Consider the following 57366-nt stretch of genomic DNA (forward strand, 5'->3'; position numbering starts at 1 on the left):
GAGCGATGGCGGAGATGCCACCCGTGGTGAAGGTCTGGCCGCCGAGCCGCCAGGTAACGGGTCCGGTCTTGCCGCCGATCGCGGCACGCGCGCTGACCGTCTCGCGCGAACCCGTCTCGATATCGAAGCTTCCCTCCAGCGCCTTCTCCGGCCTCGCGGTCACGACATTGACCACGCCGCCGATCGCCTGGCTGCCCCACAGGATCGACTGCGGGCCGCGCAGCACTTCGATTCGCGAGGCGTCGCCGACCAGCAGATTGGCGAAATTATAGCCGCCGCCAGTCGAGGACGGGTCGTTGAGCTTAACGCCGTCGATCACCACCACGGTCTGGTCGGTCTCGGCGCCGCGGATGCGCACCGAGGTCGAGGTGCCATAGCCGCCGTTGCGCGAGATGCTCACCCCAGGCGTGCGCAGCAGCAACTCGCTGACGCCGATATCCTGGCTGCGGTCGATCGCGGCCTTGTCGAGCACGGTCACCGAAGCGGCGACCTGATCCGCGGGGGTCGGGACGCGCATGGCGGTGACGACGACCTCGCCGGCGTCCGCATCGGCGGCCGCGTCGGGCGCCGGCGCTTGCTGGGCATAGGCGATGGAGGCCACGCCGAGCGCAGCGATGGAGACGGTAACGCGGAAAACGAATTTCAACATGCAAACCCTTATTCGACAGTGCCGCGGGTCGCGCGACCGATGCCGAGCCGTTCCAGGCAAGCGACATCGGCCGCGCGCGCGCGGTCGTTATCGTCGTCGCTCGGGTTTACCCCCGTCCGCCCGGAACACCCTGTCCGCACGAAGGACGACCGCGACGGGCAGGTCTCCTGGCTCGCGGGTCTATGCCGGTCCGGCCGCCTTCTCGGGATCGCTCCCAATGGCATGTGGCCGGTGGCTCGCCGCTTACAGTTGCAGGGGCAGCCGGGTTCTTCCCGTTCCCATTTTAATCCCCGTCTCCGGGGAACCTGTCGCAAGGCGGGCCATACGCATTGCGCACGGCCAAGGCAATCGCTGCGGTGCAACGTCGCGGTCAGGCCGCTTTCATCCAGACGACCAGCGCGAAGCGCGCGGGGCCCGCGGGAAGGGTACGATGCGGGGTGAAGCGGTCGAGCAGCAACACGGTACCGGCCGGGCATTCGGGCTGGAGCCGGGGCAGGCCGGCGATCGCCTCGTCGGGGATCTCGAAGCCCTTGTCGGTCAGGCGGGCAAGCGGTTCCGGGCGGCGGCCGGGAATGAGTTCGAGTCCGCCATTGTCGGGTCCGGCGTCGCTCAGCGGAATCCACGCCGTGGTCCAGACATTGCCACAGGAGGTGCCGTCGTCGCGCGCCACATCGGAATGCCAGGCATGGCGATGCTCGGGAAAGCTCGCAATGCTCGCCCGCACGCGAACGACCGAGCCGGAGAGGGAGCGTTCGCTGATCCGCTCGGCCTGGGCGAGCAGGCGCGGATCATTGGCGATTGCCTGAAGCCGGGGCCCGCGATGCGCGTCGGTGCAGATCGCGATACGCAGGAGATTGGCCTGGCTCTGGTCGGTCGCGAAGATCCGGTCGAGCCGCTCGTCGAGCGGAGCATCGGGACAGCTCTGCTCGAAAGGCAAATAGAGCGCGCGCGAGACGCGGTCGATATGCTCCGCGATGTCCGCCTGGGCAGCTTCGACCAGCGCGGGATCGAACAGCGGTACCGTCGCGTATCCCTGCTCGCGGTAGAAGGCCGCGTCGCTCATGGCCTGCTCCGCCCCAGCGTCGTAATTGACGGCCAGTCGCCACCCAGCTCGACGCGCGCGTCGATACCATAGACTTGTCGGAGATTAGCCGGGGTGAGCACCTCGGCGGGCGTGCCATCCCCGACCAGCGTGCCGCCATCGATCAGCACCAACCGGTCGCAATAGCGCGCCGCCATGGTGAGATCGTGCAGCACCGCAATCACCAGGGCGCCGGCACGGGCCTCGCCCTGGAGCAACTCCATCACATCGATCTGATGGCCGGGATCGAGGCTCGCGAGCGGTTCGTCCGCGATCAACGCAGGCGCCTGCACCGCGAGCGCGCGGGCGAGCAGGACGCGGGCGCGCTCGCCGCCGGAAAGTTCGGTGGCGACCCGCTCGCGCAGATACAGCACGTCCGCCCGTTCCATCGCGCGGTCGATCGCGGCGGCGTCATGCGCCCCGATCCGCGACATGGGGCCGAGATGCGGCAGGCGACCGAGCCCGACCAGCCGCTCGACGGACAGCGGCCAGTGCAGGGTCTGGCCTTGCGGCAGATAGGCGAGCTGTCGGGCGAGCTCGACGCGCGTCATCGATGCGGCGTCCGTGCCTTCGACGAGGATCCGGCCGGAATAGGGCACCAAAGCCAGCATCGCGCGCGCAAGGGTCGACTTGCCGGCACCATTGGGGCCGACGATGCCGGTGAGTGTCCCGGGCTGCAGCTCGGCGCTCACGCCGCGCACGACACTCCGGCGGCCGAGACTCACCTCGACCTGTTCGAGGCGAATGCTCACCACAGGCGCCGCTCCCGCATCAGATGGACAAGGAAGACGGGAACTCCGAGGAACGCCGTGACCACGCCCAGCTTGAGCTCGTTGGAGGTCGCGATCAGTCGAACGGCGAGATCGGCGAGGGTGAGCAGCGCAGCGCCGCCGATCGCCGAGGGCAGCAGGATCGCCGAGGGACTGCGATCGGTGAGCGGACGGATGAGATGCGGGACGATCAGCCCGACGAATCCGATCGCGCCCGAGACCGCCACCGCGCCGCCGACCCCGATCGCCGTGCCCAGCAGCAGGCGCAGCCGCGTGCACTTGAGGTCGACGCCCAGCGCCTGCGCGCCATCTTCGCCCAGGGTCAGCGCATCGAGTGCGCGCCCGTTCCAGAGCAGCAGCGCCATGCCGATCGCGATGCAGGGCAAGGCGATCCAGACATGCTCGAATGAACGGTTCTCGAGGCTCCCGAGCAGCCAGGTCATGATCTCCATCGCCGCGAAGGGATTGGCCGAGAGGTTGAGCGCGAGGCTGATTCCGGCGCCCGCGAGCGTCGCCACCGCAATGCCGGCGAGGATCAGGGTCAGCGGGCTTTCCGATCGTCCGGCAAGGACGAACAGCAGGACCAGCGAGACCATCGCGCACAGTATCGCCAGCAGCGGCAGGATCGCTGGATGAAGCTCGGACAGGCCGAAATACAGCGCAGCGACCGCGCCGAGCGCCGCGGCGTTGGAGGTGCCGAGCACCGAGGGCTCGGCGAGCGGATTGCGCAAATAGCCTTGCAGCGCCGCGCCGGCGAGCCCGAGCATCGCGCCGACCGAGAGGCCGAGCAGCGTGCGCGGCACGCGCAGGTCGAACAGGATCGCATTCGCGATCTTGTCGCCGTGCCCGGCAAGGGCCGCCAGCATCCTGGGGAGGGAAAGGCTGACCGGCCCGAGCAGGAGCGAGGCGATGGCGGCCAGCAGCGTCAAACCGATCAGGCCGGCGAGGAGAAGGGAGCGGGAATTGGTCATGCGGGGACTCTGAGGCGCTTGCTGGCAGGATCGCGGCCGCTATGGAAGCGGTGATGTACTGGAATAGACTTGTGGCGCTTGCCTTGCCGTTGCTGGCCCTGGGTGGCGCCGGGCTTTGGGCGCGCGGGGGCACGGACCCTGCGCCGGCGGGCAAGCCCAGGCGGATTGTCTCGCTGAACCTCTGCGCGGATCAGCTCGTCCTCGCGCTGGCCGATCGCGATCAGATTGCCGGCCTCACCCATAATGCGGCGGACAAGAATATGTCCGCGGGCGCGGCCAAGGCGCGCGGGCTTCCGATCCTCTCGACCTCGGCGGAGCAGGTGCTCGCGATCGATCCCGATCTTGTGATCGGCATGCCGGCGCGGCGCAGCGCGGCGATGGGCGTGCTCAAGGGGCAGCATTACCATATGCTCGACCTCAAGACCGCCAACAGGCTCGAGGACATCTATGCCTCGATCCGCAAGACAGCGGCAGCGGTCGGGCATCCCGAGCGTGGCGAGGCGATGATCGCGCAGATGGACGCCGAACTCGCGAAGATTCCGCGTCCCGGTGCCGGCAAGGTCGCCGCCTATTACCAGCGCCGCGGCTTCATGACGGGTACCGGCACGCTGATCGACGACCTGATGAAGCGCGTCGGACTGGTGAACCTCGCGGGCAGGCTCCACAAGCCGGTGCTCGCGCAGGTCCGCATCGAGGAGATGGTCGCAGCCCAGCCCGACTTCCTCATCGTCGAAAGCGCTACCGACACGGTCACCGACCAGGGCACCGAGATGCTGCACCATCCTGCGCTGGCCGGCATTCCCCGGATCAGCATCCCCCAGGCCTGGACGGTGTGCGGCAGCGCCGCCTATGTTCAGGCGGCGCGCGCGATGGCGGAGCAGATCAGCGCACACTGACATTGCCGCGCCAATCGAGGCGTCCCTGCCAGCCGCGCCGCTCCAGTTCGGGAACGGGCAAATCCTCCACGGGGTGCCCGAGACAGAGCAGGGCGATCAATCGCCAGCCCGTCGGGACCTCGAGCAACCGTTCCACGAATTTGGGATCGAGGATCGACACCCAGCCCAGTCCGATCCCGCGGGCGCGGGCGGCGAGCCATAACGTGTAGATCGCCAGCACCACCGAATAGGCGCGGGTCTCCGTCATCGTTGCAGCGCCCAACCCGTGACCGGCCTGCGTCGTCTCGTCGCAGAACACGGCCAGGATTTCGGGCGCTTCGCGCAAGCCGTGGAGCTTGAGCGCGGCATAGGCGTCGTCCCGTCCGTTCACATAGGCCGCGCCCGCGCGTGCCACTTCGATATCGACATGATCGGCCAGGCACTCGCGCAGCGACGGCGAGCGTACCCGCACGAAGCGCCAGGGCTGCGCATTGCCCACGGACGGCGCCTGTTGCGCGGTCTCCAGCAGCGCCAGCACGGTCTCGTCGGATAAGGCGTCGGTACGGAAATGGCGCACGTCGCGGCGCCAGGCGATCAAGCTGTCCAACTGGTCGAGAAACGCTGCATCGAAACGCGGTGGCGCGGCGTGGGCGTTCAAAATTCGATCCCGGCCTGCGCCTTCACGCCCTGCTCGCGGAACGGATGCTTCACCAGGGTCATCTCGGTGACGAGATCGGCCACATCGATCAGTTCCTGTTTGGCGTTGCGCCCGGTGACGATGACATGGGTCTTTTCGGGCTTGGCGGCGAGCACCTCGAGGACTTCCTCGACCGGCAGATAGTCGTAGCGCAGCACGATGTTGAGTTCGTCGGCGAGCACCAGCTTGTAGCTGGGGTCTGCGATCATGCGCTTTACTTCTTCCCATGCCTCGCGTGCGACGGCGATGTCGCGGGCACGGTCCTGCGTATCCCAGGTGAAGCCTTCTCCCATCGGCTTGAACTCGATCAGCTCGGGGAAGCGGTCGAACACCGCCTTCTCGCCGGTCGCCATCGCCCCCTTCACGAACTGGACGACGCCGACCTTCATGCCGTGCCCGATCGCGCGGACGACCATGCCGAGCGCTGCCGAGGTCTTGCCCTTGCCCGGGCCGGTATGGACGATGACCAGGCCTTTCTCGAGCGTCCGGGTGGCCAGCTTCTTCTCGTGCGCCGCCTGGACCTTTTCCATCTTGGTCTTGTGTTCTTCGTCGCTGCGCTGCTTCATGACGTTTCTCCAGCTAGCTCGGCGAGCAGGACGCCCGCGCTGTTCGATTTGGGCTTCCATAGCCCACGCGACAGCGCCTCGGCGAGGCGGCTGGCCGTCTCGCGCAGCGCCGCGGGGTTCGCATCGGCCATGAAGCCGCGCACGGCCTCGTCCTCGATAAAGGCGGCGTGGACCGCGTCGAAATGATGGTCGCGCACTGCATGGGTGGTGGCCGCGAAGGCGAACAGATAGTCGACGCTCGCGGCGATCTCGAACGCGCCCTTATAGCCGTGGCGCATCACCCCGGCGATCCATTTGGGATTGGTGACGCGGGCGCGGACGACGCGGCCGATCTCGTCCTCGAGTGTGCGCACGACCGGGCGCTCGGGGCGGCTATGGTCGTTATGATAGCTGAGCGGCTTGCTGCCCTTGAGATGCTCGACCGCCGCGGCGATGCCGCCCTCGAACTGATAATAATCGTCGCTGTCGAGCAGGTCGTGCTCGCGATTGTCCTGGTTCTGCACGACGGCATCGGCCTGGGTAAGGCGCTCGGCGAACAGGTCGCGCTCGGCATCCCCCTCGACCCCGGCGCCATAGGCATAGCTGCCCCAGTCGAGATAGACGTCGGCGAGATCGGCGCGGCTATGCCACAGACGTTCGTCGATCATCGCCTGGAGGCCCGCGCCATAGGCGCCGGGCTTCGACCCGAATACGCGGAAGCCGGCACGCAGCGTTGCGGCCTTGGGCTCGACGCCCCGATCGATCAGCCTGGCCGTCTCGACCCGGTGGCGCGCGGCGGCGGGATTGTCATGGTCGCTTTCGTCGAGCGCCATCACCGCGCGCGCCGCGCTGTCGATCAGGTCGATCTGCTCCGGGAAGGCGTCGCGGAAGAAGCCCGACACGCGGAAGGTGACATCGACGCGCGGGCGGCGAAGCTCGGTCACCGTCATCATTTCGAACCCGATCACCCGGCCCGAGGTCCAGTCCCAGCGCGGCCGCACTCCCATCAGCGCCAGCGCCTGGGCGATGTCGTCGCCGCCGGTGCGCATGTTCGCAGTGCCCCACGCGCTGAGCGCCATGGCTCTGGGATAAGCACCCTCGCGCTGGAGAAAGTCGTCGACCAGCAATTGCGCGGAGCGCTGGCCGAGATCCCAGGCGGTCGCGGTCGGGACTGAGCGCGTATCGACCGAATAGAAGTTGCGCCCGGTCGGCAGCACGTCGGGCCGTCCCCGGGTGGGAGCGCCCGAGGGGCCGGGCGCGATGAAGCGCGCATCGAGGCCGGCGAGCAGCGCGGACTGTTCGGCATCGCCACAGGCGTCGACCCGCGCGGCGAGATCGCCGAGCACGGCCTGCAATACCGTCGCTGACGCGGGCCCCGGGGCTTCCATGCCCTCGACCAGCGCGATCGCCAGCAGTTCGAGGCGCTCGACGGTGTCCCCGAACGTCCGCCACAGGTCATTCGACATCTCAGCAAGCGGCGCCGGTTTCGGTCCGTCCCAGACATCGCCCATGACGCAATCGAGCGGATCGAAGCCGAGCCGCAGATCGTCCGCCATCGACCGCAGCAGCGAGGCCTGGCCGGGACTGTCATAGCCGCGCGGAGTGCGCGACAGCGCGATCAGCAGGTCGGTGCGCAGCCGGCCTTCGGGCGAGCGGGTGAAGATGTGCAGCCCGTCGCGGATCTGCATTTCCTTCAGCTCGCACAGATAATTGTCGAGCGCGGCGAGCGCATCGTCGCCATCGCCGACCGCGCCGGCATCGGTATCGAGACCCTGCGAGCGCGCGAGGTTGAGAATCTCGCCCTTGAGATGCGCGATCCGGCGCGGGTCCATGCCGGCGGCGAGATAATATTCGTCGACCAGCGCTTCGAGCTGCTTGAGCGGCCCATAGCTTTCCGCACGGGTCAGCGGCGGGGTGAGGTGGTCGACGATCGCTGCGCCGATCCGGCGCTTGGCCTGGGTGCCCTCACCGGGATCGTTGACGATGAACGGGTAGAGTTGCGGCACCGGGCCGGCGCAGATCTCGGGAAAGCACGTCTCGGACAGCGCCAGTGCCTTGCCCGGCAGCCATTCGAGATTGCCGTGCTTGCCGACATGGACGACTGCATGCGCGCCGAAATGCCGGTTCAGCCAGAAATGGAAGGCGAGATAGGCGTGTGGCGGCACCAATGCCGGATCGTGATAGGTCGCCTTTGGATCGACATTATAGCCGCGCGCCGGCTGCACCGCGACCGCGATATTGCCGAACCGGTGCGCCGCGAGGCGGAAAGCACCGTCCCGCACGAACGGGTCTGCCTCGGTTGCACCCCAGCGCTCGCTCACCGCGTTGCGCACGGCCTGGGGCAGGGCGTCGAAGGCTTGGGCATAGTCGGCGATCGCCAGTGCGATCTCGCCCGGCCGGTCGATCGAATCGAGCGCATTGGTGACGCCCGCCAGCATCGTGTCCATCAGCGCCGCACCGTCGGTCGGCGCTTCGCCGATCGCGTAGCCGGAGCCGCCGAGCGCGGCGAAGATCGCCGCCGCGCTGGCCGGTGTGTCGAGGCCGACCCCGTTGCCGATCCGGCCGTCGCGATTGGGGTAGTTGGCGAGGACCAGCGCGATCCGGCGTTCCGCTGCCGGCGTTCGGCGCAACCTCGCCCAATTGGCGGCAAGTCGGGCGACGAAGGCGACCCGGTCCGGTGCGACCCTGGGCACGATGATCCCGCATTCGGTGCGCGCGTCGAACCGCTCGGCGGCCTTGAACGCGACCGCGCGGCTGAACAGCCGGCCGTCGATTTCGGGCAGCGCGACGTTCATCGCGAGATCGCGCGGGCCGAGGCCGCGTGGTGAGTCGGTCCAGGCCGATTGCTCGACACCGGCGAACACGGTCTGGAGGATCACGCAGTCCGCGGTCTCCAGTACGCCGCCGATCCTGTTCTCGCCCGGCGACGATGCGGCGAACGAGGTGGCGTTGAGGATGACGTCGGGCCGCAGTTCCGTAATCAGCCCGCGCAGCCAGTCGACCGCGAACGGTTCGCGCAGCGCCCGGACATGGACCGGGGCGACGTTCAGGCCCTGCGCCTCGAGTTCGGCGACCATGGCATCGACCGCGTCGAGCGTGCCGGCGATAGTCAGGGCGCGGTAGAAGACAAACAGGGCGACAGGCCGTCCTTCGGTCCAGCGCGCATGCAGATCGGCCAGGGCAGGGCGATCGACCCCCTTCACATACAATCCCGCATCGGCAACCGGAACCGGATCGTCGGGTGTGCCGATGTCTCGGCCGATCAGGCGAGCGGCGGTACGCAGGAAACCGGTTGCGTTGGCGACCCCGCCCTGGCGCAGATAGTCGCGCAGCCGGGCACAGGTCTCGGGCGGCAGGGTCGAGGCGGCGTCGAGCGCCGGATCGTCCTCGCGTCCATCGGCGATCGCGGCGAAGGCGATGCCGTGCGCGCGGGCAACCGCGGCGATCTCGTCGATCCCATAGGGCCAATAGGCCTTGCCGCCGAGCAGGACGACGCAGACGAACTTCGCCTTCGCGATCACCTTCTCGACATAGAGATCGACCGAATAGGGATGCTTGAGCTGGAGCAGGTTCGCCAGTCGGATGCGCGGGGCGCCGTTGCCCAGCGCCTCGGCCGCCCGCGCGAAACACGCCAGCTCGCTGTCCGCCACGGTCAGGAACACGATATCACCCGGCGACTGGTCGAGGTCGATTGCCTCGTCACCGTTCGAAACCGTCCCCGGCGTGGCGGACAGCAGATGCATCAGCCGAGGACGCTCGCGAGTTCGGTTTCGATTCCCGCGCGGTCCAGCCCCTTCTGGCCGATCACGACCAGCTGGGTGCGGCGCGCTTCTCCGGGCTTCCACGCGCGATCGAAGAAATGCTGGACGCGCGGGCCGACCGCCTGGATGACGAGGCGGCTGGGCTTTCCCGCGACCGCGACCATGCCCTTGACGCGCAGTACATCGTGTTTGGCGATGACCTCGCCCAGCCGGGCGACGAGCGCGTCGAGATCGGCAACTTCACCGCCGGTCGCGACGAAGCTGTCGAAATCGTCGTGATCATGCTCCTCGCCATCGTCGATATGCGACTCGCGCGAATCGAGATCGTCCTCGGCTGCGGCGGTGATGCCGAGCAACGCGGCGATATCGACCGCGCCGTGATCGGCGCGCACGATCCGTACGCCGGGCCGCGTCTCCGCGTCGACCAGCGCCTCGACCCGCGCAAGCGTCTCGGCATCGACCAGGTCGGTCTTGTTGAGCACGACCATGTCGGCACAGCCGAGCTGCTCCTCGAACAGCTCCTCCAGCGGCGAATCATGGTCGAGATTGGGGTCGGCCGCGCGTGCCGCCGCCAGTGCCGCCTCGTCGGTGGCGAAGCGACCGGCCGCGACCGCATCGGCATCGATCAGCGCGATGACGCCGTCGACGGTCGCACGGGTGCGGATGTCCGGCCATTGGAACGCCTTGACCAGCGGCTTGGGGAGCGCGAGCCCGCTGGTCTCGATGATGATGTGCTCGGGCGGGTTGGGCCGGTCGAGCAGCTTCTGCATCGTCGGCAGGAAGTCGTCGGCGACGGTGCAGCAGATGCAGCCATTGGCCAGCTCGACGATGTCATCTTCCGGGCAGGCCTCGTCATTGCAGCCCTTGAGCAGCTCGCCATCGACGCCGATATCGCCGAACTCGTTGATCACGAGCGCGATGCGACGCCCCTGCGCATTCTCCAGCAGATGGCGGATCAGCGTGGTCTTGCCGGCCCCCAGAAATCCGGTGATGACGGTAGTGGGCACTTTGCTCACGCTGCTTCTCCTTCTTCGACGTCGACAGGTGCGCGATCATGGATCGCACGCCAATGGGAAACTCTTGCGTCGCCCGCAGCGGCGAGGCGCCGCAGCGCGATCCGCGAAGGCGTCATGACCAACATCGGTGGCGGGGGCGTGCCGTTCGCCTGGGCGAGCGGTCGATGCACGACGACGGGCGGACGCCAAAAGCACCCGGCACCATGCACCGATGCGGCCCCAGCCGCATGGTTCGTCGCTCAGACGGAGTTCCGTGCCTTGGCCATTCCCTGGACCAGGGCAAGAGCGACCGGTGCGCTGGCAGGTCTCCTGGCTCGCGGGTCATAGCTTGATGCACGGCCTTCCCAAGCCTTCGCGCTCGCGCGTGATCGGCCCAGTGGCTTGCCTCTCGAAGAGAGGCGGTGTGCATCGCGCTCGCCGCTTACAGTTGCAGGGACAGCCGCGGAGTTGGGCGGCTGAAGCCGTCCGCACCGCATTCCCGATTAAGCCCCTTTCGGGGCACCGGCGCGATCACGAGGCGCGGGGGCAACCCCGTTCCTCAAGCGCGCCAATAGGCGGTTGCCAACCCATCGGCAAGATATGGAGATTTCTTTATCCGCTGCCGGTGATGGGCCCGAGCGACTGCAACCGCCAGATGCGATTGAACGACAAGACCGTCACCGAGAGGGGCGCGACATCGATCCGCCACGTCGCGCCGATCGGCAGCGACAGGGCAGCGGCGATCGCCGCGCGTACCACGGCCGGGTGAGTGATCGCCAGCACGGGCACATCCCGTCCGGCCTGGCTGGCGAGCCACTCGGCGACACGCACGCTGACCGCCGCCATCGTCTCGCCGCCGGACGCGCCCGCCCCGGGATCGGCGATCCACGCGGCAGCAGCCTCGGGATCGGCGGCATTGATCTCGGCAAGGCTTTTCCCGCTCCAGTCGCCATGATCGATATCGCCGAGCGCCGCATCGATATCGGCGGTCAGACCAAGCGCTTCCGCCGTCTGGCGCGCGGCCGACGCCGGGCTGGTGGCGACACGCCGTGGGGAGGGCCCCGGGATGCGCAGGCCGGTCGCTGCGCGCAGCCCCCCCGTGTCGAGCGGCTCGGCGGGATCGGCGAACCCGCCGACGCGGCTCATGGCGGTGGCGGCATGGCAGAGCAGGGTCAGTCGCGTGGCCAGGCGGGCCTCCCGATATCGTTGACGTTGCGCTCGGTTCTGTCCTAGGGCGATGCCGAAGGACCGAGGAAGAAGCCGGTGGAATTCCGGCACGGTCGCGCCACTGTTATCGGCAGCACCTCCCTGCTGTCGAGAGTCAGACCTTCCTCGCGACATTATCCCCGCGGGACGCGCACATCCCGGTCAAGGAGCTGAACATGCCGGCCACGACTCTCTTCGCCGACGACGTCTTTATCCCCGTCCGGGGCGAGACGGCCATTCCGATCGGCGAGATCCTGCCCTGGGCCGTCTTCGGCACGCTGCTCGCCCTGATCTTCCTTTATTTCGTCAGCACCGAGCAGGGCGCGGTGTCGCTGTTCAGCGGCAAATATGTGCACGAGCTCGTCCATGACGGGCGCCATCTGCTCGGCTTTCCCTGCCACTAAGCGTCGAACATGGCGCGTACCCTGTTGATCCGCGGCATGCTGGTGGGCCTGGTCGCTGCCTTGCTGGCGTTCCTGTTCGCCCGTGTCGCCGCGGAGCCACAGGTCGATCTGGCGATCGCATTCGAGGCCGCGCGCGACCATGCGATGGGCGCGATGGACGAGCCCGAGCTGGTCAGCCGCGCGACTCAAAAGGGGTTCGGCCTGATCATCGCCGTGCTGCTCTACGGCGCGGCGATCGGCGGGATCTTCTCGCTGGTGTTCGCCGGACTCTATGGGCGCTGGTCGCGGCTCGGGCCGCGCTCGCTCGCCTTGCTGCTCGCCCTGGCGGGTTTCGTCGCGATCGCCCTGGTGCCGGCGTTCAAATATCCGCCGAACCCGCCCGCGGTCGGCCTGCACGAGACCGTGGCGTTTCGGACGATCACCTATTTCGCGATGATCGCCTTGTCGGTGGTCGCACTGATCGTCGCCGCGAAGCTCGGGCGCGGCCTGACCCGGCGTCTCGGCGCCTTCAATGCGATGCTCTGCGCCGCCGGCTGCTATGTCGGGCTGGTGACCGCGGTGCAGCTCGCCTTGCCCGCGATCAACGAAGTGCCGACGGATTTCCCGGCAGTCGTGTTGTGGAACTTCCGCATCGCGTCGATTGCCATGCAGGCGGTGCTGTGGACGGCGATCGGCATCGGCTTCGGCGCTGCTGCCGAGCATGCGCTGCGTCATGGGGCGAGCCGCCGCGGCTAGCGGCTCGGGCGTCGCGTCGGGGCGATCGTTTCGCACCTGCTAAAACATCTTGCCTCGGTCGGACATGGGCCATATCGCATCCCTTGATCGCGTCGGTACCCCGAAAGGGGTTTAAAATGGGAACGCGGTGAGGGTGGTTCGCCACCTGAATCCGAGGCTGTCCCTGCAACTGTAAGCGGCGAGCGCGATGCATGGCTCCTTTCGAGGGAGCAGCCACTGGGCCGGACGATATGTGCCGCGAGGCCTGGGAAGGCATGCATCAAGCTGTGACCCGTGAGCCAGGAGACCTGCCGGCGTCTGGTCGCTCTTGCCTGGTCCAGGGGATGGCCGAGGCACGGTGAACTCCGTCTGAGCGACGAACGAGCGGCTGGGGCCGCATCGGAGACGTGCGGTGGCCGCCCTTGGCGTCCGGCCGCCGCGCGTACCGACCGTTCGTGTGACGGCACGCCCCCGCCCAACGTCGGACGACGCCTGGGGGGTTGCCAATGAAGAAGATCACCATCGTATCGCAGCTGGCCCTCGCGGCCGTTCTCGCAACATGCGCCGGCACCGCCGCCAGCGCGCGGACCGCGGAGGACCGAGCCGGGAGCCACGCGGTCGACGGTCCCGACCGGCCTGACGGAGACATCGTCGTCACCGGTACGAGCCTCGAAGAGACCCTGCCGCAGGAGCTTGCCCGCTACGGCAGCGACATCGAAACCGTCACCGGGAAGCAGGTTCGCGACCGCGGCGTCGTCGACATCGCCAGCGCGCTGGAGAGCGTCCCTGGCCTGTACATCAAGCCGGGTGCCGGCCCGTTCAGCTATGTCGACCTCTCGCTCCAGGGTTCGCGCACCCAGGACGTGCTGTGGACCGTCGACGGCATCCGCATCAACAACCGCCTCTATGGCGGCACCTCGCCCAACGACACGCTGCCTGCCAGCATGATCGAGCGGATCGAAGTGCTGAAGGGCGGCGAGAGCCTGTTCTACGGCACCCAGGCCGCCGCCGGCGTCATCAACGTCGTGACCCGTGGCTTCACCGACGATTTCAACGGCCAGGTCAATGCCAATGTCGACAGCCGCGGCGGGACCAATGTCGACGGCTATGTCCGGGGCAGTCTCGGCGAGCACAAGTTCGTCGCCTGGGCCTCACGCAACGACGCCGACGGCTATCGCCCGTACAGCGTGATGCAGCCCAGCGCGACCGACCGCGAGCGCGGATATCACCTCTGGTCGGTCGGCGGGAAATACCAGTTCGATGTCACGCCGGACCTGCGCCTCAACGCCGAATATCAGCACACGGAGGCGAATCTCGACAATCTCTCGCCGACCCGGGTCAACAGGAGCCGCAACGACCGCAACGAGGAGATCGCCAGCCTCCGCCTCGATTACACCGGCAGCGACACCGTCCAGTTCTACCTGAAGGGCTATTATCACGACTGGCGCACTGCCTATGTCCAGATCCTCAACCCGATCCCGGCGGGTCCGCCGATCACGGTCTATCCCGACGGCACCTTCTGGGGCTTCCAGGATTATGGCGGCAGTGCAGTGGTGAAGCTGCACCTGCACAAAGGCCTCGAATATCTGGTCGGCTACGACTTCCAGAACTTCAATGGCCGTGACGACGTGCTGCTGATCGGCAAGCTTACCGAGCAGATCCATGCCGGAATCTTCCAGGTCCGCACCACCGACGAGATCAGCAAGCGCGGGCGGCTCACCGCGGGTGTGCGCTATAACGAGACTGGCGGCGCGAAGAAGACGATCTGGAACGTCAGCGGCCGTTACGACCTGACCGACAGCCTCTATATCGAGGGCAATGGCGGCACCTCCTTCATCCTGCCCGACGCGTCGTCGCTCTACGGCATCGATCCATGCTGCGAGATCGGCAACCCGAACCTCAAGCCCGAGCAAAGCCTCAATCTCAACCTGACAGCCGGCGGCAAGGTCGCGCTGGAGGACGGTGCGCTCAACTGGAAGGTCACCTATTTCCAGCGCCGGATCACCGACCTGATCGACTATGACTATGACAATCCCGCCTTCCCGAACGGGACCTACATCAACGTCGGCGACAAGGTGAACGTGCACGGCGCCGAGATCGTCCTCGACGCGCAGGTGGCGCGCGACTGGCAGGTGATGGCGAGCTACACCTTCAACCGCACCCGGAACGAGGGATCGACGACTCAGCGCGACCGCACGCCTGAGCAGTTCGCCAAGGGATCGATCGCCTATGCGCCCCAGGACCTGCCCTTTGGCGCGAATGCTTCGATCAACTGGGTGGGTGATGCCTTCTCGTCGCCCTCGGGTTTTCCGCGCCAGAACTACGGCAATTATGCGGTCGTCGATCTCGGCGCGCATCTCTATGTCGACGGCGCTGCCCGCCGGCACCGCTTCGGCGTTAACATCGAGAATGTCACCGGCCAGGAATATGCGACGCGCGGCTATGGGTCGGCACCGGCCGATACCGGCGGGCGCTTCCTCTATTTCAACCGCGGCGTGCCCCGCACGCTGCGGGTCAGCTATGGCCTGAGTTTCTGAGCCATGCTCCGTCCCGTCCTCTTCCTCCATCGTTGGCTGGGCGTCGTCATCGGCGCACTCATGACGCTTTGGTGCCTGTCGGGCTTCGTCATGATGTATGTCGATTATCCCCGGCTGATGCCCGCCGACCAGCTGCGCGGGCTCGCGCCCGTGCAGCTGCCGGACGCCGCGGCGCTCGGACGCATAGACCTGGCGGCGGACACGCCGGTCGCGTCGGTGAAGATGGAGATGATGGCGGGGCGGCCGGTGCTGCGCGTGGTGCCGGCACTGGACTCGAGCCGCACGATTTCCCAGATGCGCATGTCGCCGGGCAGCTATGACCTGTCGACCGGCAAGCTGATCGAAACATTGGCGCCGGGCGACATCCGCGCCATCGCCACGACATTCGGGCAGCGCTTCGGCATCGCCGGGATGCCGGACACGGTGGCGATCACCGGCATCGACCAATGGACCGTCCAGACCTTCCGGCGCAACCAGCCGCTCTACCGCGTCGATTATGCCGATCCCGCCGTCACGACCGTCTATATCGCGGGCAATAGCGGTGAGGCGGTGCAGCGGACGACGCGGTTCCAGCGATTCTGGGGCTGGCTCGGCGCGGTGCCGCACTGGCTCTATCCGACGATCCTTCGCCAGAATGGCGAGGCGTGGAATCAGGTCGTCATCTGGACCTCGTTGATCGGCTGCTTCCTGACGATCACCGGCCTGTGGGTGGGCATCTCCCGGCTTCGGCGCCGGCGCGACGGGAGCATCGGCTCGCCCTATCGCGGGTTGTGGTGGTGGCACCATATGTTCGGCCTGTTCTTCGGGCTGCTGACCCTGACCTGGGTGGCCAGCGGGCTCTTCTCGATGAACCCATGGGGTTTCCTCGACAGCATGGCAGGCCTCGCCGAAAGCCAGCGCCTCGCCGGCCCGATGACCTGGGGCGATGTCCGCGGTGCCGCCGGACAGCTTCCGGTCCTGCCGGCGGGCACGGTGCGAGTGCAGGGCGCGCCGCTTGGCGGACGGGTCTTTCTGGTCGCGATCGACCGGGACGGCCGCATCACCCGCTTCGATGTGAGCGGCAGGCCAGCACCGCTCGGGGAAGCGGAGCTGAAGGTTGCGCTGCGCAATGGCCCGCCGGTCGCCTCGCTCGAGAAGCTTGGGCAGGAAGACACCTATTATTACACCCACAAATTCCCGATGAAGCTGCCGGTCTGGCGCGCGATCCTGTCCGATCCCGAGGCGACCCGGCTCTATATCGACCCGGGCTCCGGGGCGTTGATCCAGGCGATCGACAGCAACGGCCGCGGCTTTCGTTGGCTGCAGAACGGGCTGCACAGCCTCGATTTCCCCGTGCTGCGGACGCGGCCGCTATGGGACCTGGTCGTGCTTCCACTGCTGCTGGCCGTGACCCTTGTCTGCGGGACAGGGACCTGGATGGGCATCCGCAAGCTCGGCAGGGACCTGCGCCGGCTGCGCCGCCGGCTGGGGCGAGGCAGGCGAACGTCTATCGGCGGGGAAGGTGTCGCAGGATTCTAACTTGAACCGTATCGGTCGCCATCCGGCCGGGAGGCTCGCACATGCCAGGCGCCTTTAGGCTAAAAGCGTCGACACATACCTTAAGTGGATTCCATAGCTGGACCCTCGATGGAGCCCATGACGATGCTCATCGTCGCGGGCCTCGACACGTTCATCGAGCGCAATCTAGTCGAAGGGATATCCGCGAGGCAGTGCCCGCCGGGCAAGGAGCCGAGACGTCCGATTCGCAGCCGATTCCGTCTCCATTGGTCGCAGTTTACTGCTCCCAAAAACGGAAGTGCCATTCTGCACCAATATTCGACGGCGCGAGATTCTGTCTCGACAATGGCCCGTAAGCCAGTGAAATCGCTGGTGACCCCTACGAGAATCGAACTCGTGTTTTCGCCGTGAGAGGGCGACGTCCTAACCGCTAGACGAAGGGGCCATACCTTGCGGAGCGGCGCATCTACGGTGAGCGGGGCTCACCGTCAAGATGGCGCACGCCTGTCAGCGCAGAAGCATGTCCGGCGACAGCGTCTTCACATCGGTCTGGCCGGTCAGCGCCATCGCCACCGCCATCTCATGGCGCAGCAGCTCGAGCATCTGCGCCACGCCCGCGCCACCTCTGGCCGCCAGCGCATAAGCCCAGGCACGGCCGAGCAGCACGCCCTTCGCGCCCAGCCCCAGCGCTCGCAGCACATCGACGCCAGAGCGGATGCCGCCGTCCATCAGCACATCGGCACGACCCGCCACGGCATCGACCACGCCCGGCAGCGCTGCGATGGAGGAGGGCGCTCCGTCGAGCTGCCGCCCGCCATGGTTGGATACCACGATCGCGGTCGCGCCGATGTCGCAGGCGGCGACCGCATCGGCCGGGTCCATCACGCCCTTGATCACGATCGGCCCGTCCCAATGCTGGCGGATCCAGTCCATGTCCTTCCAGGTGATCGACGGATCGAAATTGCGCGCGACCCAGGCGGTGAACTGGTCGAGCCCGGCACCCTCGGGCATCACCGGGGCAAAATTGCCCAGGGTATGCGGTCCGCCGAACAGGCCGACATCGAACGCCCAATGCGGATGCGTGGCGATCTGGGTGAAGCGCTTGATCCGCGCGCCTAGGCCCTGCTTGCCGGTCAGGCTCGATCGCACGTCGCGGTACCGCGCGCTGTGCACGATCAGGTCGACGGTCAGCACCAGTGTCTCCACGCCGATCGCCTTGGCCCGCGCCAGCATGTCCTTCATGAACTCGCGGTCGCGGATCATGTAGAGCTGGAAGGCGAAGGGCTGGGTGACGCCCGCCGCTACCTCTTCCATGCCGCAACAGGCGGAGGCGGAGAGGATGAAGGGCACGCCCGCCGCCTCCGCCGCGCGCGCAGCCTGCACTTCGCCGCGCCGCGCATACATGCCCGCCAGCCCGACCGGCGCGAGCGCGACGGGCAGCGATGCGGGACGGCCCAGCAGGGTGGTGGACAGGTCGATCTGCGAGACGTCGGTCATGACCTTCTGGCGCAGCTTCAGCCGCTGCAGGTCCTCGACATTGCTGCGCATGGTCGATTCCGAATAGGAACCGCCGTCGATATAATCGAACAGGAACAGGGGCAGGCGCGCTTTCGCGAGCAGCCGGAAATCATCGATGCAGGCCGGTGTCACCGTGTCGATCTAGGTCCCGGGCCCGGCCCCCGCAATGTCATTGTTGCGCGGGAGCCGGGCGCCATTCCTTACCGGCTGCTCGGGGTTGCGATCGCGCCCGGGCGCGCGTCGAACTTCAGGGTCGCCGCTTCGTCGCGGGCCAGCGTCCGGCCGTTGAAGCGATAGACTTCGATGTCCTTGTCCACCGCGCACTGCAGCAGCACCGTCTTGGCATTGTCGCTGAAGGTCGCGCCCTGGCACCAGGCGCCGGTCTCGGTCTCGGTGATCGGGGTCAGCGTCATGCCCTTCACGCCATAGATCTTCAGCGCGCCATGCGGCCAGTAACCCGCCGAACCCGGCGCGCCGCCCGATCCGTTATGCACCACGACCGCGAGATAGCGCCCGTCGCGCGACAGGGTCAGATGCTCCGGCGTGAAGCCCACCTCGACCGGATTGACCTTGCCCGTCGCCAGCTCGACCGCAGTGACGGTGCCGACGCGCGGGCCGCGGGGCGGGGTGGTGCCGGCCGGCGGCGTATTGCCCTGCAGGTTGGTGTTATAGGCATAGCGTCCGTCGGGGCTGAACGAGATGCCGTAAGGCTGAACGCCGGTGGAGATCGGCGCGCCGTCGAGCGTCACGCTGTCGCCCGATACGGACAGGCGCATCAGCTGCCCCGCGCTCTGCGCCACCGCGACGGCGCCCTTGCCGTTGGGCAGGAATGCCACGTCGGTCGGCCGTGCCTTGGCGGGCAGCTGCACCTTGCCCGCGGGCGTCAGGCGCTTGTCCTTGATCGTGAAGATCGAGACCGTGTCGTCGCCCGTGCTGACCACCAGCGCCAGCGTGCCGGCGCGGTTGATCGCGACGCCGCTCGCGCCCGGGCCTGCCTGCACCGTCTGCGCCAGCGCCGGCGCGGTCGGGTCGGCGAGGTCGATCACCGAGACGCCGTCGTTCAGTTCCAGCGTGCCGTCCGTCTTCAGGCGCTGCGCGGCGGATACCAGCGCGAAGCCGCCATTGCGCGCGACCGCGACGGCCGTCGGCGGGCCGATCATGCTGGCGGGTGCCGCGACCGTGCCGATCGTCTTCGGCGGATAGCTGCGCAGGTCGATCACCGACACGCTGTCGGCGGTGCGCCCGGCGTCGCCGGGGCGCAGCTGCTTGCCGTCATTGGCCGACACGGCGAGCTGCGCCGAAACTGCGCCGGGCACGGCAAGTGCGATGACGGCGGCGGCAAGGCTGATGCTGGTCTTCATGGGCGTCCCTCTCTTCTCATGAAGCAGGCCGCGCCTCCCGGCGCGGCCTGCCGATGTCGGTATTCAGGTCGGATCAGAAGGGATCGGTGCGCTTGGTATAGGCACGGCCCTTGTCGGCGGCAGGCGAATCGCCGCCGGTGCAGATCATCACCCCGTCCTTGATCTGGTCGATCACGTCGCGCTCGCCGCACGCATTGAGGAAGCGCAGGCCGTTCGCCTTGGTCGCGGCGAGCACGCGCGCGCGCACCGCCAGCATCGATGGCGGATAGCCCTCAAAGGCAGCGCCCGGCGCGCGCGGCTTGGGCGCGCCGACCAGATAGAAGCCGTGATCGCCCGGGCCCCATTCGGCAAAGGCCAGGCCCGGGGTGCGCACGGTCGATTCGACATTGGCGTCGGCGCGGGGATTCTCGATCTTCACGCCGAAGATCAGCTCGCCGTCCGGGTTGAGCGGCCAGGGCTCGGCCAGGCGGAGATAGTCATTCTGGGAAACCCCCCAGATCTCCGAGGCGAAGGCCTGGCTGCCATTGCCGCGAAAGCCCTGGGCGAGGCCCTGCACCACCGGCGCGAAGGGATAGCGCGAAGCCTCGACCATGATCTTGGCCGCCTCGGGCGACTCGGCGTTGCACAGCAGGATGCCGTGGACGCCGGCGGCGAGCGCCTGCTGGATCATCCAGGCATTGGCGCGGACGGCGTCGGGCGTGCCCTGGATCGGCAGTGTGACGATCACGGCGGGGGTACGGTGCCCGGTACGGGTCGGCCCCGCATCGACCAGGCCGCGCATGAACTCGCGCAGCTCTTTGAAGTCGAGCGGGCCATGCTCCATCTCATAGGTGATGTAATCGGCCTTGGTCGCCGCCTGCTTCTTGCCCTCTTCATATCCGCCGCCGGAAATCTGGGTGTAATAGACCGGCTGGCCCTTCATCCACATGTCGATGATGCGGTTGATATGTTTGCCGGTGCGTGTGGTCTTGGCCGGCATCGCCGGCTGGGCATCGACCGCAAAGGCCTGGCCGGGCGCCTGTTGAGCATGGGCCGGCATCGACATCAGCGCGAGCGGCGCAGCGGCGGCAAGCAGGAACAACCTGTTCATATAGCATCTCCCCTGGTGTTGGTTCTTTACTGAACCCTATAGGATATAGCATGTCACGCACGACTCGCGGGCGCAATGGGGAGAATTGCATCCAAAATCGCTTTTTTGTGTACTTTATTTTTCGGGGCGCACGAAGCCGAGGCGCTCAAGTCTCGGACTCGAGCGCCTGACCGATGATTGTCGTTGCTTAACCTGAGCCGGTCAGGCCGCTGCCCGACGCCGCTCCGCCATTTCGACGTTGAGCATCTCGGCCAGCAGGAATGCGAGTTCCAGGCTCTGCCCGGCGTTGAGCCGCGGGTCGCAATGCGTGTGATAGCGGTCAGCCAGCGACTGCTCGGTCACGTCGACCGCGCCGCCGGTGCACTCGGTCACATTCTGCCCGGTCATCTCGGCATGGATGCCACCCGCGATGCTGCCTTCGGCACGGTGCACCGCGAAGAAGCCGCGCACCTCGGCCAGGATCCGCTCGAACGGCCGCGTCTTGTAGCCGTTCGACGCCTTGATCACGTTGCCGTGCATCGGGTCGCAGCTCCACACAACGGGATGCCCTTCGCGCTGGACGGCGCGGATCAGCTTGGGCAGGCCGGCCTCGATCTTGTCATGGCCATAGCGGGTGATCAGCGTCATGCGCCCCGCAACGCGTGCCGGGTTCAGCGTGTCGAGGAGGCGCAGCAGCGCGTCGGGCTCGAGGCTCGGCCCGCACTTCATGCCGATCGGATTGCCGATCCCGCGCAGATATTCGACATGCGCCGAATTCTCGAAGCGGGTGCGGTCGCCGATCCACAGGAAATGCGCGCTGGTGTCGTACCAGTCGCCCGTCAGCGAATCCTGCCGGGTCAGCGCCTGCTCGTACTTCAGCAGCAGCGCCTCATGGCTGGTGTAGAAATGCGTCTCCGCCAGCTGCGGCACCGTTTCGGGGCTTATCCCGCATGCCGCCATGAACTCCAGTGCCTCACCGATCCGGTCGGCGGTCTCGGCGAACTTCTTCGCCCAGGGGCTGCGGCCCATGAAGTCATGAGTCCAGCGATGCACCTGCGCCAGATTGGCGTAGCCGCCGGTCGCGAAGGCGCGCAGCAGGTTCAGGGTCGCCGCCGATTGGCTGTACGCGCGGATCATCCGCTGCGGATCGGGCGCACGGCCTTCGGCGGTGAAGGCGATGTCGTTGACGATGTCGCCGCGGTACGCCGGCAGCTCGACGCCGTCCTGCACTTCGGTATCGGACGAGCGCGGCTTGGCGAACTGGCCCGCCATGCGGCCCAGCTTCACCACCGGCAGCTTCGACGCATAGGTCAGGACCACCGCCATCTGCAGGATCACGCGGAACGTGTCGCGAATGTTGTTCGCGCTATGCTCGGCAAAGGACTCGGCGCAGTCGCCGCCCTGCAGCAGAAAGGCCTTGCCCTCGACGACCTTGGCCAGGTCCGCGGTCAGGTTGCGCGCCTCGCCGGCGAACACCAGAGGCGGAAAGCTCTCCAGCGTCGTCGTCGCGGCGTCGAGCGCTGCGCTGTCGGGATAGGTCGGAAGCTGGCGGGCTTCTGCCTGAGTCCAGCTGTCGGGGGCCCATTTGGCGGCCATGATGCGAGTCCAGTGGTGAATGAGGGCGGTTCCCTTGCGGGAAATCGCCTCTTCGCGCAATCAAGGAAAACTATTCCTCCCCGGCACGGGGAGGGGGACCGCCCGCTTCTTCAGCGGGCGGTGGAGGGGCTTGGAGCGCGGAACACCCGTCCCGCGCTCCAATTTCCCTCCACCAGCTTCGCTGGTCCCTCTCCCCATCTGCGATGGGGAGGAACGAGTCAGGCAGCTACCCAATTCCCATGGAAGCCCGGCGGCACCCGGTGCGGGATACGGATGCTCGCCACTGGCGCGCCCCCGAAATCCTGCGCATCAAGGATCACAAGATCGGTCGTCTCGTTCGGCAGATCCACGACCAGCCCGATCATCCAGCCCTCGCCTTCAGCCGCCGCATCGGACGCCGGTACGAACACGAACTCACCGGGATAACGGCCCTCGCCGAAATCATGCACGGTGCGCGCGCCGGTCTCCAGATCGTGTTTCAGCAGGTAGCTCTCCCCGATGAACGCCTTGTCCGCCTCCGGCAGTCCCATCGTCCAGGCATAACGATAGGGCTGGCCGAGACGCCGTTCGTCCGGCCGCGGGAATTCCTGCGGCGTCGCGTCGATCGTACGCCGCTCGACCGTCTTCGCGACAGGGTCGATCGTCCAGCGCTCCAGCCCGCGGGATTTCGCGTCCGGCCCCTGCGAACTGTCGGCGAACATGGTGTTATAGACACAGGCGTCGAGGATCACCTTGCCGTCCGCCGTGTCGAACGCATTGGCGACATGGAAGATATAGCAGGGATCGACATCGACCCAGATCGTCTCGCCGCCGCTGCCGTTCCGCGGCAGCAACCCGATCCGCGCCTGATGGTCCGGGTTCCAGCGATAGGGAAAGCTGTGCCCGCCGATCAGCGCCTTCATCGAGAAGGTCACCGGCAGGTCGAGGATCAGCACGTACCGCGCCGTGATCGCGCAGTCATGGATCGACGGCCCGTGCTTCACCGCGATCGGCTCTTCGCGAACCACCTTGCCGTCGGGCGAGATCACCACATGGCGCACCATTTCGGGATTGGTCGCCTCATAGGCGATGGCATGCTGCTCGCCGGTCAGCGGGTCGAGATGCGGGTGCGCGGTGAAGCTGCCCAGCAGCGTGTCGTCGAACGGGTTGAAGGTCTGCTCCTCCAGCGTGTCGGACAATTCCACCGGATAGCTGCCCGCCTCGACCAGCGCGAAGGTGCGCCCGCCGATCGCCAGCACATTGGTGTTGACCGTCTCCGACATGCCGTGGCGCGGCCCCGGCGCCGCGGCCACGCCCATCGCGGCGGCAACCTTCTTCGACCGGATCCAGCGGTTGCGATACCACAGCGCCTTGCCATCCTTCACCGCCACGCCGTGCACCATGCCGTCGCCGGTGAACCAGTGATGCCCGGCGGGATCGGGGGCGATCGGGTTCGGCCCGATGCGCAGGTAACGGCCGTCGAGCGCAGCAGGGATCGTGCCGGTCACGGGCAGGTCCTCCAGGGTCAGCTCCTGGTCCATCGGCTTGTGGATGCCGGTCAGGAAAGGATGGTCGGTCGCCACCAGCCGCTTGCGATTATACTCGTCGACCACGCCGATGCCCTTCGTCACCGTGCTGCGGATTGCGGTTTCGATCATGCTTGCCATTATGGCCTCCACGTCTAGAAGTTGACGGTGTTCACATACGACTCGAAGGTAACAGTGTCAACATCTGAATCGACCGCACCGAAAAAGGCCTATCATCACGGCGATCTGCGCGCGGCGCTGGTCGAGGCAGGGCTCAAGCTGCTCGAGACCCGCACCGCCGACGACCTGTCCCTGCGGGAAGTCGCACGCGCGGTCGGCGTGAGTGCGACGGCGGTCTACCGCCATTTCCCCGACAAGGGCGCGCTGATGACGGCGCTGGCGGGGGAGGGGCTTGCCCGGCTCGCGGTGGCGCAGCATGACGCGGCCGATGCGGTCGGCGGTGGCGTCGCTGGGTTCAATGCGACGGGCGCCGCCTATGTCCGCTTCGCGCTCGCCAACCCCGCGCTGTTCCGGCTGATCTTCGCCAATCCCCAGGCGATGCCGTCGCATTCCGGCAAGCATGAGGACGATGCGATGGCGTTTCTGCGCGCCAACGCGGCGCTGCTGGCCGAAGGCAAGGGAGGCGATGCGCAGGTGATTGCGCTGCAGGCCTGGGCGCTGGTGCACGGTTTGTCGATGCTGATGCTCGACGGCCAGATCCCGCTTGACGAGACGCTGATCGACCGGGTTATCGACGTCCGGGCAATCGGATAGCCCGTCGCCGCAGCATCCGCGAATGCGGCTTCCTTACCCAAAACGAGCCAGTTCGCGCCGGAAACGGGGGCAGCTTGAGACCAGGTCGCGCACCGGAGTCGAAGCGCAATTTGTCCCGTTCGATCGGGCGAAGATCGTTAATGTCGACCAAGTTCTGATATGCAATACTATATTGGCATCCGTCAAAAAGGTGAGCGGCTGGAGATATGGGACAAGCTGGTGTCCCATATCTCCTGCCGCTCGTCCCTTCAGCCGATCTGCCGCGGGCCCCGTTCCAAAGTCCCGCGCTACTTCTTCGTCTCGGACAGGAAGATGAAGGAATAGTCCGCGGCATATTGCGGTAACCCGTCGACGCCTGCCTTTGGCACCTTGCGCAACCCGCCGGGCGCGGTCGCCTGCAGCATCGCCGGTGTCGCGATCGATGCGAAGACATGGCAGTCCATGCAGCTGTTGGTGGTCTGCTGGAAGGATTCCGCCGTCGTGTTCGCGACGATCTGGCCTGGCCCGCCGGCGCTGCCGCTCGGCGCCGGATGGCCCATGGTCAGCGGCACCCTCAGCCCCGGCCCGGGCGGCGTGCCGATATTGGCCTGCGGCCATTGCACGTTCACCAGCCGATAATAGTTGAACACCGATTGCGCCGGCAACAGGCTCCACACATAGGCCGTCACGCTGTTCGCCGGCTGGCCGACCTGGTTGATCCGGGTGATCTGCATCGGCGCCGAGTACGGCATGCACACGCCGCCCTTGCCGCACGGCACCGGCGGGACATTGTGCCGGCACTGATAGATCCGGTCCTTTTGCGGCGTGCATTTGGGATCGAAGAAGGTGAAGCCAGGCGATGGCCGCTGGTTCGGATTGGCCGGCAGCACAGGGGGCGCGAAGCCGCCGCCCGGCGTCTCGTCCGGCGTGTTGTCGATATGCTCGAACGTCGCCCATATCCAGGGCAGGCGCGGGAAAAGCTTGCGTGCGATGTGCAGCCCGACCAGCCCGACGGTCACCTGGCGCATCTTGCCCGTCGTCGGATCGCGGATTTCGGCGACCGCCGTCTTGTAGCGATAGTCGAGCGAATGGTCGGCCGGCAGCGGCGTCCAGGACGCCTTGATCTCCATCGCCCCGACCTGCTGGCCGAACGCGGCCCGGTTGCCGACGCAATCGGTATCGTCCCAGCCATTGGCAAAGCCCGCCGGGAAGTTCAGCCCGCCGCGCAATGGCCCCTTGGGTGGGGGCGGGGGCCCGTCGGAGATCACCTTGCCCGGCTGGGTCGCGCATTTGAGCTGGCCGGCGGCGGTGGTCAGGTCGAACCCGGTCTGTTTGGTGATGAACTCATACTCGTCCTGGTTCATCATCACTTCGTAATAGGTCACATCGCCGCGCTGGTTGGTCAGCCAATGGTCGCCGCCGCCCGCCTGGACGATGTTGGACAGGTCCAGACTGCCCAGCTTGGAGATGCGGCTCAGCGTCCTGACCGCCGGCCGCTTCTCCTGCCAGGTGCCTTCCAGTGGCTTCATGCTGCCGAACACGTCGGCGGCTTCGCGATAGCTTTCCCACACCGTCGGGCTGGTGTCGCCCGGCGTACCGAAGCTGCCCCAGGGCGCGCCCGGATCGGGAAAGCCGTTCTTCTTCGGGTCCGCCTTCCAGTTCAGCGCGATGAAGGCCTGCCAGGCGGAGCAATCCACCTCGGTCTGGTTGAGCCCGGCATTGGTCGGCAGCGCCGATGTCCTGTTCGGCGCCAGCGCGCCGCACGGATTGGTGGCGGTCGCTTGCGGCGCGGGAACGGGGGCGCTGTGGCAGCCGGCGAGTCCGATGCCGGCAGCGACCAGCGGCAGGACCAGCACGGCGATTGGAAAGCGGCGGTCGTTCCGGCGCGGACGTGAAGTCATGATCCGTCTCCCCCTGACGCGCGGTTGCGCGTTTTGCCGGCGCTCGCGGTGGGCCGCCCTGCCGGACGATGGCCAGCATCGCGCGAATGCCGGGTGAAGGAAACCGATTGCCGGCATATACCCCCATAACGACGATAACTCTTCCCGCTTCCCGTGTGCCGGATAGCGCCGTTCTGGCCTCAACTCGCCTCGACACGACCCGGCCGGCAACCCAAAACATGAACGGGGTTGGCCGATCCGACCGACACAGGGAGGGGATGTCATGTCGCTATTTACGCGCGTTTCACGTGCACGGCTGATGGCCGGCGCGATCGGCTTCGGGCTGGCCTTGGGCGCCATGCCCGCCAGCGCGCAGGAGGTGCCTGACGACGACGTCAGCAACCCGCCGCTGCTCAAGGCTCGCGCCGAGCCGCCCCGGCCTCTGCTCGCCCTGACAGTGGGTGCGACGCCGGGAATTGAAACGACGGCGGCGCAGCCCGTGCAACGCCGCGACAAGATCCTCGACCTGACCATCAAATATCTCGACGGGCGGATCCGCAATCCGGCGAGCAAGACCCAGCATTTCGACAAGGTGCATCTGCGCAGCTATGTCGGCACTGATACCGATCCGAAGAACCCGTTCATCTCGCCGATGATCGAGGTGGCGCCCGGCGACACCGTCCGGATCGACCTGCACAACAAGCTCGATCCCGATCCCTCCTGCCTCAGCATGAGCGATCACAATGCGGATACGCCGCATTGCTTCAACGGCACCAATCTCCACACCCATGGCCTGTGGGTGAACCCGGCCGGCAATGGCGACAATGTGCTGCTGTCGATCAACCCGGGCGTCGACTTCACCTATGAATACAACATCCCCTCGGATCATCCGTCGGGCACCTTCTGGTATCACACCCACCGCCACGGCTCGACCGCGCTTCAGGTGTCGAGCGGCATGGCCGGTGCGCTCATCGTGCGCGGCAACCGGCTGCCCACCACCAGCCGCCATGGCGACATCGACACTCTCCTGCAGGGCATGACCGAGCGCGTGCTGGTGATGCAGCAGATCCAATATGCCTGCCGCGGCGAGCCGAAGCCCGGCGAGAAACTGGGCCCGATCAAGCAGACCAAGGAAGGCCGCTATATCTGCGACAAGGACGATGTCGGCGGGATCGAGGGCTATGATCAGTTCGGCCCCAATACCTGGCCGAACTCGGGCCGTTTCACCTCGATCAACGGCAAGGTGCTGCCCTTCTTCCGCGCGACCCAGGGCAGGATCGAGCGCTGGCGGATGATTCATGGCGGCGTGCGCGACACGATCAGCCTGCAATTCTTCAAGCTCCGGCCCGGCAAGCTCAAGGCGGCGCTGCCGACGCTCACGCCCGAGAATCAGGCCAAGGCGATCGCCGATCTGTGCAGCGGCACGCCGCTGCCCTACACGGTCATCGCCGCCGACGGGCTGACCATGGCGCACGGCCACCAGACCGCCATCACCACCTTCCAGCCGGGCTATCGCTACGACGCGCTGGTCGTGTTCCCCGAGGCCGAAGCCTATTGCGTGGTTGATTCGTCAGCGCCGAAATCGGGCACGGTCAACGGCATCCAGGTCGGGCCGCAGCTGCTCGGCATCGTCCGCGTCGCGCCGGGGACGGCGGTGCCGAATATCGGCGACTATGTCCGCGACGCGCTGGTGGCGAACGCGAAACAGGCGATGCCGGATGACATGAAGACCGCCGTGGTCGACGATCTGACCAACGGGCTGAAATTCACCAGTTTCACCCCGCATCCGGACATCGCCGACGATGAGGTGACCGGCAAGCAGGAGCTGACCTTCTTCATCCAGGTTCCGCCCAAGCCGCTCCAGTTCCAGGTCGGCAACACACTCGAAACCAAGGATGCGCAGCCCTATGATCCGAACCGCATCGACCGCAAACTGACGCTGGGCGGCGTCGACGAATGGACGCTGCAGTCGCATTATGTCAGCCATCCGTTCCACATCCACGTCAATCCGTTCCAGATCGTCTCGATCAAGGATCCGATGGGCAACGAGGTCAGCACGACCGGCTCGCAGGACAAGGGCGACGGCGTCTCGATCGATCCTCAATATGAGGGGCTGCAGGGCGTCTGGAAGGACACGTTGTGGATCAAGAGCCTGATCGGGGAGGAAAACCCGCCGCCCCCCGGCTCGTCGGGCATCTACACGATCAAGATCCGTACCCGTTACGAACGCTATATCGGCGAATATGTGCTTCACTGCCACATCCTCGACCATGAGGATCGCGGCATGATGCAGAATGTCGCGGTGGTAGTGCCGCAGGTGCCGCTGCGCGAAGCGCCGAAGACGCCGCCCGGTGCGCTTCCGCCTGGTGGCGCTGCCATGCCCATGCCGGACCACCATCATGACTAGCAAGGACGACACCGACACGGCCCTGTTCGGCTATGCCGAGGTTCAGGAAATCCTGCGCGGGGCGGCCGATGGCCAGGCGCGGCCGCCCGAGGATCCGCTCGGCGCTTTCTGGGACCTGCCGTTGCCGGCATTCCTGGCGCTCCGGCTCTCGGGCACGCCGCTGATCGAGCCGGCCGCGTCGGGCGGCGCCTGTTGCGGCGGAGGAAGCTCGGCGCGCGGTGCCCGCTCGGCGTTGGTGCGGGGCCTGCGCGGCCAGAGCCCGTTCGACGGCACGCAATATCCGCGCCTGCCCTGGGGCGGGGCGCCGGTGGCGGATGCCGATATCGACCGGATCGAACGCTGGATCGACGAGGGCGCGCCCGGGGCGGTGGTCGGCACGCTCGAGATCGGCGAGGTCGAGATCGCCGGCAGCAGCCGGGTCGAGGTCAAGGGACTGGCCGGGCCGGTCTTCGCCCCCGCCGCCGATCCCGCCGAATGGCGCTACCGTGCCGGCGAGCTGCGCCAGCGCATGGACATCGACGCAATGGGCGACGGGCAGATCGCCCGGCTGCGCCATGCCTTTCGCGAGATCTACAATCTCAACAAATGGCCGGGCGACTGGCGCAGCTACAATAACCTCGCCCTCATCCACCAGAATCACTGCCAGCATGGCTGGGAACGCTTCCTGCCCTGGCACCGCATCTATCTTTATGAATTCGAGCAGGTCCTGCAGGATTTCTGCCCCGACGTGACGCTCCCCTGGTGGGATTTCCCCGCGGCGCGCTATTGCCCGGACGATCCGCCGAGCGGCGAGCGCATCCCGCGCGCGCTGAAATGCTTCCTGACCGAGGCGTCGCTCCATTTTCTCGCCGGAAAGGGCATCCCGACGGACGGGCTGCGCGGCATGGTCGGCGTGCTCTATACCAGCCTGCACGATTTCCTTGCCGCCGTCGCCGACGCGATCGGGCCGGATTATACGAAGGGCGAACCGCGCGAGCGCTTCATCGACGCACTGCTCGAGTCCAATGCGCTCTGGTATCCGCTGCGCTATCCGGGCGAGTTCGGCCCCGGCCAGACGATCAACAGCCGGATTCATTATCATTACCCGACCGCCGCCGATCTCGACGAGATCCTCGCGCTGCGCACCTTCCGCGATTTCGGCGGCGGCAGTCTTTACGTCGACAGCTTCGGTTTCCTCGACCAGAACCCGCACAATACGATGCATATCTGGACGGGCGGCTTCAACCCGGACTTTCCCAAGCCGCCGCCCGAGGCGCTGGTCGATCGCAACCGCGCGGTCAGCGTCGCCGGGCGCAAGTTCCACCAGCGCGAGGATCTCTATTCCCAGCCGCCCACCGGCGACATGCTCAGCAATCTCACGGCCTCTTATGATCCCGTCTTCTGGCCGATCCACGTCAATATCGACCGGCTGTGGTGGCACTGGCAGCAGGAGCATCCCGAGGGTGTGCCGGCCGATCTCGATTCGGCGCTGACGCCGTGGAGCTATTCGGTGCGCGACACGCTCGACATGCACCGCTTCGGCTATGAATATGTGCGCGGCGGCTGCATCATCCCGGTCGGGCTGGGCACCACGGTCAGCCGCTTCGTCTCGGCGCCGGTCGCGGTGCCGGACACGGTGGAAAAGGGCTTCCGCTCGGCCGAGGTCCGGCTCCACCGGGTGCCGCAATTGCCGCGGTCGTGCTTCATCCGCGTCTTCCTCAACGTCCCCGATGCCGATGCGTCGACACCGCTGACTCATGAGGGCTATGCCGGCTATGCGGCGGTGTTCGGGCACGGCGACTGCTATGGCGGGCCGGGGCATTGCGACCTGCCCGGCGACCGCAGCCGCAAGTTCGACCTGCGCGAGCGCAGCATGAACACGCCGCGCAACCACCGTATCGACGTGACGCGCGCCGCGCGGCGCCTGCTCGCGGCGGGGGCCAGGACGATCACGATCAGCCTGGTGGTGATCGACGCCTCCTATCAGGAGGACCCCGACCTGCTGCGGCTCGACGGAGTGTCGCTCAACTTTCTCGACTGAACATGGGCGCGCGCCAGGGTGCGCGCGGGGAGATCAGCATGCCGGCGCCATCGGTCTATCGTATTCATCCGGCCATCGGCATCGCCCGCCTGGGCGACAGTCCGGACAGCTTCTGCATCTCGCCCGAGGGGCCGGCCCGCCTGCCGATCGAGTGCGACGGCGCCGGCAATCCGGTCCACAAGGACGAATCGACCAGCAAGTCGTTCAAGTTCAAGGACGCGGAAGGGCGGATCAAGCGCCAGGCCGCGCGGTTCCAGATCTATGTCTATGACGCGGAAAATCCCGAGGGGAAGCCGCTGCGTATCGGCGATCCGATCGAGGGCGGCGGCAATCAGGGCACGCTGGTCGACATCCAGTGGCGTGTGCAGCTCGCCAACAAGAAATCGGCCTGGTTCACCTTTGACGGTCTGCGCGGCGAGATCGGCTATCCGCCCGGCACGCCGCTGCGCAACCCGACGATCACGGATCCCCAGGCCCGGCAGAAGCTCATCACTGATCCGGGGCCGCAAGCAGTCGATTGCGGGTCGCGCCGCAAGGCGAGCTTCAGCCGCGACGGCAACCCGATGTATGCGGCCAATTTCCCGCCGACCGGCATGGCGCCGCACGACATTGACACCCTGGGGGATCTGCTCACCGACGATCTCGGCCGGTTGCTCGTGCTGGGCGGCCATGGCCGCAGCGGCAGCTTCCTGACCGGCTTCGGCCATCCGCGCATCGATCAATATGCCAATAGCGATGGTTGGTTCGACGATATTTCGGATGGACCGGTGATGGCGCGGCTCGTCATGCACGCGGAAAATGTCGATCAGCTGCGCTATGTCGATGTCGAATATCCCGCCTGGGTGGTCGTCGGCTATCCGCGCTACGCGCCGCAGGTGCTCGACATGATCACGCTCGAGGACGTGGTCGAGGACATGTCGATCCGCGAATTCGCCTATCGCACCGACATGTTCGGCACCGCGGGTACCTTCGCCGATCCGCAGCGGATCGATCCGACCGACCAGGCCGCGCTGCTTCACTGGAAGGCGGGCTCGGTCGAATGGCATGCGGCCTATCGCCCCTGGTTCTGGCGCGACATCTGGCCGATCCTGTTCCGCGCTGACGAATTCTCCTATTTCACCAACATCCTCCAGCAGTCGAACTTCCCGCACAACCAGTCGACGCGCGGTTCGTTCGATCCCTATCAGCTCTGCCAGCCGCCCCGGGTCGCGCCGCGCCAGCTTGCCCGCAAGCAGCAGGCGGCGATCGAGGATCATGTGTCGGGCCGGCTGGTCGAGGCCGCGCTCGAGCCCGGGCTGATGCTGCTCGATGCCACCCAGGCGCCCGGCGCTTCGGCCGCGGCGGAAGCGGCGGCCGGCCCGCTCGCTCAGGCCGCGGCGGTCTTTGCCGCGGCCGTCTGTCCGCCGGAGGCCGGGGAGGATGCGGCGGTCTATGCCGCGCGCTGGCACGCGGTCCATGTCGAGAATGCAGACGTGCCGTCGCCCTTCTACGCCGAGGCGAAAGCGGCGTTCGATGCGGCTATCGCCGCCGCGGTCGCGACCGTCGCCGATGCGGTGCCCAGGCCCAAGGCAATGCTGCTGGCGCTGGGGCGCAGCACGGCGCGGCAGGAACCCGCCGTACACGATCGGCCGCAGGACCCGGACGAGCCGATCGAGCGGGTGCTGCAGAGGCTCGGGTTCGAGCACCGCGCGGGCGTGCTGCTCGACCGAGCGCTCGATCTCGCCGGCGCCGAGGCGGTCACTGATCCCGGCCGGCCCAAGCGCCAATATCTGTTCGACCTGCTGCGCAAGCCCGGCGAGGAGAATGTCTTCCGGCTCGACGGCAACCCGGCGACGCGGACCTATCATCTGCCGCTGATGCCGCTGCTCGCCGGCGACAACCCGATCAACAACCAGGCGGTCAGCAAATTCCTGCGCCTCACCGACCTGCAGCTCTTCCTGTTGCGGCAATGGGCCGACGGCCTGTTCATCGACGAGGTCGAGGCCGGCTTCGCGCCGCCGGTCGATCCGTGGAAACCCTATGAGGGGTGGGTCGCGCGCACCGGGCGCGATCTCGATCGCGGCGTGCTCTCCAACCTGCTCGGCGGCGCCTTCTGCCCAGGCGGGGAGACGACCTGGATCATCCGCAACCCCGCGATCTGGCGCGAGCCCTACCGGCTCAGGGCCGATCCCGAATGGTATGGTTTCCAGCTCACCGCCGCACAGCAGAACGCCAACCGCTGGGGACCGGGGCTCGGCGAGGAAGGCTATGTCGCCTATGCCAGCGATCCGCTCTCGCTGGGCAGCAATTTCAAGGTCGGGCTTCAGCCGGGCGACGTCACCAAGCTGTCGGGCCTGCCCTGGCAGGCCGATTTCAACGAATGCTCCACCCAGACGATCGACGTCACCTATGAGGAATGGAACAAGCTCTATCCGGGCAGCGTCGGCAATGATCTGCTCGTCAAGGAACAGCGCGTCTGGGAAACGTTGTGGTGGCCGGCGCATCGCCCGATGCAGGTCTATTTCCCGGTGTCCGGCGGCGGCAATCCGCAGATGCGCAACTGGGCGCGCGGCATTCCGCAGACCAATGCCGGCGACCTGAAGATGGTCACCGAATGGTCGAAGCTCGGCTTCGTCGTGCGCAATGACGGCGCCGGCATCGACGCACCGTCGCCATCCTACAAATATATCTGTGTCGAGGATTCGGAGGAGTGAATCATGGGAAACCTGTTCGCCGGTGATTGGACCTATCGCAGCCTGCTCAACGATCCCGATGTGCAGACCGATTTCAAGGATCTCGAATTCGGCCGGGGCACCTTGTCCTTCACCGAGCCGGCACCGGGCGAGATCGGCGGCACGATCGGCGGGCCGGGTTGGTCGCTCGCTCTGCATGGCAGTGCCGGCTATGGCTCGCCGGCACAGATCCGCATCCAGGGCAAGGGCGTCGTCGGCGGCGAGCAATGGATCTATGACTATATCGGCTGGCTCGTGCCGGTCTGGCCGAACAGCACCGATCAGCTCCAGACCGCTGCGATCGTCGGCTCGGTGACTCGCACCATCCCCCATTCCGGGAGCGGGGGCAGCACGCATCCGGCGGGCGTGGTCGCGTCCTTCTATGCCGTCCGCGCCAGCTGAGGCAGCGCACACCACCGATGTCGCGATCATCGGTGGCGGTCCGGCGGGCGCCGCCGCCGCGCTGACTCTCAGGCGGCACGCGCCGGGATTGCGCGTGCTGCTGCTCGAGGCGGGCCGCTACGACGCGGCGAAGCTGGGTGAGGTCCTGCCGGCGCTGGCGCGCGGGCTGCTCGACCAGCTCGGCGTGATGCCGGCTTTCGAGGCGGCCGGCTTCGTCCCGGGCCGCGCGGTCGATTCGGCCTGGACCAGCGACATGCTGGTCGAACGCCCCGGCATCTTCTCGGCGCACGGCGCTGGCTGGCAGCTCGACCGTGCCCGTTTCGACCGGTTGCTCGCCGAGGCTGCCGCGGCGGCGGGCGCGGAGCTTCGCCTCGCGTCGCCCGTGCGATCCGCCGCCGAGACCGCCATCGGCTGGCGCCTCGATCTGGCCGATGGCGGCAAGGTCGATGCAGGACTGGTCGTCTGGGCGACGGGCCGGCGCTGGCGGCTGGCGCGTGGCTTCGGCGCTGCGCTGCAGGCGGGAGAGCCGCTCGCCGCCTTCGCCCGCTTCTTCGTCGGTGCGCCCGGTGACTCCCGCATCGTCATCGAGGCCAGGCCGGAGGGGTGGTGGTACAGCGCCGACCTGCCCGGTGCCCGTCGGGTGGTCGCCTGCATGACGGATCCCGACATCGCCGCCGGTCTCGGCCTGCGCGAGGCCGAAGGCTGGCACCGCGCGCTGGCGGCTACCCGCCATATCGCCACCCTGGTGCCGCCGGGGGCTCGCGCTGACCAGGCGATCGTACGCGCCGCCGGCACCGCCACGCTGGACCGCGCGGTCGGCCGGCGCTGGATCGCGACGGGCGATACCTTGTTCGCGGCCGACCCGTTGTCTTCGCGCGGGATCGTCCATGCGCTGCGCTCGGGCATCCTCGCCGCCTATGCCGCCGCCGACACGCTGGACGGCCGGGGCGAGGAGGCAGCCCGGCGCTACGCCCTGATCGCGGCGCACGGCATCACTGACTATCGCCGCGCCCTGGCCGATCATTATGCCGCCGCGGCGCGCTGGCCGGATGCGCCCTTCTGGCAGCGGCGCATGGCGGCCATGGCCGCCTGAGGGTTGAGCCATTGAGGCTGCCCTATCTCCGTTCGCCCTGAGCCTGTCGAAGGGCTGCTCTTTCTTTCATGGCGGAGAAGAACAAGGCTTCGACAGGCTCAGCCCGAACGGGGAGGAGTGGTTTTCAGCTGCCCGCCACGCTCCGATCCACCAGCCGGGTATAGAGATGCCAGCTCGCATAACCGAGCACCGGCAGCACGACCACCAGCCCCATGAACAGCGGAATGCAGGCAAGCGCGAGCAGCACCGCGACGATCAATCCCCAGATGGCGATCTCGACCGGGTTGCGCCACGCGGCGCGCAATGAGGTCTGGACCGCGAGAACGAAATCGACCGGCCGGTCGACCAGCAGCGGGAAGGACACCACCGTCGTCACCAGCGTGATCGCCGCAAAGACAAACCCGGCAAGGTTGCCGAACAGGATGAGCTGCCATCCCTCGGCCGTGGTGAAGAGCAGCCGGACGAAGCTGCTCAGCTCGGTCGGCTGAAGCGTGTCGAGCGTTTCCCGGTAGATCGCCCAGGCGATGCCGATCCAGGCAAGGAAGAGCAGGGCGAGGAAGGTGCCAAGTGCCGCGATCTGCGGTGCCGACGGTCCCCGGAACGGATCGAGGAAATGCACCCATTGCGTGTCGCGGCCTTCCTCGCGCCGCCGGGCCAGCTCGTAGAAACCGACCGCGATCAGCGGGCCGAGCAGCGACAGGCCGGCGATCAGCGGCAGCAGCAGCGGGAACAGCCTCGCCCCGAGCGCCACCCCGGCCACGACCAGCATCAGCACGGGGTAGAGGATGGCGGCGAGGATGATGTCGCCGCGCTTGTCGAGGAAGTCGGACCAGCCCTCGTGCAACGCCCAGGACAGGTCGCCGCGACTGATCTCGCGCACGACGGGGGGCTGGGATGACGACGCGGCGGGCGTAGCGGGAATGGCAACCATGGCGAGCCTCTCCTGGCGAGGCAGAGCGGGCCGCCGCCCGTCTCGCGTTCAGGTTATTCCGTGGCCCCGATATGGCCACACGGCCCGATCGCGAACGATACACTTTTGGCGGGCGGAGATAAAGCGACGTTGCTCGCTGGCCGGTTCAGCCGGCATGGCGACGGGACTCCGGTTTCCAGCCCCCTTCGGTGCGCACCATTTCGATGCCGCACCCGATGCAGGCACTCCGGAAATCCTGGCCGTCATGTACGACGCGGCGTCCGTTGCGATGATGGCGTCCGAACAGGCACAGAAAAATCCGCGTAAAGCGCACCGATGCTCTCTCCCATTGTCGACGGCTCCGCTCCGGAATCGCTGCGCCGGCCATAGGCTTGATGCATCCGCGTCGCAATATAAATCGGCATTTGTTGTGCCAATTGTTTGCATCGCCACGCGTGCGCTTCGCAGCGACGATAGGTGTCATTTGCATCACCGGCGAAGAGTGCCGGGGAGGCAGGTTTGCACGCACGGCTGGCCGCACGTAACGTCGCCACCATTAAAGGACGCGGTGTCGTGCCGCGTGCCTTTGCGGGCTCAGTCAGCCCGCAAAGGGTCGGCGCTCCATTCGCGAGACGGCGCTTCAGGATTTCAGGAACGTCAGCAATTCCGCGTTCACCCGGTCCGCATGAGTCACGCACATGCCGTGCGGCGCGCCCGGTATCTCGACCAAAGTCCCCCTGGGCAGGATCTTGATCGACTTGCGCGACGCGATGTCGATCGGCACAACCTGGTCCTCGACGCCGTGCAGCAGCAGGGTCGGGATCGTCATCTTCTTCAGGTCGCCGGTGAAGTCGGTCTCGGACAGCGCGGCGATGCAGTCATATTGTCCTTCGATGCTGCCCATCATCGCCTGCGCGAAGAAGGAATCGATCTGCCCCTGCGAAACCTTCGCGCCCGGCTTGTTGTAGCCGTAGAACACCATCGGGAAGTCCCGGTAAAACTGCGCCCGGTCGGAGAGCAGGCCCGCGCGCAGCCCGTCGAACACGCTCATCGGCGCCGCGACCGGGTTGGTCGGGGTCTGCAGCATATGCGGCGGCACCGCGGAGATCAGCACTGCCTTGGCGACGCGCGCCGTGCCGTGCCGGCCAATATAATGCGCCACCTCGCCGCCGCCGGTCGAATGGCCCACCATCGTCGCGCCCTTGATGTCGAGCGAGTCGAGCAGGGTGGCGAGATCGTCGGCATAGCTGTCCATGTCGTTGCCGTGCCAGGTCTGGTCGGACCGGCCATGGCCCCGGCGGTCATGCGCGATCACCCGATATCCCTGCTTGCCCAGGAACATCATCTGCGCGTCCCAGGCATCGGCGCTCAACGGCCAGCCATGCGAGAATGTCACGACCGGGCCGGTGCCCCAGTCCTTGTAATAGAGTTTTGCGCCGTCTTTCATGGTCATGGTGGACATGGTCTTTGCTCCTGTCTTGATCGGTGCGGCGAATGCGTCGTGCGGCAGCGCCAGCGCGGCCGCCGCGGCGCCGGCGCCGGCGATCACCGCGCGCCGGCTGGGGGAGGGGGTGGTGCTCATCGGCGTTCGCCTTTCGATGGGGGATCAGTCGAGCGTCAGCAGGCCGAGCGGCCAGAGCGGCCCGATCGGGATCAGCTCGAACACCATCATGCCCGCCTGGCCGAGCGGCAGCGCCTCCAGCAGCGCATGCGCCTCGGCGGGATCGGTCACGTTCATCAGGAAGACCGCGCCTTCGCCGTCCGACCGGGCAAACCACTGGTCGATCTTGCCGGCGAGCATCAGCCGCATCGTGTCGCGTGCCTCGAACGGCATCACAGGCCCGCGCTTTTCGGGCGGCGCCTTGTCAGTCCAGCGGCCCAGCGCGAGCACCCGGGTCACGGGCACATCCTGCAGGGCTTTGACGGTCTCGGGGCTCGGGGGATTGGTGTTCATGACAATATCTCCTTGGCGACCAGCGCCGGTTCGTCGGATTGCAGCCAGTGGCCGGCGGCCACCGGGTGGAAGGACCCGTGCTTGAATCGGGCCGCCCGTTCCTCGCCCATCGGCGCGGAGAAATAGGGGTCGTCGGTTCCCCAGATCACCCTGACCGGCATTTCCAGCGCGGCGAGCTCGCTCAGCCGCCCGGCATTGCGCTTCAGCTCGGCATAGAATTGCGCGGTCATCTGCACGAAGGCCGGGGCGGAACTGGGCTGGGTGATGAAATTGTCGGCGATCAGGGGCCCGATGACGCGCTCGAAATGCGCGCGGTGCTCAGGTGAAAGCGCGGCGGCGAACCGCCCCTGTTGCCATTGCAGCAGCCAGCCGAACTGCGCCGGGCTGTGCCGCAACGCCTGGGCAAGCGCGGCGAGCGAGGGATCGCCGAACAGGATGATCATCTCCGGCCACACCGCCAGCGGCGAATCCTCGAACGCCGAATTGAGGATGCACAGGCCCGCGACCTTGCGCGGGTGCGCGATCGCGAAATTCACCCCGACGATGCCGGAGGAATCGTGTGGCACCAGGACGATATCGCCCAGATGCAGATACTGGACCACTGCCTCGAGATCGCCGAGCTGCTGATCGAAGCCGTAGGTCGCGCCGGCCGGCTTGTCCGACCCGCCGAAACCCAGGAAATCGAAGGTGACGACCCGGCGCCCCGCCGCGGTCAGATGGGGGATCAGGTCGTCATAGATGCCCTGATTGTCCGGGAAGCCGTGCATCAGCACCAGGGTCGGGCCGGCGCCCGGATAATCCCGGGCAAGGACATTGCCCTGGCTGGTCGGGATGCGATGCTCGTCATAGGCTAGCGGACTGGTCATGGGGTCCTCGCAGCCGGGCGATCCTTCCGGGATTGCTCGTCGACCGCGACTATCCGCTACGGCGCCGCCGGCTGTATTGGACAATCAGCCGGGCGGATTTTGGGATATTCCTGCGGTGCGAGGGCTCAGGAGTGCCTGGCGTCCGGACGTCCGGTCAGCGATGCCGCCGCCGCCAGCGCCCTGGTGTCTCACCCTCGATCCGGGCGAAGAGCCGGCTGAAATGGCTCTGGTCGACAAAGCCGCATGTTGCCGCGATGTCCGCCAGCGGCAGGTCCCCGGCCAGCAACAGCTCCCGCGCGCGTTCCACCCGCCGGCGGATCAGCCATTGATGCGGGGTGGTGTCGGTCGTCCGGCGAAAGGCGCGCGCGAAATAGGCGGGGGAAAGGCCGCATTCCCGGGCAAGCTCGGCGACGGTCGGGTCGCCGTCCAGATGGGCGGTCATGAAGTCCAGCGCACGGCGCACCTGCCATGGGGCAAGGCGGTCGCCGTTCCGCGATGCGGGGGCCCGCCGTTCGCCGTAGACGGCGGTAACATGGGCATGGAAGGCGAGCCCGATATGGTCGATGAACAGCGTGCTTCGCTCGCTGGGCCGCTCGACGCTGTCGATCAGGGCGCTTGCCAGGCCGTGCATCACCCGGTCGTCAGCGCTCAGTTGCGGCAGCAAGGTCACCGGGCCGCGAATCCCGTGGTCGAACGCCAGCTCGTCGAGCGAGGCCTGCGAGATATAGAAACGCAGCGTATCGAACGGCGTGTGGAATTCGGACACGGGGTTGGAGGCCAGGTCGAACAGAAACGACCTGCCCGTCGGCACGGCAGCCGCAAAACGGTGTTGCCCGTCGATCCAGAGGTCGACCGACGACGGCGCGAGCGACACGTGCAGGCAATAGGCGCGCTCGGTCGGGACCTCCCTGGCCCGTTTATGGGCGGGGATATCGCTCTTCAGTCGGGCAAAGCCGATCGGCGCCACCGATGCGGTCCGCGCGAGCGCCGTCGGCACGCGCGGCAGCTGAAAACGCTCGCCCAGAACCATGCTGTCGTAACTGCCGGTCACTCGGACCTCCACAGCCGGATGTCGGGGTGCGTCCCCCTGCATTGACTAGCTGATTTTGGTCCCGACGGACAGCGCCAAAGCCCGTGCGCACGCTCAAACGGGCGCGCCGATTCCCTCGGTCCGGCGTCTCGCCCCATCGGCCGCGCGGCGGGAGCGGCTGCGCACCGGCGCCCAGCGGCAATTGTCCGGCTGGAAATCGTCATCGGGGTCGATCCGGACGAGGATCTGGCCGGCCGGGCGCTCCCCCAGATCGGCCAGGAACGACTCGAAATCGGCGCTCCAGCCAGGGCAGACGCCGATGCCGCGTCCGCCAAAATCGCGGTACCGCGGCGAGTCCCTGTTGGTGCAGAAAGTGTTGATCTCCTGCCATGCGCGATAGGTCGGGTCGTGGCGCTTCTTCGCGCGCCGGCCATGCTTGAGCAGCCGCGCCGCGCAGATTTCCCGGTGCAGACATCCGCAGCTGGCGGTCTTGCCCGCGCGCACCGCAGTGCCGTCGACGGTCGTCTCGTTGCCGCAGTCGCACAGGAAACGCCAATGCGCATGGCTGCCGGCGCGGTGGGAAAACTCGATCCCGACCAGGCGGCCGTACCGCAGGCCAGTCATGTCGATCCTGATCTTACGGGCCATTCGCCATCTCGTCGCCAACGGGTTGAGCTATATACAGCCATATATAGTGATTCGCCACAAGACCGGAGGCCCCCGCGATCGCGGAGGCTCCTGTGAGCGTCGAGCAAGGAAGGCGCGGCGCCGCCTCGCATTTCAGATTGTTCAGTAGCCCTGGCTGCGGCCCCATATGAACGCGAATTCAAAGCGATGAATGCTGCGACGCCGCCTCCCGCGGGGGAGAATTCGAACTTCTTGATGTGAATGCGCGGGCGTCGCAACGTCGGAGAAGCTGGGTGCGGGTGCGATCGTTTCTGCTACAGATCCGATACAGTTGCAGTTTTGTATTTGAAGCATCCTGCATATGTTACACATATGAATGGAATATTGGTGGTAGTGAATCGCGAGATATTCATCCGCCCTGTCGAATCTTGGTATCGTCGTGTAAAGCTGTTTGATGGGGTCATTGTGAATGAGGATTTAACTGGTATCGTAAGGAGGAAGTCATGTCTGAGAGTAGCAATTACTTCGTGGCGAACGGTGCTGCGGCCATGGCCTTCAAGACTAACGGAGCGAGGATAGATTATGGCGTCAACGTCGAAGGGCGGCGTTGCGGGGTTTATGGTGGAAGCGGTGCCGAGTTCGGTCGCGAAGCGGTCACCGCCGGAGTGGGGGTCTGGGGCGCGGGCAAGGTCGAAGGCGTTCATGGCCGAGGCTCGTTCGCCGAAGGCTCCAGCAGCGTGGGGGTCAGAGGCGAGGGCACCATGTGCGGCGTGATCGGAACCTGCGCCGAGGGAGCTGCCGTCGAGGGCGTGAGCAGCCGGGGGCGGGGTGGTGTATTCGCGTCTTGGCGTGCCCAAATACGGCTCGTGCCCGAGAGGCGGGAGCAGCGGACCGAACGGCCGATCGACGAGTTGCTGCCCGCTGACGGCCAGACCCGTGATCTTCTCGCCCTGTCGACCGACTCCCTTGGAGCAAGCCTCTGGTTTTGCGACCGGGGTGCTTTCCAGGATGGCAATGAAACCGTTAACGCTCTCTGGAGACAGGTGGAACTCGGAACCGCCCTCACCGGTAAAAGGAGTTTTGATTGAGCGCCCCCGTCGTTTCTGACCTGTCGCGGAACGCGCGGGGCCTTTTAAGCTCGAGGCTCGACCGTGAAGGGGTCGACGAACGCGATCATGTCCGCTTCCTTTCCGGACGATCCCCTCAATACCCCGCCTCAAGATCCACCACGTTCCGCATCGCCCGCCCGCTCATGAACGCCTCCAGATTCTCCAGGAACAGCGCCGCCGCCCGCTGAAACATCTTGGTCTGGCTCCGCCCCGACAAATGCATGGTGTGGATCGTGTTCGGCGCATCCCATAGCGGATGCTCCGGCGGGAGCGGTTCCGGCGTCACCGTGTCGAGGAACGCGCCTGCGATCCGGCGTTTGGTCAGCGCTTCGATCAGCGCGTCCTGATCGACCATGTCGCCGCGCGCGATGTTGATCAGCCAGGCGCTCGGCCTCATCGCCGCCAGTTCGTCCGCGCCGATCAGGGCCTTGGTCTCGCCGGTCGAGGGCGCCGCCAGGATCACCCAGTCGTAATCGCCGATCCTGGAAGCCCAGGCATCGGGCGTCAGCGTGCCGTCACGGCCCGATCGGGTCACGCCGGTCACCTCGACGCCGAACGCCTTCAGCCGATCGCCGATCAGCGCGCCGATCGTGCCGTATCCGACGATCAGTGCCTTGGTCTCGAACAGCTCGATCTGCCCCGGCGGGGTCAAGGTCCATTCGTGGCGGTCGGCGATGCGCACCACTTTGTCGAATCGCTTGGCGGCGGCGAGAATGCCCATCACCGCGTATTCGGCGACCGCCAGCGCGTTGATGCCGGTGCCGTTGGTCACGATCGTGCCCTGACGGCGCAGCGCGGGCAGGTCGAGGAAATCGATCCCGGCCAGGATCGTGAACAGCCATTTGAGATGCTTGGCGCGCAGCACCGCTTCGCCGATCGTGCCGGTGCGCTGCATGTCGACCCAGGCGATGTCGGCGTCGACGATCATCTCCATCGCGTCCTCGCGGCTGGCGAACCAGGCGACATCGAGCCCGGCGGGCAGGCGCGGTTCGATCAGCGGACGGGCCAGGGCAGGGAGGACGGCTTTCATCGGGACACCTCTCATGGCCCCGGATGATCTTTCCGGGATCGCAGCCGGTTCATGCCGCGCGGCTTCCGCCGCGACAAGCCCGGCAGCCGCGCGGGCGGATCGATTCAATGCTCCACCGGAAGCGCGCAGGATGGGCCCGGGCAAAGTCTCCACCGACCGCGCACCTGCTCTTTGATATCGTCGACCAATGTTGGACGTTTTTGCCGCGGTTTTTGCCGCGGAACAGCGGAAGTTCGGCTGTTTCGCGGCGATTTTACCGCTGTTACGCGATAACAGGGAACCCGTCCGCAAGCCGTTGCAGCGCAAGCGAGAATCCGCATCGAAAATCCAACATAACAGCGGAAAGAAAAAATGCGGCGCCTATGACCGAGTCGTGTTGGAGAGCTTTAGGGCTGATGACCTGGGAACTGTTCGTTCGATACTATTGAATTGCGTCATGCTGAACTCGTTTCAGCATCCAATGCTCCACAAGCAGTGGCATTGGTTGTTGCGCCTTGGACGCTGAAACGAGTTCAGCATGACGGGAGGTTCGTCATGGAGCGACCTTCAGATTCAGCACGCTAAAGCGTCGGCTTCCAGTCCCAGCCCAGCGGATCGCCGTCCATCACCTCGACGCCCGCCGCCGACAGTTCGTCGCGGATCGCGTCGGATCGCGCGAAGTCCTTCGCCGCGCGCGCTTCCTTGCGCTCGGCCAGCCGCGCCTCGATTTCCTCGGGCGAGATCGCCGTATCCGCCGGCTTCACCCGCAACGCTTCGCGCGTCAGCGTGGCGAGCTTCAGCCCGAGCACGTCGTCGAACACCGCCAGCGTCTTCAGCCGCGTCGCCGGCGACAGCTTCTTGTCGCCGAGCATTTCGTCGAGCACCGGCAGGGCGCGCGGCGTGTTGAGGTCGTCGGACACGGCCGCATCCAGCGCGTCGAGATAGCGCGACGCATCACCCGACTCGGTGCCGTCACTACGCGCGCGGAGTGCCTGCGCCGTCATCACCAGCCGCTTCAGCCGGGTCGCGGCAGCGGCGAGATTATCCGGGCTGAATTCCAGTTCGCTCCGGTAATGCGCGCTCAGGCACATCAGGCGATAGGCGAGGGGGTGGATGCCGGCATCGATCAGCGTCTGCAGCCGGGTGAAGTCGCCCGACGACTTGCTCATCTTGCCCTTCTCGCGCTCGACCAGGAAGTTGTTGTGCATCCAGATCGTCGCGCCGGTGTCCGCGCACTCGCAATGCGCCTGGTTCTGCGCGATCTCGTTGGGGTGGTGGATCTCGCGGTGGTCGATGCCGCCGGTATGGATGTCGAAGCGCGCGCCGAGAAAATGCTGGCTCATCACCGAGCATTCGAGGTGCCAGCCCGGCGCGCCGCGGCCCCAGGGCGAGTCCCATTCCATCTGCCGGTTCTCGCCCGGCGGGGATTTGCGCCAGATCGCGAAATCCTGCGGGTTGCGCTTGCCGGCGACCGGATCGATCCGCCCTTCGCGCTCGTCATCGGCCACGCGGGCGAGCCGGCCGTAATCGGGCACAGTCGACACGTCGAAATACAGGCCGCTCTCCAGCTCGTAGCAATGCCGGGGCGCGATCTGCTCGGCAAAGGCGATCATGCCCTGGATATGGTCGGTCGCGAGCGGGAAGTGAGTCGGGGTGCGGATGTTGAGGTCCGCGATATTCTCCTTGAACGCCGCGGTATAATGCGCCGCGATATCCCAGATGCTCTGGGCGCTGGCCTTGGCTGCCGCTTCCATCTTGTCGTCGCCCGCATCCGCGTCGGAGGTGAGGTGGCCGACATCCGTAATGTTGATGACATGGGTGAGGGGATAACCCTTCCAGGTCAGCACCCGACTCAGCGTGTCGGTAAAGACATAGGCCCGCAAATTGCCGACATGGACATAGTTGTAGACCGTCGGCCCGCACGAATAGACGCGCACATTGGTCGGGTCGATCGGGCTGAACGACTCGAGCGAGCGGGTCAGGCTGTTGTACAAGGTGAGGGGCGTGCCGGTCATGCGGTGGCCATAGCCGCGAGGGCGGGCGCCCGCAAACCCGGTTGGCGACGTGCCAAATTGCTTGAAAATGCGCCTGAGCGCTGGTACGGGCCCTCCCACACGGCGCAAACCCATGTTTGCGACGACCTATTTCTATTGACCGGAGACCTGCGGGTTTATGCAAATCATCGTTCGCGACAACAACGTCGACCAGGCGCTGCGCGCCCTGAAGAAGAAGCTGCAGCGCGAGGGCGTCTATCGCGAGATGAAGCTGCGCCGTCATTACGAGAAGCCCAGCGAGAAGCGCGCCCGTGAGCGTGCCGCTGCCGTCCGCCGCGCCCGCAAGCTGGAGCGCAAGCGGCTGGAGCGTGACGGGGCGCGGTAAAACCGCCGGCGCGGGGGCTTGGCCCTCGCGCTTCCTGTCTTCTCAATCCCGGCCGCCCTTCAGGCGCCGGTTAAGGGTGCCTGACGATGTCCACGATCACCGCAGTGCCGCTGCAGCCTACGAAGCGTAGCGTTCTGGTGTATCTGTGGATCGGCATCCTGCTCGCGGTGCTGGCGGCGGGCTGGCTGGCGACTCGCGGCACGGCCGAGGTCGTCGCGCTCCGCGGCTCGAACGCGCAGTTCCTCGCCTGGAACAAGACTCGCCCTAACGTCGTCGAGACGGCGTCGGGCCTGCAATATCAGGTGCTGAAGCCCGGCGAGGGGCCGCGCCCGACCGCGACCGACCTCGCTGGTGTCATGTATGTCGGCAAGCTGCGCGACGGCACCGTGTTCGACGCCTCGCAGCAGCCCGTGCCGATTCCGCTGTCGGCGGGCGGCGCGCTTCCGGGTTTTGTCGAAGCGCTGAAACTGATGCCCAAGGATGCGAAGTACCGTGTGTGGCTGAAGCCAGAGCTGGCTTATGGCAAGCAGTCGCCCGACCCGGCGAAGATGCCGAGCGACTCGCTTCTCATCTTCGATGTCGACATGATCGGCTTCATGCCCGAAGCGGTCTATCGTCAGCGCGCGATGCAACAACAGCAGATGCAGCAACTGCCTCAGGGCGGCCCGCCCGCGGCACCCTGATCCGCTGATCCCTTTTCCAGCCGCCGCGCGGGCCCCCGCGCCGCGGCGCCCAGGAGCCTCCCCATGGCCACCACGCCCCCGACCGCCAAGAAGCCCTTCGACGCGAAGCCGATCCTCTATATCGCGCTCGGTATCGTCCTTGGCGTGCTTGCCACGCTCGGCGCGATTCAGGGCATCGCCTGGTGGAAGGTGCAGAACGAACCGTCGGTCGTCTTCCTCAAGAAGAATCGCAGCAGCGACAAGACCGTGGTCGAGCTGCCCTCGGGTCTGCAGTACAAGGTCATCACGCCCGGCAAGGGCGGGCCGAAGCCGACCGAGACCGACGTCGCGCTGGTCAATTACGAAGGCAAGCTGACTGACGGCACTACCTTCGACAAGTCGCAGCAGCCGACCCCGATGAAGGTCAATGAGGTCGTGCCGGGCTTCTCCGAGGCGCTCAAGCAGATGCCCAAGGGCTCCAAATATCGCTTCTGGATCAAGCCGAGCCTCGGTTACGGCGACAAGGTGACGGGCCCGATCCCCGCCAATTCGGTGCTGGTGTTCGACGTCGAGCTGCTCGACTTCCTGCCCGAAGCAGTGATCCGCCAGATGCAGATGCAGCAGCAGATGCAGGGCGCGATGCCTCCTGGTGCAGGCGCGCCCCCGCCGGCGGCACCCGCACCGAAGAAATAAGCCTGGCGCTAGCCGTCCGGCGTCGGGCGGCTGTACCTCGGCATAGGTCGACCTGGGCGTTCGGTCCACTTGCCCCAAGGTCGGATCGGGAGCAGAGCTGAGCGAACCAGGGGGAAGCGCTCATGTTCGATGCCGTCGATCCGATCGTGCTGGCCCGTGCTCAGTTCGCCTTCACCGTTAGTTTCCATTTCATCTTTCCGTCCTTCTCGATCGGCCTGGCGAGCTATCTCGCCGTGCTCGAGGCGCTGTGGCTGCGGACGGGCAAGCAACTCTATCTCGACATCTTCCGCTTCTGGCTGAAGATCTTCGCCGTCACCTTCGCGATGGGCGTCGTGTCGGGCATCGTCATGTCCTATCAGTTCGGCACCAACTGGGCGGTCTTTTCCGACAAGGCCGGGCCGGTGATCGGGCCGCTGATGGCCTATGAGGTGCTCACCGCCTTCTTCCTTGAGGCAGGCTTCCTCGGCGTGATGCTGTTCGGCATGGAGAAGGTCGGCCGCAAGCTGCACTTCGCCGCCACCTGCCTCGTCGCCATCGGCACCACTATCTCCGCCTTCTGGATCCTCTCCGCCAACAGCTGGATGCAGACCCCGGTCGGCTATGCGATCAACGCGCAGGGCCAGTTCGTCGTCGCAGGCTCCTGGGCGGCAGTGATCTTCAACCCGAGCTTCCCTTACCGCCTCGTCCACACCGTGATCGCTGCTTACCTCACCACCGCTTTGGTCGTCGGCGCGACGGGTGCCTGGCACCTGCTCAGGGACAGCAGCGATCCGCATGCGCGGAAGATCTTCTCGATGGCGATGTGGATGGCGGCGCTGGTCGCACCGATTCAAATCTTCGCCGGAGACCAGCATGGTTTGAACACACTCGAACACCAGCCGGCGAAAATCATGGCGATGGAAGGTCATTATGACAGCCACCCGGACGGCGCACCCCTGATCCTGTTCGGCATCCCGAACGCCAAGGAGAAGCGGATCGACTATGCGGTCGAGATTCCCAAAATCGGGTCGCTGATCCTGAAGCACGACCTGAACGCCCCACTCGCCGGGCTCGATACAATCCCTGCGGATCGCCAGCCGCCGGTGTGGATCGTGTTCTGGTCGTTCCGCATCATGGTCGGCCTCGGCCTGGCGATCTTCGGGCTCGGCCTGTGGAGCCTCGTCGCGCGGTGGCGGGGCAAGCTCTATGACTGGACATGGCTGCACCGGGCTGGCGTCCTGATGGGGCCTGCCGGCTTTGTCGCGGTCATAGCCGGGTGGGTCACTACGGAGGTCGGGCGTCAGCCCTGGACGGTCTATGGCCTGCTCCGCACCGTCCATAGCGCCTCGCCGCTTGCCGCGCCGGCGGTCGGCGCCTCGTTGATCGCCTTCGTGCTGGTCTATTTCGCGGTGTTCGGTGTCGGCATCTGGTATATCCTGAAGCTGATCGACAAGGGCGTCGAGCGGGGCGAATCCGAACTCGGCAATGCCCCGATCCGGACGGCGGGGATCGTGCCCGGGCCTGCCCAACGTGGCGGAGGTGCGTCATGAGCCACAATTACGATCTCGCCACGATCTGGGCTTTCCTGATCGCCTTTGCTGTCTTCGCGTATGTCGTGCTCGACGGGTTCGATCTCGGTATCGGCATCATCTTCCCGGCCTTTGGCATCGGGGAGGAGCGCGACGTCGCGATGAACGCGATCGCGCCGGTCTGGGACGGCAACGAAACCTGGCTGGTGCTGGGCGGGGGAGGGCTGATGGCGGCCTTCCCGCTTGCCTTCGCCGTGCTGATGCCGGCCTTTTATCCGCCGATCATTGCGATGCTGCTCGGGCTGGTATTCCGCGGTGTCGCCTTCGAGTTTCGCTGGCGCGATCCACGGCACCGCGCCTTTTGGGATTTCGGCTTCACCGCCGGGTCGATCGTCGCCGCGCTGGCGCAGGGCATCATCCTCGGCGCGCTGTTGCAGGGCGTGAAGATCAGCGGGCGCGGCTATGGCGGCGCCTGGCTCGACTGGCTGACGCCGTTCACCCTGTTGACCGGTGCCAGCGTCCTCGCTGGCTATGCGCTGCTCGGCAGTTGCTGGCTGATCGCCAAGACCGAGGGGCAGGCCCAGCAACAGGCCTATCGGCTCGCCCGGCGCTACGGCGTGATCACGCTGATCGCCATCGCCGCGGTCAGCGCGGCGACGCCGTTCCTGGCGCATGATTATTATACGCGTTGGCTGACCATGCCGGGAATCCTGCTGACCGCGCCTGTTCCAGTGCTGGTCGCGGCGCTCGGATGGATGTTCTGGCGCGCGCTGGGACGGGGGGCGCAGTCGGCGCCGTTCCTGCTCGTGCTTGCCCTGTTCGCTTTGTGCTTCGTCGGACTGGGCATCAGCATGTATCCGTACATCGTGCCAGACCAACTGACGATCTGGGATGCCGCCGCACCGGAGAATGCGCAGGTCTTCATGCTGATCGGCGCCGGTGTGATGCTCCCGCTGATCCTCGGCTATACCGGCTGGGCCTATTGGGTGTTCCGCGGCAAGGTCGGCACGCACGGTTATCATTGATGCAGGCCGACACCGTGCCTCTGTGGAAGCGGCTTGCCTGGATGGCTGCGATCTGGACGGCAAGCGTTGCCGCCCTGGGCGTTGTGGCAGGCGTGCTTCGGTGGTGGCTCAAGGGCTGAGCTGTCTTTTTCCGGCGCTGACGCCGTGTTACTGGCATCGGGATGGGGGAACAACGGATGAACGGGGAAGCTGACGGGCATCTCGTAAGGCTCGACGTATTACGCTTTCCGCTCATCGTGCTGATCGTCTATCTTCACGCCTGCGGCGTGACCGCCAACTTCGCCGAGGGCGCGCGCGGCATGACGGATGCGCGAACCGTCGAGAATGTCCAGGTTTTCACCGCCTCGATTGCGCGTATTGCCGTCCCGCTCTTCTTCCTGATGTCGGGTTTCCTGTTCTTCCGGGGCGTGTCCTTCTCTCCCGCAATCTATTACGCCAAGCTTCAGGCGCGGGTGCGCAGCCTGCTGGTCCCGTTTCTCTTCTGGAACATCGCGTTGCTCTTGCTCGTGGCAGTTGCTCAGTCAGTCCCCGCATTCGCGCCGCTCTTCAACAGCCAGAACCTTGCGGTGCGGGGTATGTCTGCCTTCCAGTTGATCGACGCGATCTTTGGTTTCACGCGCTATCCGATCGCCTACCAATTCTGGTTCATCCGCGACCTGATGATCCTCGTTGTCGCCTCGCCGCTGGTGTGGCTGGCGGCGCGCTATCTTGCCTGGCCGACGCTGATCGTCCTGCTCTGCGCCTGGGTGAGTGTGGTCTGGCCGTTGCTGTTGCCGGAAGGTGAGCCAGTCCTGTTCTTCTATCTCGGCGCGATGATCGCAATCCGGGGCGGCTCGCTGTTCGTCGTCGATCGTGCCAGCTGGTGGATCGCGCCGTTCTTCGTGCTCGGACTATGGGGCTTTTATGTCAGCCACGGCGCGGGGCTGCTCAACTATCTGTTACGACCGACGGTCGCGATTGGCGTGGTCATGGCGTTGAAGGCGAGCCGCTGGCTGGCGGAGTCGGATCGTTGGCGCGGGCCGCTTGCCTGGCTCGGCGGAACGTCCTTCTTCGTGTTTGCCGTACACGAGCCGCTGGTCACGGTCGGCAAGAAGCTGACGTTCCGCGCACTGCCGATGACGGCGGAGGCAGTGCTGACGGCCTATGCCGTACTGCCGGCGCTGATCATTGCCTTCGCTGTCCTGGCCTATTGGGTGCTGCTGAAGACGATGCCGGGCCTATTGCGTTTCGTCACCGGCGGCCGGTGAGTTCGTTGTGTCGCGATGCTGACGGTACTTCCCTTTCGCCTGCCGCCCGACTAGGGGCGGAGGAGTTGATTCCCACGATACGACGTCGTCGTTTCCAGCTTCATGAGTGAGACAGGATGCCGATCAAGCCGCTGCGCAAAGCCGTGTTCCCTGTGGGTGGTCTTGGTACCCGCTTTCTGCCGGCGACAAAGGCATTGCCGAAGGAGATGCTGCCGGTGGTGGATCGCCCGCTGATCCAGTACGCGGTGGACGAGGCGATCGAGGCGGGGATCGAGCAGATGATCTTCGTCACTGGTCGTGGCAAGTCGGCGATCGAGGACCATTTCGACATCGCCTATGAGCTCGAGACGACCATGGCCCATCGCGGCAAGTCGATGGAGCTGCTGCATCAGACGCGCCTGCGGCCAGGTGCTGTCGCCTATGTCCGCCAGCAGGAGCCGATGGGCCTGGGTCACGCGGTGTGGTGCGCGCGCGATATCGTCGGCGACGAGCCATTTGCGGTTCTGCTCGCAGACGACTTCATGGTCGGCAAGCCCGGTTGCCTGAAGCAGATGGTTGACGCCTATATGGAGGTCGGCGGCAACATGATCTGTGCGCAGGAAGTGCCGGACGATCAGACCCATATGTACGGCGTGATCACACCGGGGGTCCGCGCCGGCGCGCTGACGCAGGTCAAGGGCCTGGTAGAGAAGCCGAAGGCCGGCACGGCACCCTCCAATCTGTCGGTGATCGGCCGTTATATCCTTCAGCCCGAAGTGATGCGCGTGCTTGAAACCCAGGAAAAGGGCGCCGGCGGCGAGATCCAGCTGACGGACGCGATGGCGCGGATGATCGGCGATCAGCCCTTTCACGGCCTTACCTTCGACGGTCGCCGCTACGATTGTGGTGACAAGGCTGGGTATGTCCAGGCCAATCTGGCCGTTGCCATTGCCCGTGAGGATATCGGCTCTTCGGTGCGCGCGTTCGCGGTCGACCTGCTGCGCTGAAGCTGGTCCTCAGATGCCGTGGTAGTCGCGGTACCATTCGACGAATAGGGGTACGCCGGTCTCGAGCTTGGTCGAGGGCTCGAAGCCAATGTCGCGTTGGATCGCGCTGATATCGGCATAGGTCGCGTGGACGTCGCCGGGTTGCATCGGCTCCATGACCTTGATCGCCTCCCGATCGCATGCGACCTCGATCAGCGCGATCAGCCGGTGGAGCTCCTCGGCACGGTGATTGCCGATATTGTAAATGGCGTGGGGCGCCACGCTGCCTCCGGCCTTGAGCGTACCGTCATCGCGTGGCGGCTTGTGCAGGCATGAAACGACGCCTGAGACGACGTCGTCGATGAAGGTGAAGTCGCGGCGCATGTCGCCGCCATTGAACACACGGATCGGGTCGCCGGCGAGTATCGCCTTGGTGAAGAGCCACATCGCCATGTCCGGCCTGCCCCAAGGGCCATAGACCGTGAAAAAGCGCAGGCCAGTCTGCGGCACGCGATAGAGATGCGCATAGGTCTCGCTCATCAGCTCGTCCGCCTTCTTGGTGGCGGCGTAGAGTGACAGCGGGTGATCGACACGGTCTTCGACCCGGAAGGGGAGCGCCGCATTGCCGCCATAGACCGAAGACGAGGAAGCGTAGACCAGGTGATCGGTCTTCCGGTTGCGGGCGAGTTCCAGGATGTTGAGATGCCCGGCGACGTTCGACGTGACATAGGCTCGTGGGTTATCGATCGAATAGCGTACGCCTGCTTGCGCGCCGAGGTGAACGATCCGGTCGAATTCCAGGTCGAAAAATGCCTCATCCAGGCTGCGCCAGTCCGAGAAATCAACCCGGGCGAACTGGAATCGGTCACCGCCCTGCTTGGCGAGTTGCGCCAGCCGCGCCTGCTTCAGCGCGACGCTGTAATAATCGTTGAGATTGTCGATTCCGATGACCGTATCGCCATCTGCGATAAGGTGTCGAGCCACGTGAAAGCCGATGAAGCCGGCCACGCCGGTCACGAGAATGCGCATCAGGTCATTTGCTCCCCACCTCGGGGCCTAGGAAGAGGTGGCCTGATTGGCAAGCGTCAGGCGGTAGTCGTAGCGCTTCAACCCGTTGCGATAGCCAGACAGCTAAGGCTAGGAGAGGAGGAAAATAGAAATATATTGCCACGTCGGCGGGGAGCACCGTTGAAAGGCAGCACCATCATCATACGAAAAGGGGCCGGATTTTCATCCGACCCCGTTATCGTTCGTTATCGGCTGCAGCGCTTACGGGCTGGCAGGCTTCGAATCGTCGTTCTTGAAGCCGAAATAGGCGCCGAGACCGGCCGCAATGATGCCAAGGCCGAGCACGACACCACCACCGGCACCGCCGCCGCCCGCGCCTTCTTCGCCCGAGCCGCCGTCCTGAGCGAACGACTTCGGAGCGGTCGCGCAGCTCGACGAACTGACCGAGAGCACGGAGGTCGGCGCCATGGTGTAGCTGCAACCTGGGAAGGCGACCTTGGCCTGGGCCTGGCCGCGCGTCACGACGCGATCACCGGCATAGAGCGACTGGCCGACGCTCGCCGGAATCAGCTTGCCCTCGCGCGAAACGAAGGTGCCCTGGCTGGCTGCCGTCAGCTTGCCGACCGACTGCTCAGCACCGGCAAACAGCGGTGAAGAAAGGCTCGCCATCAAGATGGCGGCGGTTACCCGCGAAAATTTCATATTCAGTCTCCTCCTGAACCGCTTGGAAGTAGGCTCACGGTCTGGGGTTAGCCTCAAGCCCGTATTTTGTCCACCCAAAACGTTCGCATCTGCACAGTGTCTCGAACTGATGCCGTAACGCCACACCGTGCAAAAGGTTTCCCGTAATGATGTGTGACGTCGTATGTCGTTTCTATACCAAACAAATGGTTAAGCCGTTTGATGCGGCTGTCATGAGCGTCCTCCGGATGGGCGCGCGGGTGTTCGAATCGCTTGGCAAGCGCTGGTTTCCGCCGCCTCTCGATTCGGAGCATCGCCTGTTGGCGTTCTTGGGGCCGGGGACGGCACCGACCGATCGGACATGCTCTGTCGCGGTGGCGACACGGTGATGATATAGAGGCGATCACCGCTCGATCGTTCTTCCGACCGATCGAGGCCTTGATGAGAATATCTCGCACTTGCGGGAGGTGGCTGGATTTGGCCGAAGATTTGGATCAAGGATGGGTGGCGGTGCGGGCGGATGACATATGCCTGGCATCCGCTCGTGTTCACGGCTGGAGTAGCGCGATGGCAATTGTTTCGGGGCGATGGGATCGGGCCTGATTCATGCTGATGCAACGCAATCTGTCCAGCCTTGTCGGCAACGCGCGGTGGATTTCGTCATTGCGGTTGCAGCTCTGTGTCGAGGTGTTCCTGGGCGTGCTCCTGCCGCTCGCCGCGCGCTACGGCCTGCATTCCAATTACGATCAGCATCCATCGGCTCCGGCCAGCCTTGTCCTTTCCCTTTTCAGCGTCGTCAGTGCGACATTGTTGTCGCGCCGGATCGGCGGCTTCCCGGGTACCCGCACCTTCATTTACGTGCTCCCGACATTCTCCATGTCGTTCGGGCTGGCGATCCTGACCGCGGTGGTCTTGCGGCTCGACTATAATCGAACGGTCTTGATCGCGAGCTTCACCCTCAGCGTGGCCGCGGCCTACGCCCTTGCCTATCTCAGCGCGCGCCGGGCGGTCCGGCGCTTCCATGTCGTGCCGGGTGGGCGGACGGGCTTCCTCGAGGATATCGAGGGGGCGGAATGGCTGCCGCTCGCTCGACCCGAGGTTCCTGTCGGACGAGATGTGATGATCGTCGCCGACCTTCACCACGATCTCGATTCGCCCTGGGAACGGATGCTTGCCCACGCCGCGATCAACGGCGTCCCGGTTTACCATGTGAAGCAAGTCCGGGAATTGCTCACCGGGCGGGTGCAGATCGAGCATCTGTCGGAGAACAGTTTTGGATCGCTTCTCCCCAACCTCGCTTATCGCAAGTTCAAGCGCCTGCTCGATCTCGCAGCTTGCCTCGTCGTTCTACCCCCGCTGGTGATCGCGATGGCGATGATCGCCACTGCCATTCGCCTGGATTCTCCAGGCCCCGTCTTCTTTCGCCAGCAGCGTATGGGGTATCGCGGTCGTTCCTTCACGATGATCAAGTTCCGCACCATGCGTCCGCGGAGCGTCGAGGCCGATCAGGACGCGCGACGCAGGAGCTCGATCACTCATGCGGATGACGATCGCGTCACCCGCATCGGCCGTTTCCTTCGCCGTACACGGGTGGACGAACTGCCACAGGTCTTCAATATCCTGACCGGCGAAATGAGCTGGATCGGTCCGCGACCGGAGGCGATGGACCTGTCGACATGGTACGAGGCGGAGATACCCTTTTATTCCTATCGCCACATCGTCCGGCCGGGCATCACCGGATGGGCACAGGTGAATCAGGGCCATGTCGCCGATCTCGCCGAGATCAACATGAAGCTTCAATATGATTTTTTCTACGTGAAGAATTTCTCCGCCTGGCTGGACGTGCTGATCACGATGCGAACCGTGGTCGTGATGCTCAACGGCTTCGGCTCGAAATAGTCGGCCCGTGGTTTCGGATTCTTCCAGGCGCCTGCCTGCGCGAGAGATCGCTGGTCGCCGCATCGTCTTCGTCAATCGCTTCTACGCGCCGGATCATTCGGCGACCGCGCAGATATTGACCGATCTCGCCGAATATCTGGCGGGGCAGGGCTGGGTGGTAGAGATCGTCACCAGTCGGCTGATCTATGGGACCGTGGGCGCAAGCCTGTCGCCGCGAGAGCGAATCAACGGCGTGACGGTCACGCGGGTCGCGACGGTGAACGGCACGAACCTGGGGATCATCGGACGGCTGCTCGCCTATGTGACCTTTTATCTCAGCGCCGGCTGGACTCTTCTGCGCATCCTCCGCCGGGGCACGATTGTGGTCGCCAAGACCGATCCGCCCCTGATCGCGCTCGTCGCGCTCGTCGCGTGCAAGGTGCGCGGCGCGCGGCTGGTAAACTGGGTTCAGGATCTCTACCCGGAAGTCGCGGTCGCAATGGGCATGAGCGCATTGCGCGGGCCGGTCGGCAGTGTACTAGGCGCCCTCCGTGACGTCGCGTTGCGGCGCTCGGCACTCACCGTCGCGATCGGCCGGCGCATGGCTGATCGGATTGCCCGCCGCGGCGTGGCCGCGGAGCGGATCGTCACTATCGCCAACTGGAGTGATGATGAGGCCATCGCGCCCTCCGCGTCGAACAGCCCGGCGTTGCGCGCCGACTGGGGTTTGCCGGCCGACGCGTTCGTCCTCGAATATTCCGGGAACCTCGGCCGCGCACATGAGGCCGATACGCTCCTTGCGGCCGCAGGGCTGCTCGCGCATCGATCGGATATCTGGTTCCTGTTCGTCGGCGGCGGCCATGCTCAGACCGAGCTTCGCCGCAACGCGGTCGCCGCGGGACGAGAGCGCTTTGTTTTCCAGCCTTATCAGCCGCGAGCGCGGCTGTCGGAGAGCCTTGCGGTGGGCGATGCCCATTGGTTGTCGCTCCGCCCCGAATTCGAGGGGTTGATCGTCCCGAGCAAGGTGTTCGGCATCGCAGCGGCGGCGCGGCCAATCGTTGCGGTGTGCGATCCGATGGGCGAGGTGCCGTCAATGATCGGTAGTCCGGGAGCAGGAATGGCGGTGGCGCCCGGCGATGCGACCGGTCTCGCCGCTGCGATCACGGGGTTGGCGGACGACCGGGCCGCGTGTCGCGCGATGGGCGATCGCGCCCGTGCGATGCTGCAACACGGTTACCGGCGCGATAGCGCACTGGTTCGATGGGCGCACGCGCTTGAGAGTCTCGTCGCGCGGGGCTAGCTGCGGCTACAAGGTACAAAAAGGCTCGAATGATGTTCTCGCGTTTCAGGCAATCGCGTGCCACGCGCAAAGCACCCACCGAATGGCGCGGCCCTTCGGGTGCCCGCGCCTATGCGATCGGCGATGTGCACGGGCGGCTTGACTTGCTCGAGCGCATGATCGCAACGATCGATCGCGACCGCCACGATAATGGTCGCGCCCGCGACTATCTGATTCTGCTGGGCGACCTGATCGACCGGGGCCCGGATTCGCGCGGCGTGATCGAATTCCTGATGCGATTGCCGTCGGAAGGGATCCGGCCCATCTTTCTGATGGGGAATCACGAAGAAATGATGTTGCGCGTGCTGGGCGATGAACCTGAGGCAGTGCATCAATGGCTTACCTATGGCGGCTACGAGTTCGCGCAAAGCTATGGCGTCGAGGTCGGACGCCTGGCCACCCTCGCACCGACTGAGGCCGCCGCCATGATTCGCACTGCCGTTCCGGCATCCCATTTCAGCTTCATTGAAGGGTTTGCCGACAGCTTCACTTTCGGCGATTTCCTGTTCGTCCATGCTGGGCTGAGGCCGGGCAAGTGCCTGGCTGACCAGGATCCGCATGATCTGCGCTGGATCCGGGAAGAGTTCCTGAACGACGAAACCGATCATGGTTGCATGGTGGTGCACGGCCACACGATCTCGGCAGCACCTGAGGAGATGGAGAACCGGATCGGGATCGATACCGGCGCCTATCAGACCGGCATCCTCACGGCATTGCGGATCGAAGGGGCGAAGCGGCGCATGATCAGCATTGACGAGCGCGATATATGATCAGGGCGGCTCAAACTGTGCAAACGCAGCATTTTGTGCCCATGCCGTCTGGTGCGACGGGGTTCGAGCCTGTAGCAGCGAGATAATTCGGGCCAGATCGGGCAAACGGTGCCCAGGTGCCGTCGAACAAAAGGCCTGTTTCACTAGGCGGGGACATCACGAACGTGGCAAGACTGTATAACAGCCGCAGGCGCATCATGGTCACCGGCGGAGCGGGGTTCGTGGGTTCCCACCTGATCGATCGACTGCTTGAGCGCGGTGACGAAGTGCTGTGTGTGGACAATCTCTTCACCGGCACGAAGCGCAACGTCGACCACCTGGCCGGCCATCCGCGCTTCGAGTTCATGCGCCACGACGTATGCTTCCCGCTCTATGTCGAGGTTGACGAGATCTACAACCTCGCCTGCCCGGCGTCGCCAGTTCATTATCAGCATGATCCGGTCCAGACGACCAAGACCTCGGTGCATGGCGCGATCAACATGCTGGGCCTGGCCAAACGCCTGCGCTGTAAGATCTTCCAGGCTTCGACGAGTGAGGTCTATGGCGATCCCAGCGTGCATCCGCAGACCGAGGCCTATTGGGGCAATGTGAATCCGATCGGCATCCGCTCCTGCTATGACGAAGGCAAGCGCTGTGCGGAGACCCTCTTCTTCGATTATCATCGCCAGCACGGGCTTGAGATCAAGGTT

General features: G+C 65.9%; 50 protein-coding genes, 1 tRNA gene and 3 riboswitches (2 of these 54 running past the window's edge). Of the genes, 25 read left to right on the forward strand and 26 right to left on the reverse strand.

Annotation, left to right across the window (positions count from 1 at the left end):
- The 4 genes from ACZ1I2_RS10070 to ACZ1I2_RS10085 form a co-directional block, all read right to left on the reverse strand.
- Positions 1–649, reverse strand: partial view of a TonB-dependent receptor plug domain-containing protein gene (locus ACZ1I2_RS10070; protein WP_465174217.1) — the 5' end (the start) only. 1310 nt of this gene lie to the left of the window's left edge; 649 of the gene's 1959 nt are visible here — the first part of the coding sequence; its start codon is at positions 647–649; its stop codon lies beyond the left edge, outside the window.
- Between the two features lie 140 nt (positions 650–789).
- Positions 790–973, reverse strand: a riboswitch (cobalamin riboswitch).
- A gap of 46 nt (positions 974–1019) precedes the next feature.
- Complete coding sequence (locus tag ACZ1I2_RS10075; RefSeq protein ID WP_465169829.1) at positions 1020–1712, reverse strand: phytanoyl-CoA dioxygenase family protein; 693 nt, start codon at positions 1710–1712, stop codon at positions 1020–1022.
- Positions 1709–2485 carry an ABC transporter ATP-binding protein gene (locus ACZ1I2_RS10080; RefSeq protein ID WP_465174216.1) on the reverse strand — a complete coding sequence of 259 codons (777 nt, stop codon included), beginning with the start codon at positions 2483–2485 and terminating at the stop codon, positions 1709–1711. Before ACZ1I2_RS10080 ends, ACZ1I2_RS10075 begins: the two co-directional genes overlap by 4 nt.
- Complete coding sequence (locus tag ACZ1I2_RS10085) at positions 2479–3471, reverse strand: FecCD family ABC transporter permease (RefSeq protein ID WP_465174215.1); 993 nt, start codon at positions 3469–3471, stop codon at positions 2479–2481. Before ACZ1I2_RS10085 ends, ACZ1I2_RS10080 begins: the two co-directional genes overlap by 7 nt.
- A 53-nt stretch (positions 3472–3524) precedes the next feature.
- Between ACZ1I2_RS10085 and ACZ1I2_RS10090 the strand changes: the two genes are divergently transcribed.
- The gene (locus ACZ1I2_RS10090; protein ID WP_465174214.1) at positions 3525–4367 is read left to right on the forward strand and encodes an ABC transporter substrate-binding protein; all 843 of its coding nucleotides are present in this window, start codon (positions 3525–3527) and stop codon (positions 4365–4367) included.
- On the opposite strand, the gene bluB is transcribed toward ACZ1I2_RS10090, so the two are convergent.
- The 5 genes from bluB to ACZ1I2_RS10115 form a co-directional block, all read right to left on the reverse strand.
- Positions 4354–5004, reverse strand: a complete 651-nt coding sequence (gene bluB, locus ACZ1I2_RS10095) for a 5,6-dimethylbenzimidazole synthase (RefSeq protein WP_465169825.1) — start codon at positions 5002–5004, stop codon at positions 4354–4356. The two genes, ACZ1I2_RS10090 and bluB, sit on opposite strands and share 14 nt — an antisense overlap.
- Positions 5001–5609 (reverse strand): cob(I)yrinic acid a,c-diamide adenosyltransferase, encoded by a 609-nt coding sequence (gene cobO / locus ACZ1I2_RS10100; RefSeq protein WP_465174213.1) that lies wholly within the window; start codon positions 5607–5609, stop codon positions 5001–5003. The genes bluB and cobO overlap by 4 nt, the downstream gene beginning before the upstream one ends.
- Positions 5606–9331 carry a cobaltochelatase subunit CobN gene (gene cobN / locus ACZ1I2_RS10105; protein WP_465174212.1) on the reverse strand — a complete coding sequence of 1242 codons (3726 nt, stop codon included), beginning with the start codon at positions 9329–9331 and terminating at the stop codon, positions 5606–5608. The genes cobO and cobN overlap by 4 nt, the downstream gene beginning before the upstream one ends.
- Positions 9331–10365, reverse strand: a complete 1035-nt coding sequence (gene cobW, locus ACZ1I2_RS10110; protein ID WP_465174211.1) for a cobalamin biosynthesis protein CobW — start codon at positions 10363–10365, stop codon at positions 9331–9333. The genes cobN and cobW overlap by 1 nt, the downstream gene beginning before the upstream one ends.
- Positions 10366–10647: 282 nt before the next feature.
- Positions 10648–10886: riboswitch (cobalamin riboswitch) on the reverse strand.
- A gap of 70 nt (positions 10887–10956) precedes the next feature.
- Complete coding sequence (locus ACZ1I2_RS10115; protein ID WP_465181628.1) at positions 10957–11490, reverse strand: histidine phosphatase family protein; 534 nt, start codon at positions 11488–11490, stop codon at positions 10957–10959.
- Positions 11491–11726: 236 nt separating this feature from the next.
- Between ACZ1I2_RS10115 and ACZ1I2_RS10120 the strand changes: the two genes are divergently transcribed.
- The 4 genes from ACZ1I2_RS10120 to ACZ1I2_RS10135 all read left to right on the forward strand — a co-directional run bounded on the left by ACZ1I2_RS10120 (position 11727) and on the right by ACZ1I2_RS10135 (position 16723).
- The gene (locus tag ACZ1I2_RS10120) at positions 11727–11954 is read left to right on the forward strand and encodes a CbtB domain-containing protein (protein ID WP_465169821.1); all 228 of its coding nucleotides are present in this window, start codon (positions 11727–11729) and stop codon (positions 11952–11954) included.
- A gap of 9 nt (positions 11955–11963) precedes the next feature.
- Positions 11964–12689 carry a CbtA family protein gene (locus tag ACZ1I2_RS10125; RefSeq protein WP_465174209.1) on the forward strand — a complete coding sequence of 242 codons (726 nt, stop codon included), beginning with the start codon at positions 11964–11966 and terminating at the stop codon, positions 12687–12689.
- Between the two features lie 76 nt (positions 12690–12765).
- Positions 12766–12998: riboswitch (cobalamin riboswitch) on the forward strand.
- Positions 12999–13174: 176 nt separating this feature from the next.
- The gene (locus tag ACZ1I2_RS10130; protein ID WP_465174208.1) at positions 13175–15205 is read left to right on the forward strand and encodes a TonB-dependent receptor plug domain-containing protein; all 2031 of its coding nucleotides are present in this window, start codon (positions 13175–13177) and stop codon (positions 15203–15205) included.
- A 3-nt stretch (positions 15206–15208) separates the two neighbouring features.
- A complete protein-coding gene (locus tag ACZ1I2_RS10135; RefSeq protein WP_465174207.1) occupies positions 15209–16723 on the forward strand; it encodes a PepSY domain-containing protein in 1515 nt (504 codons plus the stop codon).
- 349 nt (positions 16724–17072) lie between these two features.
- Here ACZ1I2_RS10135 and ACZ1I2_RS10140 read toward each other — a convergent pair.
- From ACZ1I2_RS10140 to ACZ1I2_RS10165, 6 genes are all read right to left on the reverse strand, one after another.
- Positions 17073–17147 (reverse strand) — tRNA-Glu (locus tag ACZ1I2_RS10140).
- 62 nt (positions 17148–17209) lie between these two features.
- A complete protein-coding gene (locus tag ACZ1I2_RS10145; RefSeq protein WP_465174206.1) occupies positions 17210–18352 on the reverse strand; it encodes an L-lactate dehydrogenase in 1143 nt (380 codons plus the stop codon).
- Positions 18353–18420: 68 nt separating this feature from the next.
- Positions 18421–19581 (reverse strand): lactonase family protein, encoded by a 1161-nt coding sequence (locus ACZ1I2_RS10150; RefSeq protein ID WP_465174205.1) that lies wholly within the window; start codon positions 19579–19581, stop codon positions 18421–18423.
- Between the two features lie 73 nt (positions 19582–19654).
- Complete coding sequence (locus ACZ1I2_RS10155; protein ID WP_465174204.1) at positions 19655–20671, reverse strand: hypothetical protein; 1017 nt, start codon at positions 20669–20671, stop codon at positions 19655–19657.
- 201 nt (positions 20672–20872) lie between these two features.
- Positions 20873–22246 (reverse strand): class II 3-deoxy-7-phosphoheptulonate synthase, encoded by a 1374-nt coding sequence (locus tag ACZ1I2_RS10160; protein WP_465169816.1) that lies wholly within the window; start codon positions 22244–22246, stop codon positions 20873–20875.
- A gap of 218 nt (positions 22247–22464) precedes the next feature.
- Entirely contained in the window at positions 22465–23892 is a 1428-nt protein-coding gene (locus tag ACZ1I2_RS10165; RefSeq protein ID WP_465181629.1) for an 8'-apo-carotenoid 13,14-cleaving dioxygenase, read from the reverse strand.
- A gap of 54 nt (positions 23893–23946) precedes the next feature.
- On the opposite strand from ACZ1I2_RS10165, the gene ACZ1I2_RS10170 reads away from it, so the two are divergent.
- Complete coding sequence (locus ACZ1I2_RS10170) at positions 23947–24525, forward strand: TetR/AcrR family transcriptional regulator (RefSeq protein WP_465174203.1); 579 nt, start codon at positions 23947–23949, stop codon at positions 24523–24525.
- A gap of 287 nt (positions 24526–24812) precedes the next feature.
- On the opposite strand, the gene ACZ1I2_RS10175 is transcribed toward ACZ1I2_RS10170, so the two are convergent.
- Positions 24813–26405, reverse strand: coding sequence for a hypothetical protein (locus ACZ1I2_RS10175; protein ID WP_465169813.1), 1593 nt, complete (start codon positions 26403–26405; stop codon positions 24813–24815).
- 262 nt (positions 26406–26667) lie between these two features.
- On the opposite strand from ACZ1I2_RS10175, the gene ACZ1I2_RS10180 reads away from it, so the two are divergent.
- Genes ACZ1I2_RS10180 through ACZ1I2_RS10200 form a run of 5 tightly spaced genes read left to right on the forward strand, consistent with a single transcriptional unit; the run spans position 26668 to position 35017 of the window.
- Positions 26668–28791, forward strand: coding sequence for a multicopper oxidase family protein (locus ACZ1I2_RS10180; protein ID WP_465174202.1), 2124 nt, complete (start codon positions 26668–26670; stop codon positions 28789–28791).
- Positions 28784–30811 carry a tyrosinase family protein gene (locus ACZ1I2_RS10185; protein WP_465174201.1) on the forward strand — a complete coding sequence of 676 codons (2028 nt, stop codon included), beginning with the start codon at positions 28784–28786 and terminating at the stop codon, positions 30809–30811. The genes ACZ1I2_RS10180 and ACZ1I2_RS10185 overlap by 8 nt, the downstream gene beginning before the upstream one ends.
- A 38-nt stretch (positions 30812–30849) precedes the next feature.
- Complete coding sequence (locus tag ACZ1I2_RS10190; RefSeq protein WP_465181630.1) at positions 30850–33504, forward strand: LodA/GoxA family CTQ-dependent oxidase; 2655 nt, start codon at positions 30850–30852, stop codon at positions 33502–33504.
- 3 nt (positions 33505–33507) lie between these two features.
- A complete protein-coding gene (locus ACZ1I2_RS10195) occupies positions 33508–33924 on the forward strand; it encodes a hypothetical protein (protein WP_465174199.1) in 417 nt (138 codons plus the stop codon).
- A complete protein-coding gene (locus ACZ1I2_RS10200) occupies positions 33905–35017 on the forward strand; it encodes an FAD-dependent oxidoreductase (RefSeq protein WP_465174198.1) in 1113 nt (370 codons plus the stop codon). Before ACZ1I2_RS10195 ends, ACZ1I2_RS10200 begins: the two co-directional genes overlap by 20 nt.
- 124 nt (positions 35018–35141) lie before the next feature.
- Here ACZ1I2_RS10200 and ACZ1I2_RS10205 read toward each other — a convergent pair whose 3' ends face one another.
- From ACZ1I2_RS10205 to ACZ1I2_RS10230, 6 genes are all read right to left on the reverse strand, one after another.
- Entirely contained in the window at positions 35142–35897 is a 756-nt protein-coding gene (locus ACZ1I2_RS10205; RefSeq protein ID WP_465181631.1) for a DUF2189 domain-containing protein, read from the reverse strand.
- Between the two features lie 670 nt (positions 35898–36567).
- Positions 36568–37389, reverse strand: a complete 822-nt coding sequence (locus ACZ1I2_RS10210) for an alpha/beta fold hydrolase (protein WP_465177156.1) — start codon at positions 37387–37389, stop codon at positions 36568–36570.
- Positions 37390–37533: 144 nt separating this feature from the next.
- Entirely contained in the window at positions 37534–37881 is a 348-nt protein-coding gene (locus ACZ1I2_RS10215; protein ID WP_465174196.1) for a hypothetical protein, read from the reverse strand.
- The gene (locus tag ACZ1I2_RS10220) at positions 37878–38747 is read right to left on the reverse strand and encodes an alpha/beta fold hydrolase (RefSeq protein WP_465169805.1); all 870 of its coding nucleotides are present in this window, start codon (positions 38745–38747) and stop codon (positions 37878–37880) included. Before ACZ1I2_RS10220 ends, ACZ1I2_RS10215 begins: the two co-directional genes overlap by 4 nt.
- Before the next feature lie 154 nt (positions 38748–38901).
- On the reverse strand, positions 38902–39798 hold the full coding sequence (locus tag ACZ1I2_RS10225; protein ID WP_465169804.1) for a helix-turn-helix domain-containing protein: 897 nt from the start codon (positions 39796–39798) through the stop codon (positions 38902–38904).
- A gap of 93 nt (positions 39799–39891) precedes the next feature.
- Positions 39892–40425 carry a hypothetical protein gene (locus ACZ1I2_RS10230; RefSeq protein WP_465169803.1) on the reverse strand — a complete coding sequence of 178 codons (534 nt, stop codon included), beginning with the start codon at positions 40423–40425 and terminating at the stop codon, positions 39892–39894.
- A 482-nt stretch (positions 40426–40907) separates the two neighbouring features.
- Here ACZ1I2_RS10230 and ACZ1I2_RS10235 point away from each other — a divergent pair, with 482 nt between their 5' ends.
- Positions 40908–41492 (forward strand): hypothetical protein, encoded by a 585-nt coding sequence (locus tag ACZ1I2_RS10235; RefSeq protein ID WP_465169802.1) that lies wholly within the window; start codon positions 40908–40910, stop codon positions 41490–41492.
- A 115-nt stretch (positions 41493–41607) separates the two neighbouring features.
- Here the strand turns inward: ACZ1I2_RS10235 and ACZ1I2_RS10240 are convergent, their stop codons facing one another.
- Positions 41608–42543: a D-2-hydroxyacid dehydrogenase gene (locus ACZ1I2_RS10240; RefSeq protein WP_465169801.1), complete on the reverse strand. Its 936-nt coding sequence runs from the start codon at positions 42541–42543 to the stop codon at positions 41608–41610.
- Positions 42544–42730: 187 nt separating this feature from the next.
- Between ACZ1I2_RS10240 and ACZ1I2_RS10245 the strand changes: the two genes are divergently transcribed.
- On the forward strand, positions 42731–43048 hold the full coding sequence (locus tag ACZ1I2_RS10245) for a hypothetical protein (RefSeq protein ID WP_465174195.1): 318 nt from the start codon (positions 42731–42733) through the stop codon (positions 43046–43048).
- Between the two features lie 55 nt (positions 43049–43103).
- On the opposite strand, the gene cysS is transcribed toward ACZ1I2_RS10245, so the two are convergent.
- The gene (gene cysS, locus ACZ1I2_RS10250; protein ID WP_465174194.1) at positions 43104–44537 is read right to left on the reverse strand and encodes a cysteine--tRNA ligase; all 1434 of its coding nucleotides are present in this window, start codon (positions 44535–44537) and stop codon (positions 43104–43106) included.
- Between the two features lie 157 nt (positions 44538–44694).
- Here cysS and rpsU point away from each other — a divergent pair, with 157 nt between their 5' ends.
- The 8 genes from rpsU (at position 44695) to galU (ending at position 51022) form a co-directional block, all read left to right on the forward strand.
- Positions 44695–44901, forward strand: a complete 207-nt coding sequence (rpsU, locus tag ACZ1I2_RS10255) for a 30S ribosomal protein S21 (protein ID WP_034160206.1) — start codon at positions 44695–44697, stop codon at positions 44899–44901.
- 86 nt (positions 44902–44987) lie between these two features.
- Positions 44988–45584 carry an FKBP-type peptidyl-prolyl cis-trans isomerase gene (locus tag ACZ1I2_RS10260; protein ID WP_465169798.1) on the forward strand — a complete coding sequence of 199 codons (597 nt, stop codon included), beginning with the start codon at positions 44988–44990 and terminating at the stop codon, positions 45582–45584.
- 63 nt (positions 45585–45647) lie between these two features.
- Complete coding sequence (locus ACZ1I2_RS10265) at positions 45648–46256, forward strand: FKBP-type peptidyl-prolyl cis-trans isomerase (protein ID WP_465174193.1); 609 nt, start codon at positions 45648–45650, stop codon at positions 46254–46256.
- 122 nt (positions 46257–46378) lie between these two features.
- Positions 46379–47785, forward strand: coding sequence for a cytochrome ubiquinol oxidase subunit I (locus ACZ1I2_RS10270; protein WP_465174192.1), 1407 nt, complete (start codon positions 46379–46381; stop codon positions 47783–47785).
- Positions 47782–48789 (forward strand): cytochrome d ubiquinol oxidase subunit II, encoded by a 1008-nt coding sequence (gene cydB / locus ACZ1I2_RS10275; protein ID WP_465174191.1) that lies wholly within the window; start codon positions 47782–47784, stop codon positions 48787–48789. The genes ACZ1I2_RS10270 and cydB overlap by 4 nt, the downstream gene beginning before the upstream one ends.
- Before the next feature lie 41 nt (positions 48790–48830).
- The gene (locus ACZ1I2_RS10280; RefSeq protein WP_465181660.1) at positions 48831–48908 is read left to right on the forward strand and encodes a DUF2474 family protein; all 78 of its coding nucleotides are present in this window, start codon (positions 48831–48833) and stop codon (positions 48906–48908) included.
- A 57-nt stretch (positions 48909–48965) separates the two neighbouring features.
- The gene (locus ACZ1I2_RS10285) at positions 48966–50036 is read left to right on the forward strand and encodes an acyltransferase family protein (RefSeq protein ID WP_465174189.1); all 1071 of its coding nucleotides are present in this window, start codon (positions 48966–48968) and stop codon (positions 50034–50036) included.
- 116 nt (positions 50037–50152) lie between these two features.
- Positions 50153–51022 (forward strand): UTP--glucose-1-phosphate uridylyltransferase GalU, encoded by an 870-nt coding sequence (gene galU / locus ACZ1I2_RS10290; RefSeq protein ID WP_465174188.1) that lies wholly within the window; start codon positions 50153–50155, stop codon positions 51020–51022.
- Between the two features lie 9 nt (positions 51023–51031).
- Here galU and ACZ1I2_RS10295 read toward each other — a convergent pair whose 3' ends face one another.
- Both ACZ1I2_RS10295 and ACZ1I2_RS10300 read right to left on the reverse strand, forming a co-directional pair.
- Complete coding sequence (locus ACZ1I2_RS10295; protein WP_465169791.1) at positions 51032–52030, reverse strand: GDP-mannose 4,6-dehydratase; 999 nt, start codon at positions 52028–52030, stop codon at positions 51032–51034.
- Between the two features lie 240 nt (positions 52031–52270).
- Positions 52271–52711, reverse strand: a complete 441-nt coding sequence (locus ACZ1I2_RS10300) for a FecR family protein (protein ID WP_465169790.1) — start codon at positions 52709–52711, stop codon at positions 52271–52273.
- A gap of 585 nt (positions 52712–53296) precedes the next feature.
- Between ACZ1I2_RS10300 and ACZ1I2_RS10305 the strand changes: the two genes are divergently transcribed.
- From ACZ1I2_RS10305 to ACZ1I2_RS10320, 4 genes are all read left to right on the forward strand, one after another.
- Entirely contained in the window at positions 53297–54589 is a 1293-nt protein-coding gene (locus ACZ1I2_RS10305; RefSeq protein ID WP_465174187.1) for a sugar transferase, read from the forward strand.
- A gap of 115 nt (positions 54590–54704) precedes the next feature.
- Entirely contained in the window at positions 54705–55868 is a 1164-nt protein-coding gene (locus tag ACZ1I2_RS10310; RefSeq protein WP_465181632.1) for a glycosyltransferase family 4 protein, read from the forward strand.
- A 29-nt stretch (positions 55869–55897) separates the two neighbouring features.
- Positions 55898–56677, forward strand: coding sequence for a metallophosphoesterase family protein (locus tag ACZ1I2_RS10315; protein ID WP_465174185.1), 780 nt, complete (start codon positions 55898–55900; stop codon positions 56675–56677).
- Positions 56678–56874: 197 nt separating this feature from the next.
- Positions 56875–57366, forward strand: the 5' portion of a protein-coding gene (locus ACZ1I2_RS10320) for a UDP-glucuronic acid decarboxylase family protein (protein WP_465169786.1). 435 nt of this gene lie beyond the right edge of the window; the window shows 492 of its 927 coding nt (coding positions 1–492); it begins with the start codon at positions 56875–56877; its stop codon lies off the right edge, out of view.

The organism is Sphingomonas sp. BL-S-29 (genome assembly GCF_055521495.1).

Coding starts and splice junctions, on each gene's coding strand:
- ACZ1I2_RS10160 (WP_465169816.1), bottom strand. CDS start 22,246: ATGGCCGCCAAATGGGCCCCCGACAGCTGGACTCAGGCAGAAGCCCGC.
- rpsU (WP_034160206.1), top strand. CDS start 44,695: ATGCAAATCATCGTTCGCGACAACAACGTCGACCAGGCGCTGCGCGCC.
- ACZ1I2_RS10125 (WP_465174209.1), top strand. CDS start 11,964: ATGGCGCGTACCCTGTTGATCCGCGGCATGCTGGTGGGCCTGGTCGCT.
- ACZ1I2_RS10165 (WP_465181629.1), bottom strand. CDS start 23,892: ATGGCAAGCATGATCGAAACCGCAATCCGCAGCACGGTGACGAAGGGC.
- ACZ1I2_RS10180 (WP_465174202.1), top strand. CDS start 26,668: ATGTCGCTATTTACGCGCGTTTCACGTGCACGGCTGATGGCCGGCGCG.
- ACZ1I2_RS10085 (WP_465174215.1), bottom strand. CDS start 3,471: ATGACCAATTCCCGCTCCCTTCTCCTCGCCGGCCTGATCGGTTTGACG.
- ACZ1I2_RS10155 (WP_465174204.1), bottom strand. CDS start 20,671: ATGAACAGGTTGTTCCTGCTTGCCGCCGCTGCGCCGCTCGCGCTGATG.
- ACZ1I2_RS10190 (WP_465181630.1), top strand. CDS start 30,850: ATGCCGGCGCCATCGGTCTATCGTATTCATCCGGCCATCGGCATCGCC.
- ACZ1I2_RS10075 (WP_465169829.1), bottom strand. CDS start 1,712: ATGAGCGACGCGGCCTTCTACCGCGAGCAGGGATACGCGACGGTACCG.
- ACZ1I2_RS10245 (WP_465174195.1), top strand. CDS start 42,731: ATGTTGGACGTTTTTGCCGCGGTTTTTGCCGCGGAACAGCGGAAGTTC.
- cobN (WP_465174212.1), bottom strand. CDS start 9,331: ATGCATCTGCTGTCCGCCACGCCGGGGACGGTTTCGAACGGTGACGAG.
- cydB (WP_465174191.1), top strand. CDS start 47,782: ATGAGCCACAATTACGATCTCGCCACGATCTGGGCTTTCCTGATCGCC.
- ACZ1I2_RS10150 (WP_465174205.1), bottom strand. CDS start 19,581: ATGAAGACCAGCATCAGCCTTGCCGCCGCCGTCATCGCACTTGCCGTG.
- ACZ1I2_RS10315 (WP_465174185.1), top strand. CDS start 55,898: ATGATGTTCTCGCGTTTCAGGCAATCGCGTGCCACGCGCAAAGCACCC.
- ACZ1I2_RS10195 (WP_465174199.1), top strand. CDS start 33,508: ATGGGAAACCTGTTCGCCGGTGATTGGACCTATCGCAGCCTGCTCAAC.
- ACZ1I2_RS10285 (WP_465174189.1), top strand. CDS start 48,966: ATGAACGGGGAAGCTGACGGGCATCTCGTAAGGCTCGACGTATTACGC.
- ACZ1I2_RS10090 (WP_465174214.1), top strand. CDS start 3,525: ATGTACTGGAATAGACTTGTGGCGCTTGCCTTGCCGTTGCTGGCCCTG.
- ACZ1I2_RS10230 (WP_465169803.1), bottom strand. CDS start 40,425: ATGGCCCGTAAGATCAGGATCGACATGACTGGCCTGCGGTACGGCCGC.
- ACZ1I2_RS10260 (WP_465169798.1), top strand. CDS start 44,988: ATGTCCACGATCACCGCAGTGCCGCTGCAGCCTACGAAGCGTAGCGTT.
- ACZ1I2_RS10135 (WP_465174207.1), top strand. CDS start 15,209: ATGCTCCGTCCCGTCCTCTTCCTCCATCGTTGGCTGGGCGTCGTCATC.
- ACZ1I2_RS10215 (WP_465174196.1), bottom strand. CDS start 37,881: ATGAACACCAATCCCCCGAGCCCCGAGACCGTCAAAGCCCTGCAGGAT.
- ACZ1I2_RS10265 (WP_465174193.1), top strand. CDS start 45,648: ATGGCCACCACGCCCCCGACCGCCAAGAAGCCCTTCGACGCGAAGCCG.
- ACZ1I2_RS10305 (WP_465174187.1), top strand. CDS start 53,297: ATGCTGATGCAACGCAATCTGTCCAGCCTTGTCGGCAACGCGCGGTGG.
- ACZ1I2_RS10235 (WP_465169802.1), top strand. CDS start 40,908: ATGTCTGAGAGTAGCAATTACTTCGTGGCGAACGGTGCTGCGGCCATG.
- ACZ1I2_RS10295 (WP_465169791.1), bottom strand. CDS start 52,030: ATGCGCATTCTCGTGACCGGCGTGGCCGGCTTCATCGGCTTTCACGTG.
- ACZ1I2_RS10115 (WP_465181628.1), bottom strand. CDS start 11,490: ATGAGCCGCGTCGGCGGGTTCGCCGATCCCGCCGAGCCGCTCGACACG.
- cysS (WP_465174194.1), bottom strand. CDS start 44,537: ATGACCGGCACGCCCCTCACCTTGTACAACAGCCTGACCCGCTCGCTC.
- ACZ1I2_RS10130 (WP_465174208.1), top strand. CDS start 13,175: ATGAAGAAGATCACCATCGTATCGCAGCTGGCCCTCGCGGCCGTTCTC.
- ACZ1I2_RS10220 (WP_465169805.1), bottom strand. CDS start 38,747: ATGACCAGTCCGCTAGCCTATGACGAGCATCGCATCCCGACCAGCCAG.
- galU (WP_465174188.1), top strand. CDS start 50,153: ATGCCGATCAAGCCGCTGCGCAAAGCCGTGTTCCCTGTGGGTGGTCTT.
- ACZ1I2_RS10280 (WP_465181660.1), top strand. CDS start 48,831: ATGGCTGCGATCTGGACGGCAAGCGTTGCCGCCCTGGGCGTTGTGGCA.
- ACZ1I2_RS10270 (WP_465174192.1), top strand. CDS start 46,379: ATGTTCGATGCCGTCGATCCGATCGTGCTGGCCCGTGCTCAGTTCGCC.
- ACZ1I2_RS10120 (WP_465169821.1), top strand. CDS start 11,727: ATGCCGGCCACGACTCTCTTCGCCGACGACGTCTTTATCCCCGTCCGG.
- ACZ1I2_RS10185 (WP_465174201.1), top strand. CDS start 28,784: ATGACTAGCAAGGACGACACCGACACGGCCCTGTTCGGCTATGCCGAG.
- cobO (WP_465174213.1), bottom strand. CDS start 5,609: ATGAAGCAGCGCAGCGACGAAGAACACAAGACCAAGATGGAAAAGGTC.
- ACZ1I2_RS10240 (WP_465169801.1), bottom strand. CDS start 42,543: ATGAAAGCCGTCCTCCCTGCCCTGGCCCGTCCGCTGATCGAACCGCGC.
- ACZ1I2_RS10175 (WP_465169813.1), bottom strand. CDS start 26,405: ATGACTTCACGTCCGCGCCGGAACGACCGCCGCTTTCCAATCGCCGTG.
- ACZ1I2_RS10300 (WP_465169790.1), bottom strand. CDS start 52,711: ATGAAATTTTCGCGGGTAACCGCCGCCATCTTGATGGCGAGCCTTTCT.
- ACZ1I2_RS10210 (WP_465177156.1), bottom strand. CDS start 37,389: ATGTCCACCATGACCATGAAAGACGGCGCAAAACTCTATTACAAGGAC.
- ACZ1I2_RS10200 (WP_465174198.1), top strand. CDS start 33,905: ATGCCGTCCGCGCCAGCTGAGGCAGCGCACACCACCGATGTCGCGATC.